We start from the raw sequence: 57671 nt of genomic DNA, 5'->3' as shown, positions 1-57671 counted from the left end.
AATCTTGCATGAGTGCCCGGCGCTTATCGAAAAGATCGGATCGCGCGTAGGCCGCCTCCGCCTTGTCCTTGATCACATGAGCCAGGGCGAACTCAATAACCTCGCGTGGATGAGCGGTTTGCTCGCCAGCCCAATCCCGGAACGACGATCGGAAGCCGTGGGGCACCGCCGCGATGCCAAGGTCCTTCATCAGCTTGGAAAGGGTCATGTCCGACAGCGACTTGCCCTTCACGGTTCCGGGGAAAACAAGGTTGCTATCCGCCTGCCTCAGGAGCTTCGCAGCGTTCAAGATTTCGATGCATCGCTTCGACAGCGGAACCCTGTGCGGCTTTTTTGCCTTCATGCGCCCGGCAGGGATCGTCCATTCGCCCCTCTCCAAATCGATTTCGTCCCAGCATGCGCCCCGAACCTCCCCGGATCGGGTGGCAGTCAGCACCATGAATTCGAAGGCCAGCTTCGTTGCCGTCCCGGCATCGCTAGCGCGCACTTTCGCCAGCGCAGCGCCCACCCTGTCATATGGCAGCGCCTTGCGGTGTTCGACCTTAGACCGGTCGTGTTTGGGTAGGGCTTTGCCGATGGTCTCGGCTGGATTGTCGGTGCGCCAACCTTGGGCGATAGCCCACTTGAACACGCTTCCAATGCGCTGCTTGACCCGCCGTGCCGTCTCCGGGTGAGAATTCCAGATTGGAGATAGCGCTGCCAGCACGTCGGCGCTGTTGATCGTGTCAATTCGCCGATCGCCAAAATAGGGGAAGGCGTAAGTGGTCAACGTGTTCAGCCACTGCTGCCCGTGCTTGACGTTGCGCCATGTAGGTTGCGAAAGCTCGTGAACCTTCGCTGATGCGTCGGCGAACGTTAAAACGGCGCTGGAGCGCCTTTTCGCCTCAAGTGGATCACCACCAGCGCGAGCAAGCTTTCGTTGCTCTAGGGCCCTTTCTCGGGCCTCTGAGAGGGTAACGAGGGTTGCCGACCCCAGCCCTAAGTCCCGACGCTTTCCGTTGATGACAATTCTCTGCACCCAACGCTTTGCGCCGCTCGCGTCTACCTTGAGGTACAGCCCATGTCCGTCCCCGTAGAAGCCAGGCTCTTTCAAGTGGCGAATGGCGGCAGCGGTTAGCCGCTTTTCTCTATGCTGTCCTCTGGGCTTCGTCTGTGTCATGCGTCCAACATATCGCACAACAAAATATTTGGGAATGCTCCGGATCGGGCGAGACGTTCCCGGACGCAAGTTTAGGTATCATGTTAGAAAACCAGCATATTTTGACCGCTCTGGAATTCTCTGGACGAACCGATAGCGGACTCCGTCTCCGCCAGGCTGTTTCACCTGGAAATCGCGACCAAGTCGCCACCGCAGCGCCGCTTCCCCCCGCTCGTCCGCCCGCCCGCGCCCAAGGGGCGTCCTAAGCCGTCGGCCGGCACCTTCGCGGCATACCGCGCCTAGCTATCTCCGCGTCCATGTTGCGCTCTCCGCGCGCCCGCGCAATTTCGCGTTACGGTTGCAACCAAAGCTTCAATGGAAGCTGCTGTCCTTGCGCGTCCGCGCTGGTAAAGATTGGTGAAGAACGGTGCTCGACGGCTATCGACGCGTCCGGATGATCCCTATTTCCGAGACGAGTGCTGGGGTCCGATCGTTTCGGACGGAGGCGGTATGGGCAGCCGGTGTCGAAACGCCGCCGGGGAGCCGGCACCTGTCCTGGTAGAGTATTTGTATGAAGCTCAATTTTCTATGTGTCGCTGCTGGGCGACTGGTGAACATGGTGGGCGTGCAACGATGAAGGCCGAGGTGTTCGCGGAGGCTGCCATCCCGGGTACCCCGCGCGTCCTGGTCGTCGACGACGACGCAGCGATGCAGCGCATGCTCGTCTCCTATCTCGGCGAGAACAGCATGCAGGCGACGGCGGTTTCCGGACGCGAGGGCGTGGTGCGCGCGCTCGCCGGGCGTGAGCCCGACGTCATCCTGCTCGATATCAACCTTGGCGATCAGGATGGCCTGGACCTGCTCCGGGAAGTGCGCGCCAAGAGCGTCGTGCCGGTGATCCTGATCACCGGCCATCGCCGTGACGAGGTGGACCGTGTGATCGGGCTCGAGCTCGGCGCCGACGACTATCTGACCAAGCCGTTCGGCATGCGCGAGATGCTCGCGCGGGTTCGCTCGGTGCTCCGCCGCCGGACGATGGATCGCCTGCACCCGGTGCGCCATACGGAGCAGAGCTTCGAATTCGCCGGGTGGGTGTTCAGCCAGCGCAACCGCCGGCTCAAGAGTCCGGAGGGGGAGACGGTGCCGCTCACCAAGGGTGAATTCGCGCTGCTCAGCGCCTTCGTTGCAGCGCCCCGGCGGCCGCTCACCCGCGAACGGCTGCTCCAGGCGACGCGCGTGCACGAGGACGTGTACGACCGCAGCATCGACGTGCAGATCCTCCGCCTGCGGCGCAAGCTCGAGCGCGACGCCAGCGCTCCCCGGCTGATCCGCACCGAGCGCGGCGTCGGGTATGTCTTCGACGTCGACGTGCGGACGGTGTGAGGCGAGGGCTGCTCGTACGGACATGCGCGGGCCTTGCCGGCGCCGCGACGCTGGGCGTTGGCGCGGCGCTGGCGGCACAATGGGTCGTGCAAGACGAGCCGATCACGCCGTTGCCGCCGGCGCCTGCGATCGCGCCGGCCAAGCTGGCGCTGGGCGCGCTGTTGTTCCGCGATCCGCGGCTGTCGCAGCGGCAAACGGTGAGCTGCAATTCGTGTCATGACCTGGGGACCAACGGCGCCAGCAACCGCAATTTCGACGTCGCGCAGAATGGCGGCGCCTTGCGGATGAACACGCTCACCGTGTTCAACGCGGCGCTCAACTATCGCTTCAACTGGCGCGGGCGGCGCGAGACCTTCGAGCGGTTCACCGCGCAGGTGCTGGACGATCCGGCGCTGATGGGCGCGGCGAACGGCGTGGCCGTGGCACGGCTGCGGCGCGATCCTGCGATGGTCGCGCGGTTCCGCGCCGTCTATGGTCGACACATCGACGAGGCTGCGCTGGTCGATGCGCTTGCGGCGTATCAGCGCAGCCTGGTCACGCCCGGCGCGCGATTCGACCGCTGGCTGGCCGGGGACGACCGGGCGCTGTCCGCGCAGGAGCGCCGCGGCTATGCCCGCTTCAAGGCGCTGGGGTGCGTCTCCTGCCATCAGGGCGTCAATGTCGGCGGCAACCTGATGCAGCGCCACGGCGTCTTCCATCCGATCGGTTCGGCAGACCCGGTGCTGGTGCGCGTGCCGAGCCTGCGCAACGTCGCGGCGACAGCGCCCTATTTTCACGACGGTAGCGCGCCCACGCTACGGCATGCGGTCCGCGCGATGGGGCGGGCGCAGCTCGATCTCGCGCTGTCGCCGCAGGACGTGGACGACATCGTCGCCTTCCTCGGCACGCTCACCGGCACCTATCAGGGCAGGCCCATTCGGCCGCCGGCGCCGGGCAGCCGCAGGTGAGGTCCATCGCCGTACTGCGCGCCGCCGCCGCGGTGACCGCGCTGGCGGCGGTGTTGCTGTTCGGCGCGGCGGCGCGGATGCGCACGATGGGGGACGGCTGGGCAGTGGAAGCGAACCGGGCGATCGAGCGCTACGCCTTTGCCGACCGTTCGCTGACGCGCGACATGCTGAGCGCGCGGATAGGGTTGCTGCGCAACTACGACATGATCAACCAGGATCTGGCGAGCGCCGACGAAAGCACCAAGCGGCTTGCCCAACGTGCCGGCGGCGACGTCCCGCTCCGTCGCGCGATCTCGCGGCTGCGGGACCACATGCGCGACGCCGAAGGGCTCGCCGAGGCATTCAAGAGCGAGAATGCGTTGCTGCAGAACTCGCTCGCGCGCGTGACGGCGCTGTGCAACCTGCTGCAGGATTCGCCCCGCGCCGGCACCGTCTCGGCACGCTTTCTCCGACTGACGCTGGATACCAGCCCGGCGGCCGTGGCGGCGGCGCGGGCGGCGCTGGCGGACCTGGCGGGCGGGCAAGGCGATCTCGAAGCCCAGCTGATCGCGCACGGACGCCTGCTGATCGCGCTGCTGCCGCGCGTCGACGCCATCCTCGATGCGGTGCGCGAGGGCGGGCGCGACGGCGAAATCGAGACCGTCCGGCGGCTGGTCGTGGAGCATCAGCGGCGGATCGAGGCGCGGCACCAGCGCGCCTTTCTCGGGCTGCTCGCGGCGGGCGTCGCGGCGGCGGTCCTGTGGCTCGCGCTCCTTGCCGCGCTTCGCGCGCAGGTGCGGGAGCGTCGACGCCGTCGCGAGAATGAGCGACTGAGCGCCACCGTGGCGAGCCTGCTGCTCGAAGTTTCGTCGGAGCAGCTCGAGCAGCGGATCGAAGACGCGTTGCAGCGGCTCGCGGCACATGCCGGTGCCACCGATGCCTATCTCGTGCTGGACGGCGACCAGGCCGGTCGCACCTATATCTGGAGCAGCGATGGGCGGCTGAGCGAACATTGGCCGGCACGCGTGGCGGTGGCCGCGCAGGACGCGCCGCTTTGGGACGACGACGTGCTCCACCTCGCGCTGCCGCACGGCGCGGACACGCCGCTCGGCGCGATGCTGCTGGCGCGCGGCACGACGTCGCTCCTGCTGATCCGGGCCCGCACCCCGGTGCCGGCGTTGCTGGGCTTCGAACGCCACGATACCGACCGCGGTCGCTCCGACGTGATCGCCGGGCTGCGCATGGCGCAGGCGGCGATCCTGCAGGCGCTGCGCCGCGACGGGCTGGAGCGCGCCCGCCTTCAGCTGGAGCTGCGCCTGGCCCGCGCGCGGCGGATGGAGGCGATCGGCGCGGTGGCGAGCGGCGTGGCGCACAATTTCAACAACATCATCGGCGCCATCGGCGGCTTCAGCGAAATCGCCGAGATCCATGCCGGTCGCAACCAGGTGGTGCGGGAGGACCTGTCGGAAATCCGCCAGGCGGTCGATCGCGCCCGCGAGCTGGTCGATGAAATTCTCGCCTTCGGACGGGGGCACGACGCCGAATATAGGCCGCTGACACTGCAGGCGCTGGTGGAGGAGACGGTGCGGCTCGTCCGGGCGGCCGGGCGCGGGACGATTCACTTCGTAGCGCAGGATTGGCCGGCGGCGCGCGCAGTGCAGGGCAATGCCGCGCAGCTCCAGCAGGTGTTCATGAACATCTGCAACAACGCCTTCCATGCGACGCCGGCGGATCCCCATGTCGACGTTACCCTCACCTTTCGCGCCGAATGCAGGCCGCGCACGTTCAGCCATGCCAGTCTGGACGCGGGCGATTATGCCGTGGTGACGATCGCGGATCGCGGATGCGGCATCGCCGCCGCCGCCCAGCCACGGCTCTTCGAGCCTTTCTTCACCGGACGGCAGGGCGGCACCGGGCTTGGCCTGTCGACTGCCTGGGAGATCGTGCAGGCGCATGGCGGCACGATCGACGTCCGCAGCGCAACCGGCAAGGGCAGCAGCTTCCATATCTGGCTGCCGGCGATGCGTGCACGGCTGCTCGTACCGGTGCAGCAGGCGGCGGCGCCGGCGTCGGGAAACGGCGAGTGCGTGCTGGTGGTCGCGCCCGAGGCGGTACGCGAGGCGGTCGAGGATCTGGTGGCGCAGCTCGGCTACGAGCCGGTGAGCGTCGATCCGACGCGCGCGGACATCGGTGCGCAGGCGGACGCGGCGGGTGCCGATGCGGTGCTGCTGGTCGACGCGCCGGATGCGGCGCGCTCTTTCGTGCCGACGGGCCCGGCGGGGCCGCAAGCTGGCGTGCTGCTCCTGATGCGGCCGGCAGGCGGACGCGCATTCGCGCCGGTGCCGCTCGCAGCGCCGCTCGATCCGGTCGCGCTCGCTGCCGCGCTTCGCCCGCTGGCCGTCGAGCCAACACTACAGTCGTAACCGCAAGCTACCCGGTCCGACATGCGGCTGAAACCGTCGCTCGGGCACAGCCGGCCCGACGGTCGCCGCCTGTGGTTGGGAGTGGATGTGTTTCGAGCCGGGGATTTCTGCCGCCGCCGCGGAGGCGCGCATCGTGTCCGCTGACGGGCGCGTCGCCTGGCGCGAGGGGCTGTTCCTGCGCCAGCAGCATTTCCAGCAGCTGGAGCGCCATCTCGACGCGCAGCTCGCGGCCGCCGCCCGCCATGCCGGGCCCTATCGCTGGGGCGTGACCGAGCTGGTGATCAACCAGGATCTCGCCGCGCTCGGCAAGTTCGCGATCGAGAAGCTCTCGGGCGTGCTCCCCGACGGGCTGCACTTCGCCATTCCGGGCACGCTGCCGCCGCCGCCGCCGATCGACATTCCCGCCGACGCGCGCGACGCCGGCATCCAGCTGACGCTGCCGGCGCACCAGCCCGGCGCGGTGGCGTTCCGCGACGTGGACGCAGCCGGTGCCGAGGGCGCGCGCTTCCTGGTCGAGACGCGCGACGTCGCCGACGTGTTTTCCGAAGAGCGCGCGAGCGAGCCGATCGAGATGGCACGGCCCAATCTGCGCTTCGGCATCACCCGCGACCAGACCTATGGCCGCGTCACGCTCGAACTTGCGCGAGTCCGCGAGCTGCGGAATGGCGCGATCCAGTTCGACGAGCGGCACATCCCGCCCGCGCTCGACCTGCGCGCAATCCCGCGGCTCGCCGGCTTCCTCGCCGACATTCTGGGCCGCGCCGGCCAGCGCGTCGAGGAGCTCGCCCTGCGCGCGGTGGAGGCGGCCGAGGCGGGGGCGGAGAGCATTGCCAATTTCCTGCTGCTCCAGGCGCTCAACCGCTGGCGCCCGCAGCTCGCGCATCTGGCGAGCCTGCCGATGGTGCATCCCGAGCGGCTGTACGAGGCGCTGCTCGGCATGGCCGGCGAACTGGCGACGCTCACCCGCCCCGAACGCCAGCCGCCGCCTTTCCCGGTCTATGACCATCTCCGCCTGCGCGAGACGTTCGAGCCGGTGGTCGAGGCGATCCAGGCCGCGCTGTCGGCGGTCTATGACCGCGCCGCGGTCCAGCTGCCGCTCGTCCAGGCGGGGCCGGGGGCCTATACCGCGCGGATCACCGATCCGGCATTGTTCCAGACCGGCTATTTCTACCTGGTCGCCTCGGCGCGCATGTCGCTGGAGGATCTGCGCGCGCGCTTTCCCTCGGTCGCCAAGATCGGGCCGGTGCAGAAGATGCGGCAGATCGTCGATTCGGCGCTGGCCGGCATCCCGCTGCGCCACACGCCGACCCCGCCTCCGCAGATCCGCACGCTGCCGGGGCATGTCTATTTCGAGCTCGACCGCTCGGCACCCGATTGGCCCGCGCTCGCCGCCGCGCCCGCGCTGGGGCTGCACGTCGCCGGCGACTGGCCCGAGCTGCGGCTCGAGCTCTGGTGCGTGAAGAAGGCGCCGCGGTGAACGACGACGATGCCCTGGGCAGCGACGGCCACACCGTCTTCCAGCCGACGCCGCTCCAGCAGGCGCGCGCCCGACTTGCGGAGACGCGGGCCGCACCGCCCCCCGCCGATGAAGATTTCCCCGATCCGCCCGTCGCGGCACGCGCGCACAATCCGATCGTCGAGGCCGCGGCGCCGCTGCTCGCGCTGATCGCGTCGGCGCGTTCGGGCCGCATCGCGCTCGACCTGCCCTCGCTGCATCGCCGCGCGTCGGCCGCCGCCCAGCGCTTCGACGCGGCGATCGTGGGGGGCGGCTATGACGCCGAGACGCAGCGCCGCGCGCGTTACGCCGTCTATGCGACGGTCGACGACATCGCCCAGAACCTGCCCGGCCAGGCCGCCGACGGCGCCGAATGGGCGCGGCGCAGCATGGTGGTCCGCGGCTTCGGCGAGAATATCGGCGGCGAACGCTTCTGGGCCTTGCTGCGCGAAATGCTGGCGCAGCCGGCGGCGCATGCCGAGCTGATCGAGCTCTACCATGCCTGCCTCGCCGCAGGATTCGAGGGGCGCTACCGGGTGGCGCAGGACGAGCGCGGGCAGCGCGCCGCGATCCTGGCGAGCGCCTATGCCGCAATCCCCGCCGCGCGCGGGCTTTCGGAAACCGAACTGGTGCCGCACTGGCGCGGTTCCCCCATGGCGCGAGGGCGGGTCGGCTTCTGGGCGCCGATCGGGCTGGCGGCGAGCGTCGCGCTCGGCGTGCTGCTGCTGGTCGTGCTGGCCTTCCGGCTGGTGCTGATCCAGACCGGCCAGCCGGCGATGACCGCGCTGCTCGCGCTCAACCCCGAGCAGCCCTTGCGCCTCTCGCGCGCGGCGGCACCCGTCGCGGTCCCGATCGGTGCGCAGCAGCAGCGGCTCCAGGGCTTCCTCGCCGACGAGATCGCGCGGAAGCTGGTCGTGGTCGAGCAGGACCCCAACAGCGTACGGGTACGTACTACCGTCGGCACGCTGTTCCGCTCGGGCTCGGACCAGCTCGCCCCGGGGCGGCAGGCGCTGTTCGAGAAGATCGCCGAGGCCGTGGTGGGCGAGAAGGGCCAGGTGCGGGTGGAGGGCCATGCCGACAGCGATCCGGTGGCGAGCCTGACCTTCCCCGACAATGTCGCGCTGTCGAAGGCGCGGGCGGAGACGGTCGCGGCGATCCTGCGCGCGCGGCTCGCCGATCCGGCACGCGTGCAGGCCCAGGGCTTCGGCGCGACGCAGCCGATCGCGCCCAACGCCATCCCCGAAGGCAAGGCGCAGAACCGGCGCGTCGAAATCGTCATCGCGCGGAACGGATAACGGAATGCAGAAGCTGATGCGCAATTGGATGGCGGTGAGCGCGTCCGCGGCGGCGATCCTTGCGCTGATCGCGCTGTTCGGACTGCCGACGCTGTTCCCGCTGTTCCGCGCGACCTGGATCCGGCTTGCGCTGGTCGGCCTGGTAGCGCTCGGCTTCGGGCTCGCGGTGCTGTGGCGGCGGTGGCGCGGCAAGCGCGCGGCCGATGGCCTGGCCGAAGGGCTGGCGGCGACCGACGTGGAAGACGGGGCCGAGGAAACGCGCACGCTCGCCGCGCGGATGCGCGAGGCGCTGGCCGAGCTGAAGTCGCTGTCGGGATCGCGGCGCGCCTATCTCTATGATCGGCCCTGGTACGTGATCATCGGCCCGCCGGGTGCGGGCAAGACGACGGCGCTGGTCCAGTCCGGGCTGCGCTTCCCCTGGGCCAAGCGCGCGCTGAAGGGCGTGGGCGGCACGCGCAACCTCGATTTCTGGTTCGCCGACGAGGCGGTGCTGGTCGATACCGCCGGTCGCTACACCATACAGGATGCCGATGCCGGCGCCGATGCCGCGGGCTGGCGCGGGTTCCTCGACCTGCTGCGCCGCCACCGGCCGCTCCAGCCGATCAACGGCATTATCGTCGCGCTCGCTACCGACATGCTGAGCAGCGCCGACCGCGCCACGTTGGACACACATGCGGCGGCGATCCGCCAGCGGCTGGCGGAACTGCGCCGCACGCTGCAGGTGGAGGTGCCGGTCTATCTGCTGCTGCCCAAGGCCGATCTGCTCGCGGGCTTCATCGACTTTTTCGGCGACCTCAGCGCCGAGGGGCGGCGCGCCGTGCTCGGCGCCACGCTCGGGCCCGGCAGTGTGGCCGATGGCGCCCAGGTCGCGGCCGAGTTCGATAGCGTGGTGCAGGCGCTGTGGCAGCGGCTGCCGCGGCGGCTGCACGAGGAACCCGATGCCGCGCGCCGCGCCCGCATCCTTGCCTTTCCGGCACAGGTGGCGTCGCTGCGCCAGCGGCTCGTCTATCTCGTCGAGGGGGCATTCCTCGCCGATGGCGACGGCGCGCGCGACTTTCGCGGCTTCTACTTCGCCAGCGGCGTGCAGGAAGGCGCGACACTCGACCGGGTGCTGAGCGCGATGGCAGCGGTGTACGACGCGCCGCAGCCGCCGGCGCGCGAGGGGCAGGGGCGCGCCTATTTCCTCAACCGGCTGCTCAGCGAGGTGGTGATCCCCGAAGCCGGCAGGGTGCGTGCGGCGCCCGCCGTGCAGCGGCGGCGTCGCGTGCTGCTGGCGGGGGCGATCGGCGGCATGGCGCTGCTGGTTATCGCGATGAGTACGCTCTGGGCGGGAAGCTTCGCGCGCAACAAGGCGCTGCAGGCCGATCTCGCCGCCCAGGCGCAGGCGATTTCCGGCCAGATCGGCGCCTCGGGCACCGACCTGGTCGAGGTTCGCGCCAGCGACCCCGATCTCGAACAGGTGCTGCCGCTGCTCGATCGGCTGCGGACGCTGCCGCGCGGGTTCGCCGACCAGGCGCAGGGGGTGCCCGCGTGGCGGATGCGGCTCGGGCTGTTCCAGTCGGGGCATGCGGCGACCGCGCGCGGCGCCTATCTGGAAGCATTGCAGCGCATCCTGCTGCCGCGCCTGCTGTTGCGGCTCGAGCAGGTGCTGCGGGCCGATGCGGCGACGCCGGCGGCGCTCTACGAGCCGCTCAAGGTATATCTGATGCTCGGCGGGCAGGGGCCGCTCGACCCGCGGGTGGTGCGCGCCTGGGCGATCGCCGACTGGCGCACCGGTCCGCTCGCCGGCGACGACCGCGCCGATCTCCGCGCCGATCTCGCGCAGCATCTCGACGCGATGCTCGCCGATCCCAATCTTGGTCGAGTATGGCCGAACCGGCGCGCGCCGCTCGACGGCGCGCTGATCGCCTCGACCCGCGCCGCGGTGCAGACGCTCTCGCTCGCCGACCGCGCCTATGCCGAATTGCGCACCCGCGCGGCGGCGAGCGGTCGGCCCGACTGGCAGCCGAGCGGCGTGCTCGCCAGCGGCGACGCGCAGGCGTTCCGGGGTGGCAATGCGCTGCTTGCCGCGCAGGTGCCGTGGTTCTTCACGCGCGAGGGCTATGCCAAGGCCTATCGCCCCGGGCTCGCCGACGTGCAGACGGAGCTCGGCAACAGCCTGTGGGTGCTGGGGCCGGACGCCGCGCGCCAGTCGATCCGCGAGCAAGTGCCGGCGCTGCGGGCGGCGGTGGCCGCCGCCTATGCGCGCGACTTCATCGCCGCCTGGGACGGGCTGCTCGGCCAAGTGCAGCCGGCCGACTATTTCGGCAGCCCGGCCGCGCTGGGCGCGTTCACCCGCACGCCCTCGCCGCTCAAGGTGCTGCTCCAGGACGTCGCCCGCAACACCCGGCTGGGCAGCGAGGGCGGACAGGCGGGCGATGCCGGCGGCACGATCACCGCACATTTCGCGGATCTCGCTCGCTATGCCGGTGACGGCTCGGGGCCCGCACCGGTGGATGCGCTGGTCGACGGCGTGCGCAAGGCCGCGTCCGCCCGATCGGCGGCGAGCGTGGCGGGTGCCTCGCTCGGCAGCGACGCTGCGCAGGGGCAGCTGGCGGTGGCGCTCGGCGACCTGACGACCAGCGGCGCGTCCGCGCCCCCGCAGCTCCAGGACTTCGCGCGGCAGGCGACCCGCAGCGGCGCGAGTGCTGCGGCGAAGTCGGCGCAGACGGCGCTCGGCACCGAATATGCCCGCGACGTGCTGCCCGCCTGCCTGGCGGCGACGCGGGGCCGCTATCCCTTTGCGCCGGGTGCCGCCGACGACGCCCCGCTGGCCGAGGTGCAGCAGGTCTTCGCCATGGGTGGCACGCTCGATCGGTTCGTGCAGCAGCGGTTGCTGGCCTTGCTCGATCTGTCCGGGCCGGTCTGGCGGTGGAAGGCGGGTGATCCGGTCGCCGCCAGCTTCGCCGCGAGCAGCGCCGCGCAGTTCCAGAAGGCAGCCGCGATCCGCGCGCTGCTCGCCGGCGGCATCGCGGTCAATGTCGCTCTGGCGCAGCTCGGGCCCGAGGTGCGCGCGGTGCAGTTCGCCGCCGGGGGCGCCAGCTATCGCTTCGATGCCGCCGCGCGCGATCCGAAGCCCGTGCTGTGGTCGGCGAGCGCATTGCCGAGCGCGAGCCTGCAGCTTTCGGCCGAGCAGCGGGTCCTCTCGACCATCGAGACGCGCGGCAGCTGGGCGCTTTTCCGCCTGATCGACCGCGCGCGGGTGGCGAATGCCGGGCCGTCGACGCTGCGGCTGGGCTTCGGCGAGGGCGCGCAGGCGGCCAGCCTGACCATGGCCTTGCCGGGCAGCGAAAGCCCCTTCGGCCGCGGCGGTCCCTTCGCCTTCCGGTGCCCCGAGCGGCTATGAGCGGCGCAGCCTTCCTGTTCGGCAAGCTGCCGTCGCGCGCCGAGTTCACCAGCCGCGGCCTCCCGCCCGCCGAGCGCGTGCAGTGGGATGCCTGGTGCTGCGCGGTGATGGCCGATGGTGCCGCCCGGCTCGGCGAGGACTTCGAGGCGGCGTTCGACGCCACCGCACCGTGGCACTTCGGCCTCTTGCTGGCGGGCGGCAGCTGGCAGGCGGGCTGCATCGCACCGGCGTGCGACAGCCATGGCCGCCGCTTCCCGCTCGTGCTGGGACGCAAGGGCACGGGTGCCCCGGCGCCGCTGTTTCTGGCGGGCATGGCTGCGGCGATGGCCGAGGCGATCCAGGCTGCCTTCGCGCCGGTGCTCGATCTCAACGCGTTCCTCCCGGCCTGCGCGGCGCGCGTCGCCGGTCCAGCCGCGTCTGCGCCGGAGATGACCGACTGGCGGCACGATTGGATCGGCCGATGACGATCGCGACGCGGCTTCGCTTCGAACAGGGCGCGCGCAGCGATGTCGGCTGCGTGCGCCGGGTGAACGAGGATAGCTGGGCGGCGCGGCTGCGCGACGGGCTGTGGCTCGTCGCCGACGGCATGGGCGGGCATGCGCATGGTCAATGGGCCTCGGCGACGATCGCCGCGGCGCTCGAAGCCGCGCCGTTGCCCGAGACCTTCGAGGAAGCCGCCGCCGCCGCCCGCGCCGCGCTGCTCGCCGTCAACGCCCGCATCTATGCCGCCACCGGCGCGGACGGGGCGAAGATCGGCTCCACCGTCGCGCTGCTGCTCGTCCGCGAAGGCCGGGCACGGGTGATGTGGGTGGGGGACAGCCGCGTCTATCGCCAGCGCGAGGGGGGGCTCGATCAGCTGACCACCGATCATTCGCAGGTCGAGCAACTGATCGCGCGCGGCCTCCTCACGCGCGCGGAAGCGGAGCAGCATCCGATGGCGCATGTCCTCGCGCGCGCCGTCGGGGTCGAGCCGCGGCTCAACGTCGACATGCGCGACGAAATGGTGCTGGCGGGGGACGTGTTCCTGCTGTGCAGCGACGGGCTGACGCGGATCGTCGGCGATGCCGAAATCGCGCAGATCCTCGGCACCGAGCATCCGCGCCGCGCCGCCGACGCGCTGGTTGCGCTGGCGCTGGCACGGGGGGCGCCGGACAATGTCACCGTGGTCGTGATCGGCTGCGATTCGACCACGCTGATCGGCTAGAGCGTTTTCACCATGGGTGAAGACGCTCTAGATGTTTGTTTGCCGCATTTTCCGAGTCGTTGACCGTACACGGTCAACTTGAAAATGCTCTAGCGGGCGCCGCGCATCGCGGCGATCTGCTCCTCATAGGCGCCGCGGAATTCCTTGGCGAAGCGGTCCATGAACGCCTCGTCGGCACCGCGCACCACGCCTTCGAAGTCGCGGACATAGGCGCGCCACAGCGCCGCCTCGCGCGCCTGGCGCGACCAGCGGGCGAGGCCCGCCGGCGCGGGCTGCCGGGCGTGGATCGCGTCGGGGGCGAATTGCGCCAGCGTCTGGGTGAGCGCGCCGCGCATCGCCGACAACGTCGCCATCTGGTGCGCCTGCAGATCCTGATAGGCGTCCTCCACTGCGCGGGCGGCATCCATGAAGCCGGGCTCGGGCGCGTCGAGCAGCTGGAGCAGCGCGCGCTCGGGCGAGCGCACGAACTTGATTGGGTTGTTGCCTTCGAGTTCGAGGCTCGTCGCGGGCGTGCCGAGCTGCGCCTTGGCGCGGGCGCGGGCATCGACCATCAGGATCAGGCCGCTGACCATCTGGCGCAGCATGGCGCCGGCGGCGGCGAGCGCCTCGGCCGGGCGGCTGCGCAGCCGATCGGCGGGTACGCCCGAGGCGCGGAGGAACGCCGCCCAGCCGTCTTCGCCGATCGAGGCAGGGGCAGGGAGCATCTCGACGGCATCAGCCTGTGAGGCGGTCGCGGCGTGCTCCGGCTGCGGCGGCAGCGCCAGGGGCGCCGGCTGCTGCGCGGCGCTCCACGCTTCGGCGGCGCCGAAATCGCCGCGCGACCAATCGATCGCGCTTTCGGCGGCAAGCTGCCCCCAGACATCGCTCGCCGAGGGCTGGGTGCTTTCGCGCGGCGCGCTGGCCCAGTCGGAAGGCGCGCGCTCCGGCTCGGGCACTGCCCAGAGGCCGGCATCCGGCGGCGGTGCGGCCGGGAGATCGTCCCAGCCCGAGGGCGCGGCGGGCGGCGCGGGCGGGTCCCAGCTCCCCCAGGGCGACTCCGCCGGTGCCGCCGCTGCGGCCGCGACATGCGTGCCGGCACTCGCCTCGGCCGGGAGCGATACCGCGATCCGATAGTCGCCGATCGCGATCCGGTCGCCGTCGCGCAGCACGTGGGGCGCCGTCAGCCGCTCGGCGGAATCGTTGACGAACGTGCCGTTGGTGCTGAGGTCGGTGAGCAGATAGGCGCCGTCGCGATAGCTGACCTCGCAATGGCGCGACGAGATGTGGTGACGCGGATCGGGCAGGTGCCAGTCGGCATGCGGCGAGCGGCCGATCAGCGCGCCATGCCCGTCGAGGCGCAGCGGGGCGGGCTGGGCAGGGTCCTGCGCCGTGCCGGGCTGGAGGGTGAGGGTCAGCGTCATGGGGTGGTCTCCGCCTCGCGCCGGGCGAGGGCCGTTCCAAGATCGAGGGCGTGGTCGAGCGCGGCACGGTGGTCCGCGCCGGCCGTGGCGACGGCGGCGAGTACTGCGACCGCGGCCAGCGTGCCGGCGACTTCGCGGGGCGGTGCCGCCGGAGGCTGGTCCGGCGGCGCGATCGAGCCGCCCGAATGGAATGCCGCGCTGGCGGCAAGGGTCGCGGCAGTGGACGGGGGGCCTTGCAGCGCCGCTGCGCCTGCGGCGCGGCGCTGGGGCTCCGCGGGATGGGCCAGCCACGCCTGGACCGCCGCCATCGCCGCGGCGTCTCCAGGTCCCGCGACTGGTTCGGCGACCTGCGCTGCCCAGAGTACCGCCTCGAACCGGGGCAGCGCCTGGCCCAGGAACAGCGCCGCCTCGGCCGTCTTGCCCTCGGCGCGCAGCCGCTCGAAGAAGCGATCGGGCGCCGCATCGTCGCCGGGCAGCGCCGGCCAGCGCAGCAGCGCGTTGATCTGGCGCGCCTGCACCCAGATGGTGCGCGGCCAGCTCACAGGATCACCAGTGCACCGCCGTGCAGGGTCAGCAATCCCGCGGCCGTGACGGTGGCGGTGCCGAGGCTGTTGAGCGTCAGTGCGCCCGCCGTGTTGCCGGTGATCGTCAAGCCGTTCAGCACGATGCCCGCCTGGGTGATCATGATGCTGTTCATGCCCACGCGGAGGGTGATGGCCGCTTCGTTCATGATGATGGTGTTGAGCCCCACCGCAAGCTTGATCTCCCGCGCCGCGGTGATGTCGGCGCTGCCCCGCGCGACGTCGAGGCTGTGGTTGCCGGTCTCGACCGACACGCTGTCATCGCCGCGAACCTCGACCTTGCGATCCCGGCCCACCCGCGTCTTGCGATCACGCCGGACGCGCAGCTCGTCGTCGAGCATCACCTCGGCCACGCGGTCGCGCTGGGCGCGGAGATAGACCTGCTCGGCCCCGCCCTTGTCCTCGAAATGCAGCTCGTTATAGCCGCGCCCGCGAGGCGCGCCGCCCTCGGCCCCGGCATAGCTGCCGCTCGCCCCGATCGTCTGCGACCGGTAGAGCGAGCGGGTGCGATGCTCGGGCAGCGCATAGGGGTGCACGTGCTCCGAATTGTACACGCGGCCGGTGAGGATCGGCCGATCGGGGTTCCCGTCGAGAAAGTCGACGATCACTTCCTCGCCGGTGCGCGGCAGCGTGACATGCCCGAACCCCGCGCCTGCCGAGGGATAGGAGACGCGCAGCCAGCAGGAGCGCGCCTTCTCCTCCCCCTCCGACGCCCGCTTCCAAAGAAAGCGCACGCGCACGCGGCCCTGGGAATCGACATTGCTGTCGTCGGCGCCGCCCGCGACCACGATCGCGGTTTCGGGCCCGGCAATGGGCGCGGGCGTCACCGCGGGCGCGCGCCAGGGCGTGTCGGCGGGAACGGCCTCGATCGAGACGCGGCGCGGCGTCGCGTCCGCGCCCGTGCGATAGGGCTCGGCGTCCATCGCCATGTCGAGCGCGGTGACGACGAACTCGGCCCCGCGGTCGAAGGCGTCCTGCGAATCGAGCGTGAACCGCCCGCCGCAGGCGAGCCCGATCGCATCGCCGGTGCCGGTATAGACACGCTGGTTGGCGCGCGCCGCCTGCAGTGCCACCTCGGCCCAATGCTGCGCCAGCGCGGGCTCGACGAAGTCGCCGGTGTAGCGATGCACCTCCTGGCTGTCGGCCTTGTTGCGCGCGGGGCCTTGCTTCTCGCCCTCGCGCACCGTGCTTGCCTGATAGTCGAAGCTCTGCAGCAGATAGCGCCGCTCGCCGCCGCTGCGGACATGCTCGTGCCAGTCCCACAGTGCCTCGGCGAGCCCGCCGCTGCGGCCCGACCAGTCGGGGCGGAGCTTGACCGTGGCATAGCCCGGCGCAGGCTTGTGCGCCGAGGGGGAGTTGCACAGCACCAGTACATGCTCGCCCGCCTCGTGGCGGAAATAATAATAGATCCCCTCGCGCTCCATCAGCCGCGAGACGAAGGCGAAGTCGCTCTCGCGATATTGGGTGCAATATTGCCAGGGACGATAGCTGCCGGTCAGCCCACCGAAATCGACGCGGCGGCTATACGGCGCCAGCACCGCCTTGAGGATGTCGACGACGCTGCGCGCCTCGAACACGCGATAGGCGAGATTATGGTCGAGCAGGTGCAGCCAGGGCCGCAGCTCCAGCCTGTAGTGATAGCCCTGATCCTCCTCGCGCAGGAAATGTGCTTCGGCGAGCTGCGCGTGGAAGTAGCGCACATGCGCGTCCAGCTCGAAGACTTCGATCCTGGCGGCGTTGCCGAGCTTCGGCAGGAAATCCACCTTGTCGCGGACGACGATCTCGGCAGTGATCGTGAACAAGCTGCTCAGACGCTCGTGCGAAGAGAAGTTCAGAAGCTTGATCGGCGAGCCGACATCGAGCGTTATTTCGGCCTGGCGCTTCATGCGGTCGCGCTTTCCATCCTGTTACTATTGTCATCATGTCGTCGATTGATCGGCTTCCGAGCCGCGCCTAGGCCCGGCGCCGCCCGCCGGGCCCCGGCGGTCCCCCGATCAAGGATGCTCCCGACATGGCCATCGACCTCGAAACCCTGCTGGCGCCCGTCTCCGAAGACGATCCCGCCGGGCCCGACCTCGCCTATGACCCGCAGCGCCACCGGATCGAGCAGGCGTTCGACACGTCGGTCTCGATCGACGCCTCGGGGATCGTCGAGCAGCGCGCCGACACCGACTGGCGGCAGGTGCTCGACACCATCGCGACCCTCGCCACGCGGACCAAGGACCTGTGGCTGGGGGTCTATTTCTGCCGTGCCGCGGCGGAGTCGGGCAGGCTCGACCAGGTCGAGCTGGGCGTGGCGTTCGTCGCCGGGCTGCTCGACCGCTACTGGGATGCGGTGCATCCGCGGCTCGATGAATATGGTGTGGAGGCACGCAAGAGCGCGTTCGATGCGCTCGCCTCGGTGCCGGCCTTCGCGGGCTCGCTGCGGCGCATCGTCTATGCCGATCACGCCCGGCTCGGCCGGATCACCGGCGAGGACTTCGCCCGCTTCCACCGCGGCGGCGAAGGCGAGGAAGGGTACGGCATGTTCCGCGCGATGCTCGCCGAGGCCGAGGTTCGCGCGGCGCTGACCGAGGGCGCCGCCGCGATCGAGCGGATCGAGGCGACCCTCCACGCCATCGACGAGCGGCTGATGGCCAATGCCGGCGCCCGCAATGCCACCGACTTCTCCGCGCTGTACGACGCGCTTTCGACGCAGAAGATCGCGCTGCGGAGCTTCGTGCCGACGCCGGTCGACGCGGAGATCGACACGCCGGGCGAAGACGGTGTCGTTGCGGGCCTTGAGGTGGAGGAGGGCGGCACGCAGCCGCTGCGCGGCACCGTGCGGAACCGGGAGGATGTGGCCCGGGTGCTCGATCTGGTGCTCGATTATTATCGCCGAAACGAGCCGTCGAGCCCGGTGCCGATGCTGGTCGAGCGCGCGCGCGGCTGGATCGGTCTCGATTTCATGACCGTGCTCGAGGACATCGCACCCAGTGCGCTCGGCGATGCGCACGCCATTCTGCGCATGCGCGGCCAGTAAGCCAGCGCGGGCGCGTTCGGCAGGACGATGTCGGGCGGCGAGCGGCGCTGCCATGTGCTGCGGTTCCCGTGGCGGTGTGAAGCGGTGCGTGTCGAGATAAGCGCGGCCGGGTGCCGGGGGGTAGGAGGATTGCGTTGCGCCTGAAATATTGCGGGCGCCGAACGCGCGGCATTTCTCGTGCGTCCAAAGTGTCTTGTTTCGATCGTAGCTTCGCCGCCGGCTTCTGAAATCCGGCTGAAGCCGTCCGCTCGCTACTCGGCAAGCGTCGCACGGCGGATCCCCAACCGGTTTCCCCGTGCAATCGCAAACGCACGAGGTGGCTATGGTTTCGGCACGGGGCGGTCAGCGCTTCATCAAGGAGAACAGGGCGCCGCGCGTCCATATCGAATATGAGGTCGAGACCTATGGCTCGCGCCAGAAGATCGAGATCCCGTTCGTGATGGGCGTGATGTCCGATCTTTCCGGCAAGTCGCTGGTCGAGAAGAAACCGCACGACCAGCGCGACTTCGTCGATTTCGACATGGACAATTTCGAGGAGCGCATGGAGCGGATCGCGCCGCGCGCCGCCTTCACGGTCGAGAATACGCTGACCGGCGAGGGGCGGCTGGGCGTCGACCTGACCTTCAAGACGCTCGAGGATTTCAGCCCCGGCCAGATCGCCCGCGGCGTTCCCGCGCTCGCCAAGCTGCTCGAGGCGCGCGAGCAGCTCAACGACCTGATGCTCTACATGGACGGCAAGGCCGGCGCGCAGGAGCTGCTCGACAAGGTCCTGAAGGACCCCGAGCTGATGCGGTCGCTTGCCGCCGGCCGCGCGGCGCATGCCGAGACGGCCGAGGCCACGGCCGACGGCGGCGCAGCCGAATAACCGCAGATCCCGGATTCAGGAGGCACAGATGGCCCAGCAAGCAACGCAGCAGGACGATCGCGTCCAGCTGACGGAAGACGGCGCCGCGGACACGTTCGCGATGCTGCTCCAGCGCGAGTTCAAGCCCGGCTCGGACAGCAAGCGCGCGCGCATCGAGGAAGCGGTGAAGACGCTCGCCGAGCAGGCGCTCGCCGACGCCGCGGTGATCGGCGAGGACGTCTACATGACGGTCGACGCGCTCAAGGCGGCGATCGATCGCAAGCTCAGCGAGCAGGTCAACGCGATCCTGCACCATCCCGAATTCCAGCAGCTGGAGTCGGCGTGGCGCGGGCTGTGGTACCTGGTCGGCAACACGTCGACCGGCAAGGATCTCAAGATCCGCGTGCTCAACGTCTCCAAGGAGGAGACGCGCCGCCAGCTGCGCCAGTATCGCGACGCGGCGTGGGACCAGAGCCCGTTGTTCAAGCGCATCTACGAGGCCGAGTTCGGCCAGCTGGGCGGCCAGCCGTACGGCGCGATCGTCTGCGACTATCAGTTCGATCACAGCGGCCCCGACATCGAAGTGATGAAGGGGCTCGCCAAGATCGGCGCGGCGGCGCACGCGCCGTTCCTGGCGGCGGCGGCCCCGGCGCTGATCGGCATGGACAGCTGGCGCGAGCTCGCCAATCCGCGCGACATCGCCAAGCAGTTCGACGCTACCGATTATATGGCCTGGCGCTCGTTCCGCGCCTCGAACGACAGCCGCTACATGGCGCTGACGCTGCCGCGCTTCCTTGGGCGCCCGCTCTACGGCGCGAACACCGACCCCGTCGAGGAATTCGCCTTCGAGGAAGAGGTCGACGGCGATCACGACAACTATCTCTGGCTCAACGCCGCCTATGCGCTGGGCGTACGGATCACCGAGGCGTTCAAGACCTATGGCTGGTGCACGCGCATCCGCGGCGTGGAATCGGGCGGCACGGTGGAGGATCTGCCGACCGCGCTGTTTCCCACCGACGAAGGCGGGCTCGACGTGAAGTGCCCGACCGAGATCGCGATCTCGGACCGGCGCGAGGCCGAACTGTCCAAGGCCGGGCTGATGGCGCTGGTTCACCGCAAGAACACCGACCATGCGACCTTCATCGGCGCGCAGACGCTGCATGCGCCCAAGGCCTATGAGGATCCGGACGCGACGGCGAGCGCCAACCTCTCGGCGCGGCTGCCCTACATCTTCGCCAGCTGCCGCTTCGCGCATTACCTGAAGTGCATGGTGCGCGACTGGGTGGGCAGCAGCCGCGAGGCGCCGGTGCTGGAGCGCGACCTGCAAAGCTGGATCATGCAATATGTCGACGTCCAGCCCGACTTCTCGACCGAGGATACCAAGGCGCGCAAGCCGCTGAAGCAGGCGTCGGTCGAGGTGATCCCGGACCCCGAGAACCCCGGCTATTATCGCGGGTTGTTCCGCATGATCCCGCACTATCAGCTCGAGGGCATGGACGTGTCGCTGAGCATGGTCTCGCGGCTGCCCAAGTCCGGCAACTGAGCCGCGGGCCCGCCCAACCTCCCTCTTCCTCTCTCCCGCTTCAAACCCATCAAGGATGAATCATGGCTGTCGATATTTTCCTGAAGCTCGAAGGCATCAACGGCGAGTCGAAGGACGCAAAGCATCCTGCCGAGATCGACGTGATCGGCTGGAACTGGGGCATGAGCAATGTCGGCACCGCGCACATGGGCGGCGGTGCGGGCACCGGCAAAGCCAATTTCCAGGATATTACCGTCACCAAGTTCGTCGACCTCGCCTCGATGCCGCTGATGCTCAGCTGCGCGCAGGGCAAGCACATCACCAAGGCGACGCTCACGATGCGCAAGGCGGGCGGCGACAGCCCGCTGGAGTATCTCACCATCGTGATGGAGGAAGTGCTCGTCTCGAACATCCAGCACGGCGGCAGCAGCGGCGACGAGCGCACCACGGAGATGGTGTCGCTCAATTTCGAGAAGATGCACATGACCTACAAGGAGCAGACCAAGGACGGCACGGCCGGCGGCGCGCCCGAGTTCAAGTGGGACATCCTGAAGAACACCAGCGCCTGATCGGTCTTCGGGCGCTCCGCATCCGCCTCGGCATGAAGGCGCGGCGTCCCTTTTTCATCGACCAGCAAGAGAGCCAAGATGATGCCAGCCGATGTCGCGCAGGAACGGGCTATCGCGGCGCAGCTCGCCTCGGGCGATCTCGTCGCCGCGCGGCAGGCGTTGGCTGCCGTGGTGCGTAACGCCCCCGGCGACCAGCGCGCGCGGATGTTCCTGTGCCAGATGCTGTGCATCGACGGCGCATGGGACGGCGCGCGCAGCCAGCTCCGCGCGCTGGCGCAGCTCTCGCCCGAGGCGCAGATGCTGTCGGTCGCCTATGGCCAGGCGATCGAGGCGGAGCGGCTGCGCGCCGCGGCGATGGCGGGCGAGGAACGCGCGCCGCTGCTCGCCGGCGGCGAGGCCTGGGCGGAAGTGTTCGTCGATGCGCTCGCCGCGGTGGGGCCGGATGCGGGGCTGCTGCGCCGGCACGCGCTCGACGGCAGCCCCGATATGCCCGGCGAGATCGACGGCCACCGCTTCGACTATCTGTTCGACGCCGACAGTCGCTTCGGGCCGATGTTCGAGGCGGTCGTGGCCGGGCGCTGGGGGCTGATCCCGTTCGCGGCGGTCGCGGAGATCACCAGCGAAGGGCCGGTCGACCTGCGCGACCTGGTATGGCTCCCCGCCGAGATCCGCCTGCGCGACGGTGCCGGGATCGCCGCGCTGCTGCCGGTGCGCTATCCCGGCACCGAAGTGCAAGAGGAGGGCGCCCTGCGGCTCGCGCGGCGTACCGAATGGCACGAGGCAGAGGACGCCGTCCACGGCCTGGGCCAGCACCTCTGGACCACCAGCGACGGCACCGACATCGGCATCCTAGGCTTCCGCCGCATCCGCTTCGATCCCCAGCCATGACGCGGCGGATCAACCCGACGCTGTTCGACAAGCTTGTCGCCGATCTCGAGCTCGATGGCTTGCGCGACGAGTCGGTGGAGGTGCGCGGCATGGATCGCACCTCGCTGCGCTTCTACACCGTGCCCCGGATCGAGCGGTTCAACGAGGCCGCGCTCCGCACGACGGTGCTGCGCGAGCTCAACTGGCTGCTCAACACCATCTCGCTCGCCTCGGCCGAGGATCTCTCGGCGGCGCCCGAAGTGGCGAGTTCCGTCCTCAACTACGGCCTTGCCGACCTGACCGGCAGCCTGCTCACCCGGCCGGGCGTGCAATCGCGTGCGCGCGAGATGCGCGAGGCGGTGGCGCGGTTCGAGCCGCGGGTGGCGCGCGGCAGCCTCGAGGTCGAGGTCGATCCCGATCGCACCCGCGCCAGCAGCGTCGGCTTCGTGATCCGCGGCGACCTGGTGAGCGCGGTCGCCGCGCTGCCGGTCGAGTTCCGCTCGGACGTCGAGATCGAAACCGGCGCGGTCGCCTTCCGGGAGCAGTGATGGATCCCCGGCTCCTTCAGGCGTATAACGACGAGCTCGTCTATCTCCGCGAAACCGCGCGGGAATTCGGCGAGGAGCACCCGACCGTCGCCGGCCGACTGGGGCTCGACGCCTCGGGCGAAGTCGACCCGCACGTGGAGCGGCTGCTGGAGGGCGTGGCGTTCCTCGCGGCGCGCGTGCAGCTCAAGCTGCAGGACCAGTTTCCCGATTTCACCCAGCATCTGCTGCAGGTGGTGCAGCCGCACTATCTCGCGCCGACGCCGTCGATCTGCATCGCCGGGTTCGAGCCGCATGCCGGCGACGGGGCCCTGGCAGAAGGCGTCGCCGTGCCGCGCGGCACGCGTCTGCGCGCGCTCGCCGCCGATCGGGACAACTCCTCCGTCCAGTTCGTCACCGGCCATGCGGTGACGCTCTGGCCGCTCCGCGTGGTCGAGGCGGAGTATCTCTGTTCGCGCGCCGCCGTCGCGCCGTTCCTCACCGCGGTGGGGGCGGGGGAGACGATCGAGGCCGGCATCCGGCTGCGGCTGGGGACGACCGAGGGAATGCGGCTGGCCGATCTGCCGGTCGACGATCTCCCGCTCTATCTCGACGGGGCGGGCAGCGTGCCGGGCGAAGTGTTTCGCCAGCTGATCGGCGATGCCGTCGCCGTCGTCGCCCGTGCGCCCGAATCGGGCGCGGCCGGCGGCGTGCGCCTGCCGGTACCGGCGCAGCATGGCTTCGACGAGGCGCATGCGCTGCTGCCGAACGACCGGCGTTCGCACCGCGGCTATCGGCTGCTCGGCGAATATTTCGCCTGCCCCGAGCGCTTCCTGTTCGCCCGCCTCGAAGGGCTCCGCGCCGCCTTCGCCGCCTGCGAAGGCGAGACGTGCGACGTCGTGATCCTGCTCCGCCGCGCCGCGCCGGCGCTCGCCGGCGCGCTGTCCTCGGCCAATTTCCGGCTGTTCGCGACGCCGGCGATCAACCTGTTCGAGAAGCAGCTCGACCGCGTGCCGCTGCGCGGGTTCGAGCACGAGCATCAGGTGATCGCCGATCGCACCCGCCCGCTCAACTACGAGGTGTGGCGGCTGCTCGACGTGAAGGCGCATGGCCGCGAGGCGGACGATGTCCAGCCGGTGCTGCCGCTGCACGATTTCGCCGGGATGCTCTATGACTGGAGCGAGGCGATCTTCTACGTGCCGCGGCTGCGCTACCGGCGGCTCTCGACCCGCGAGCAGCGCGCGCGGCGGCGCGGTGACTATACCGGCACCGAGACCTGGATCAGCCTGACCGCCCCCGGCCGGCCCGATCGCATCGAGGAGATCGGCGAACTGTCGGTCCGCGCGCTCGTCACCAATCGCGAGCTGCCCGCGCTGGTGCGCGGCACCGGCGCGGCGCTGTCGGGCGAGGGCCTGCCGGTGCGCGCGATCACGATGCTGCGCGCGCCGACGCCGCCGCGGCCGCCGCTCGGCATCGGCGATGCGGCGTGGCGGGTGATCAGCCACCTCACCCCCAATTACACCGGCTTCGCCAGCGATCCCGACGGCAGTCCCGACGTGCTGCAGAGCCATCTCGCGCTCTACGGCCGCGTCGACGATCCGGCGCTGCGACGGCAGGTGGATGGGGTGCGCTCGGTCACCGCGCATCCCGTCTCGCGCCGCGTGCCGGGCGCGCAGCCCGGCTTCGTGCGCGGGCAGCAACTGTGCGTCACCCTCGACGAGGCGGCGTTCGAAAATGGCCGCATGTTCGTGTTCGGGGCGGTGCTAGAGCGCTTCCTGAGCGAGTTCGCCGCGGTCAACAGCTTCACCGAAACGGTGTTCGAGACCCTCCAGCAAGGGAGGTTGGCGCAATGGCCCGCGCGCATCGGCCGCCGTCCGACCATCTGAGCTATTTCGCCCGCGCCGCGCAGCAACTGCGCCGGCTGGGTCCGCTCGCGCTGCTGCGCGGGGCGGAGGCGCGTGCGCCGGGCCTGCCGCGGATCGGCGAGGCGAAGCTGCCCGCGCAGGACATCGCGACGCTCACCCACACGCCGTCGCTCGCCTTTCCCGCCGCCACGCTCGATGCGATCCGGGTGGAAGACGGCCGCGCGACGGTCGCCGGGCAATGGTTGGGGCTGACCGGGCCGATGGGGCCGCTGCCGCTCCATCTCAGCGAGTTTGCCGCCTATGAGCAGCGCTATTCGCGCACCCAGCCCTATGGCAGCTTTCTCGACGTCCTTGCCGGGCGGATGCTGCAGCTCTTCTACCGCGCCTGGGCGTCGACCAGCCCGGCGGCGAGCGCCGATCGCCCGGCCGACGACCGCTTCGCCGATCGCGTCGCCGCGCTGACCGGCGCGCAGGACGGCGCGCGCGCGGACAGCGCCTTTCCGCCCGCGGCCCGGCTGCGCCATGCCGCGCTGTTCGTATCGCCGCGTAGCCCGGCGGGGCTGCAGGATGCGCTCGCCGACCTGCTCCGCGTGCCGGTGCGGATCCGCGAGTTCGTGCCGCGCTGGCGTGCGGTCGAGCCGGAGGACGGCACGCGGCTCGGCGGCCGCTGCGCGGGACTGGGGCAGGATGCGATGGCGGGCGGCCGGGTGCGGACCTGGCAGGATGCCTTCCGCGTCGAACTCACCATCCGCGATCCGCGTGACCATGCCGCCTTCCTGCCTGGCGGCCAGCGCTATGCGCTGCTGGTCGCCGCGCTCGATGCCTTCGCGCCGCCGCATCTCGAATGGGACGTCGAACTCGCCGTGTCGGCCGAGGCGATCCGCCCGGCACGGCTGGGCGGCGGCGCCCGGCTCGGCTGGAGCGGCTGGACCGGGCGTGCGGCGCCCGGCGGCACCCGCGCCGATGCCAGGCTCGGCCCCAGCGCCCGGCGGCTCGCCCGCACCCTTTCCAAGGAGACCATCACGTGACGGAGATCAGCCGGTCGGCGCTGTTCGGACGCCTCAACCCCACCGCCCTCAAGGCGATCGAGACCGCGACCGGCTTCTGCCGGATGCGCGGCAATCCCTATGTCGAGCTGGTCCACTGGCTGCACGTGCTGGTGCAGGATGCCGGCAACGACGTGGCGGCGATCCGCCGCGCCTTCGCCATCGACGATGCCCGGCTGGCGGCGGATCTTTCCGAGGCGCTCGACCGGCTGCCGCGCGGTGCCAGCGCGATCTCGGACTTCGCGCCGCAGATCGAGGAAGTGATCGAGAAGGGCTGGCTGTTCGCCTCGCTGATGTTCGCCGCGCCGCGCGTGCGCACCGGGCATCTGCTGCTGGCGATGCTCAAGACGCCGACGTTGCGCGGGCTGCTTCACGCCACTTCGGCCGAATGGCGCAAGCTTTCCGCCGAGCGGCTGGGCGCCGACTTCGCCGACATCGTCCGCCACTCGACCGAGGCTGCGGGGACCGAGCCGGTGGCGCTGTCGGACACGCAGGCTCCGGCGACGGAAGAAAGCGCGCTGGCCCGCTACGCGGTCGACCTCACCGAACGCGCGCGTACCGGCGCGATCGACCGGATCGTCGGCCGCGATGCCGAGATCCGGCAGGCGATCGATATCCTGCTGCGCCGCCGCCAGAACAACCCGATCCTCACCGGCGAGGCCGGGGTGGGCAAGACCGCGATCGTCGAGGGGCTGGCGCGCCGCATCGCCGATGGCGATGTGCCCCCCGCGCTCGCCGAGGTCACCCTCCACGCGCTCGACATCGGGCTGCTCCAGGCTGGTGCGGGGGTGAAGGGCGAGTTCGAGAAGAGGCTGCGCGCAGTGATCGACGAGGTCGAGGCCTCGCCCAAGCCGATCATCCTGTTCATCGACGAGGCGCACACGCTGATCGGCGCGGGCGGCCAAGCCGGCACCGGCGACGCCGCGAACCTGCTCAAGCCGGCGCTCGCCCGCGGGCAGTTGCGAACGATCGCCGCGACCACCTGGGCCGAGTATCGCCAGTATTTTGAGAAGGATCCGGCGCTCACCCGGCGTTTCCAGCCGATCGCGGTGGGCGAGCCCGATATCGAGACCGCGATCGCGATGCTGCGCTCGGTCAAGCCGCTGATGGAAGAGCACCACCGGGTCGTGGTGCTCGACGAGGCCGTCGCCGCGGCGGTGCGCCTGTCGCAGCGCTATATCCCGGCGCGGCAGCTCCCGGACAAGGCGGTAAGCCTGCTCGACACCGCCAGCGCGCGCGTCGCGGTTTCGCAGCATGCCACGCCCGCGCCGGTGGAGGATGCGCGCCGCCGCATCGAACTGCTCGACGTGGAACTGGGCATCGCCGAGCGCGAGGCGGCCGGGCGCTATGCCAATGCCGGGCGGATCGCGCCACTGCAACAGGCGCTGGCTGAAGCCCGCGCGACCTTCGCCGCGCTCGAGCAGCAATGGGCGGGCGAGCGCGCGGCCGTCGCGGCGGTCGCCGAGGCACGCGCCGCGCTGGCGGACGGGGGCGACGCCGCGCTCGATGTCGCGCTTGAAGCCGCCGACGCCGCACGCGGCGACCGCGCGATGGTACATGGCGAGGTGACCGAGGAGATGGTCGCCGCCGTGGTCGCCGACTGGACCGGGATTCCCGTCGGGCGGATGGTCCAGGACGAACTCACCGCCATCCTCGAGATGGAGGCCCGGCTCCAGCGCCGCGTGATCGGGCAGGACCATGCGATGGCGGCGATCGCCCGGCGGCTGCGCACCAGCCGCGCGCGGCTCGACAATCCGGACAAGCCGGTCGGCGTGTTCCTGCTCTGCGGACCCTCGGGCGTCGGCAAGACCGAGACCGCGCATGCGCTTGCCGAACTCCTCTATTCGGGCGACGACAGCCTGATCACGATCAACATGAGCGAATTCCAGGAGGCGCACAGCGTCTCGACGCTGAAGGGCGCGCCGGCTGGCTATGTCGGCTATGGCCAGGGCGGGGTGCTCACCGAAGCGGTGCGGCGGCGGCCCTATTCGGTGGTGCTGCTGGACGAGATCGAGAAGGCGCATCCGGATGTCCACGAGATGTTCTTCCAGGTGTTCGACAAAGGCTACATGGAAGACGCCGAGGGCCGGTATATCGACTTCCGCAACACGCTGATCCTGCTCACCTCGAACGTCGGCACCGACCTGATCGCCAGCCTGTGTGAGGATGAGGAGACGGCGCCAGCGCCCGAGGCGCTCGCCGGGGCGCTGCGCCCGGCGCTGCTCCAGGTGTTCCCGCCGGCCCTGCTCGGGCGGTTGAGCGTTCTGCCCTATCTGCCCCTCTCGCCGGCGATGCTGCGGCAAATTGTGGGGCTCCAGCTCGATCGCATCATCCGCCGTGTGGCGGAGCATCATGGCGCGGCGCTGATCGTGGCGCCGGCGACGATCGACCTGATCGTGTCGCGCTGCGAGGAGGTCGCCTCGGGCGGCCGCATGATCGATGCGATCCTCACCAACACGCTGCTCCCCGATCTGTCGCTGGGCCTGATCGAGCGGCAGATCGCCGGCACGGCGGTGACGGCGATCCATGTCGGTGTCGACGGCGACGGCTTCACCTATCGCTTCGACGGCGACGGTGCCGACCTCCCCGCGCTGGCGGCCGAGTGAGCATGGAACCGATGCCCGACAAGGACGGGCCCGGCGACGATCGCACCGTCGTCGCGATCGAGCCCAGCGCGGGCGGGTCGCTGCCGGGCGCCGGCGGCGGCGGTCGCCGCGGCGCCAGCCTTGTGCCCGGGGACGTGCTCAACGGCATCTATCGGGTCGATCGCTTCATCGCGCGCGGCGGCATGGGCGAGGTGTTCGAGGGCATCAACGTCGAGAGCGACGAGCGCGTCGCGATCAAGGCGATCCGCAGCCACCTGGCGCAGGAAGACAAGATCATCGCGATGTTCCGCAAGGAAGCGCGCGTGCTCACCCAGATCGCCCACCCGGCGATCGTGCAGTACCGCGTGCTGGCGCGCGATCCGATGCTCGATCTCTATTACATCGTCACCGACTTCATCGACGGCGAGCCGCTTTCGGCGCACTTGGGGGGCTTGCTGCCGACGGCGGCCGAGATCGCGATCCTGGCGCGCCGGCTTGCCGCGGGACTGCTGGCGGCGCACGAACATGGCGCGGTCCACCGCGACATGTCGCCGGACAATGTGCTGCTGCCGGGCGGGGCGATCGAGCGGGCGAAGATCATCGATTTCGGAATCGCCAAGAGCCTCGATATCGGCGGCGAGACCGTCGTCGGCGAGGGCTTTGCCGGCAAGCTCGGCTATGTCGCGCCCGAGCAGTTCGGCGACTTCGGTCGCGATGTCGGTCCCTGGACGGACGTGTACAGCACCGCCCTGGTGCTGCTCGCCTTTGCGCGCGGCAAGGCGCCGGCGATGGGGAACACGCTGGCGGACGCGGTCGAACGCCGCCGCCAGCTGCCCGATTGCGACGGCCTGCCGCCGGCGCTGGTGCCGCTGCTCCGCAAGATGCTCGCGCCGAACCCCGCCGAGCGGATCCGCTCGATGGCGGAGGTGCTGGCGTTCCTCGACTCGCTGGTGCTGCCGGAGGAGGATGCGGCCGGCGCATCGCTTCCACCCGTCCCGGCGCCTGCCGTGCCGTCCGCCCCGGAAGCCGTGTTCGCGCCGGTGCGCGCGGTGCCGGCGCCCGCCGTCGCGGTTGCCCCGAAGCGACCGGCCGCCGCTCCCAGGCCCGCGCCTGCGCCGAAGCGGCGGCGCGGCAAGGGGATCTGGGCGCTCGCCGCGCTGCCGGTCGCCGGGGGCGCATGGTGGCTCGTCGCCGCACCCGCGTCGCATCCGCCCGCCGCTCCGCCGCCGGCAAGGCAGGTTGCGCGCACCGTCCCCCAAGCCCCTGCCGTGCCGCGTCCGTCGCCGGCGGCTTCGCAAGGCCCCCGCGTGGAAATGCCTGAACCGGCTTCCAGGGGCGCTGCGCTTCCCGTACCGACGCCGATCCCGGCGGCATCGCCCGCTGCGCTCCCGGCCGCCAAGCCGACGCCCGAGGCACCGGTGCCGGTGGCGCCCGTGCGCAAGCCCGAGGAGGATGCGGCGGGCAAACTCGTCGACTTGCAGAAGCTGGAGCGCAGCCACCATTGGCAGAGCAGCGGCGTCGGCGCCTGCTATCGCTTTACCGGCGACTGGAAGCTGATCGGCCATACGAGCAAGGCGGCTTGTGCGCTGACCGTGTTCTTCAACCAGTGCCACGTGAAGAGCGGCCTGTTCGGCCAGGTCGCGCTGCGCCGCAACGGTGCGCGTATCGAGGAACTGCGTGGACGAAAGTGGCAGGCGCTCTATGCCGATCGCCGCTGCGGCTGACGGCAGGGCGATCGGCACCGCAGCTTACTCCGACATTTGACGCGTGCCCCACTCCGTGGTTGAACCGCGCCTGCGCGGCCCCTAAGTCGCGCAGGCGGTCTTGGTACCGCTAACGCCCAGTTTCAGAATCATCCTCGTCGATCGGAGAGAGAGCTCATCATGGCGCTGACCGGAGAATTGTTCATCGCATCGAAGCGCGTCGCCCGCGACGCCGGCTTCCGCGCCGTTGCCGCCGCTACCGGCAGCGAGATCGAACCCAGCTTCAGCACGGCGACGCTGGAAGACGTCGACGCCGCCTGCGCTGCCGCCGAGGCTGCGTTCCTGCCCTATTCGAGCCTGTCGCGCGAGGAACGCGCCAAGTTCCTCGAAGCCATCGCCGAAGAAATCGAGGCGCTGGGCGACGAGCTGATCGAGCGCGCGATGCAGGAAAGCGGCCTGCCCCAGGCCCGCCTGCAGGGCGAGCGCGGCCGCACCGCCGGGCAGCTGCGCCTGTTCGCCAAGGAACTGCGCCTGGGCGACTATCTGCGCGTCCGCATCGATCACGCGATCCCCGATCGCGCGCCGCTGCCCAAGCCCGACCTGCGCCTGCGCATGGTGCCGCTGGGGCCGGTCGCGGTGTTCGGCGCGTCGAACTTCCCGCTCGCCTTCTCGACCGCTGGCGGCGACACCGCCTCGGCGCTCGCCGCCGGCTGCCCGGTGGTGGTGAAGGGCCACCCGGCGCATCCGGGCACGGCCGAGCTGGTCGCATCCGCGATCACCCGCGCGGCCGAGAAGACCGGCATGCCGGAAGGCGTGTTCTCGATGGTCGCCGGCACCGCCAACGAGCTGGGCAGCGCGCTGGTCAGCGATCCGCGGATCAAGGCGGTGGGCTTTACCGGCTCGCGCGGCGGTGGCCTCGCGCTGGTGAAGATCGCCCAGAGCCGTCCGGTGCCGATCCCCGTCTATGCCGAGATGAGCAGCATCAACCCCGTCTTCCTGCTGCCGGCAGCGCTGGAAGCCCGCGCCGAGGCGCTGGGCAAGGGCTATGTCGCCTCGGTGACGATGGGCGCGGGCCAGTTCTGCACCAATCCTGGCCTCGTGCTGGCGCTGGAAGGCCCGGCGCTGGAGCGCTTCCTGGCGGCGGCCAGCGAAGCGATGCTCGGCGCGCCGGCGCAGGTGATGCTCACGCCGAACATCCACAAGGCCTATGAGAGCGGCGTGGCGAAGCTCGCCGGCGTCTCGACCGTGCAACAGCTTGCGCAGGGCGTCGAAGCGCAGGGCCCGACCTGCGGCCGCGCGGCCTTGTTCACGATGCAGGGTGCGGACTTCATCGCCGATCCGAGCCATGCCGAGGAAATTTTCGGCGCGACCTCGCTGCTGGTGCGCTGCGCCAGCGTCGACGAGCTGAAGAAAGTCGTCTCGCTGCTCGAAGGCCAGCTGACCACCACGCTGCACATGGACGAGGGCGACGTCGCCGTCGCGCAGGAGCTGCTGCCGTCGCTGGAGCGCCTGGCCGGCCGCATCCTCGCCAATGGCTGGCCGACCGGCGTCGAGGTGACCGACGCGATGGTCCATGGTGGGCCGTTCCCCTCGACCTCGGACGGCCGCAGCACCTCGGTGGGTACGCTGGCGATCGACCGGTATCTGCGCCCGGTGTCGTACCAGGACCTGCCGGAAGCACTGCTCCCGGCTGATGTGCGCGATGGTACGGCTGTGCCGGCGCGGGTGGACGGCAAGCCGACCGTCTGAGGCTGTTCCTCGCTAAATCCCCCTCCCGCTTGCGGGAGGGGGATGGCGGGGCAGCGTTACAGCAGTTTATTCACAGCTCCAGCGGCGGCCATTGCCGCGCCGTGTGAATCACAGCGACGATCCAGATCGCGTCTTCGGCGATTTCATAGATCAATCGATAGCTGCGATGCGGGGTGAACTCGCGCGTTCCGGGCACGTCTGCCGGGTGTCCGAGCAATGGGAAATCCGCGAGTTTGGAGGCGAAATCACGAATCAACGTGTCGATGCGCACGGCTGCCTGTCGGTCGCGTGCGACGATATAGTCCCAGATCGCCGCGCGGTCTTGCTCCGCTTCGGTCGACCAGCGGACGTTCACTGGGCGTCAGTTACCCTTGCGCGACGTGCGGCGAACGCGGCTTCCACTTCTTCGTTGCTACGGCCTTCGCCCCGACGGATCGACGCGCGCGAAAGCTCCACCTTGTGGGTGACGAACGCGCGATAGGCTTCGGCATTTTCTTGCTGCTGGACGAACTCGCGCATCAGTTCCCGAACAACTTGCGAGGCGGGTCGATGCGCTGCCTCGGCCGCTGCCATGAACGCATCCCGCAAATCGGGTTCGAGTTTCATCGTGAACACGGCGGCTTTCGACATGGCAACCTCGTAAGCGATACTGACGAGGTATATACCATGTCGGAATGTCGCCGGGCAACGGGAGGCTAGAACTTCGCCTCGCCATACACCCGGGTGATGTCCCCCTGCCAGTCGCCATGATAGCGATCGAGCAGCACCTGCGCCGGCACCTTGCCGGTCCGCACGATCTCGCGCAGCGGATCGAGGAAGCCGGATTCGTTGTCGCCCGAGCCGTTGAGCCGGGCGCGCGCCTGGAGCCCCGCGCCGGCGATGTTCAGCACCTCGCCGGCAATGTCGGCCAGCTTGCCGCCGCCTGGCAGCGGTGCATCCAACGCGAGCTTCGGCACCGCGCTGCGCAGCGCCTCGCGGCCGTCCATCGACCAGCCCTTCACCAGGTCCCAGGCAGCATCGAGCGCACCCGAATCGTAGAGCAGGCCCACCCACAAGGCCGGCAGCGCGCAGATTCGGCCCCAAGGGCCGCCATCGGCGCCGCGCATCTCCAGGAACTGCTTCATCCGCACTTCGGGGAAGGCGGTGGAGAGATGATCGGCCCAGTCGTCCATCGTCGGCAGCTCGCCCGGCAGGACCGAAAGCTCGCCCTTCAGGAAGTCGCGGAAGCTGAGGCCTGCCGCATCGATATATTTCCCGTCGCGGTAGACGAAGTACATCGGCACATCGAGCGCATAGTCAGCATAGCGTTCGTAGCCGAAGCCGTCTTCGAACACGAAGGGCAGCATGCCGGTGCGCGCCGGATCGGTGTCCGACCAGATGTGGCTGCGGTACGAGAGGAAGCCGTTGGGCTTGCCCTCGGTGAAGGGCGAGTTGGCGAACAAGGCGGTTGCCAGCGGCTGGAGCGCCAGGCCGACGCGGAACTTCTTCGCCATGTCGGCTTCGCTGGCATAGTCGAGGTTCACCTGGATGGTGCAGGTGCGCAGCATCATGTCGAGCCCCATCGAGCCCACGCGCGGCATGTGGCGCAGCATGATTGCGTAGCGGCCCTTGGGCATGATCGGCAGCTCGGCGCGGGTCTTGTCCGGCCACATGCCCATGCCGAGGAAGCCGATGCCGAGCCGGTCGCCGACGGCCTTGACCTGCTTGAGGTGGCGGCCGGTTTCGGCGCAGGTGTCGTGCAGGTTTTCGAGTGGAGCGCCCGAGAGCTCGAACTGGCCGGCGGGCTCCAGGCTGATTGCGCCATCGGGGCCGGAGAGCGCGATGATGTGCTCGCCCTCATAGATCGGCTTCCAGCCGAATTCGGTGAGGCCGATCAGCAGCGCATGGATGCCGCCGCGCTCTTCATAGCTGGGCGCGCGGTGGCTGCCGTCCATCCAGTAGACGAACTTCTCATGCTCGGTGCCGATGCGCCAGCGCTCCGCCGGCTTCTCGCCCTTGGCGAAATACTCGACCAGCTGGGCGCGATCCTCGATGACCGCCGCGGTCTTGGTCGAAACGGTCTTGGTGCTCATTTTCGCGCCTCTAGCGATGCCGACGAAACGACGCCAGCGGATTTTTGTACCGTTCGGTTTACCAGTCGCCCGCGGCGCCCATCCACAGGCTCACCGCCGCCGCCGCCGCGGTCTCGGCGCGCAGGATACGGGGGCCGAGCGCGATGCCGATCGCCTGCGAAACGGCGCGAATCGATTCGCGTTCCTCGGCGTCGAATCCGCCCTCGGGACCGACGAGGATCGCGGCGGGGCCGGGATGGGCGCGCATCGCCTCCAGCGCGGGCACGCCGCCCGTTTCGTCGGCGAAGAACATCGCGCGGTCGGCCGGCCAGTCGCGGAGCAGGGCGGGGAGCTTCACCGGCTCGACCAGTTCGGGCAGCGCGGTGCGGCCGCATTGCTCGGCGGCCTCGATCATGTGGGCACGCAGGCGATCGAGGTTGAGCCGGTCGATCACGGTGCGGCGGGTGAGGACGGGCACGAGGCGCGCGACGCCCAGTTCACACGCCTTTTCGGCCACCCAGTCGATGCGACCCTTCTTGATCGGCGCGGCGCAGAGCCACAGGTCCGGCACGGCTTCGTGCGGGCGGAGCTGCTCGGTGATCTCCAGCGTCAGGTCGCGCTTGCCGACGTCGCGGGCGATGCCGAGCCATTCGCCGCTCGTGCCGTCGAACAGCTTCACCGCCTCGCCAGGCTTCAGCCGCATCACCGATCCCAGATAATGCGCCTGGGGTCCGTCGATCCGGCGCAGGCCGGATTCGAGCGGGCCTTCGACGAACAGGCGAGGGGCGGATTGCGGCGGCCAGGTGGGGGTTGCGGGCATGGGCCTTGCTGTAGCCGCGCCATGCCCCTTTCGTCCATCCGGGCGCGGGGTCACTGTCCCTGGTAGCGGATCTTCCACAGTTTGTAGGGCGAGCCGTCGGGCAATGCCACTGGCTCCAGCCAGTCCGGTACCCGTCCTTTGGCGAGCTGGGCGTAGAAGCCGACCGGGTTGTGCGAGCGGTAGACGGTGGTTTCCGCCATGTTCGGGCAGAGCAGCAGATAGGCCGCTTTGTGGCGCGCCGCGATCGGACGGAAGCCGTCGGCCGTGCCGGTAAAGGCATGGTGGACGTCGAGGATCGCCTGGCCGTTGCGGTGATAGGGCCCGGCAACGGCATTGTGGTGCGTCACCACGATCAGCCGGGGCCCGAGATCGACCTGGGTGAACATCGTCGCGGCGGGAATTGCGTTCAGCGTGCGCAGCTGCGAGGTGCGGGTGCAGGCGATGTTCGCCTGGCGCACCTTGTCGCTGCCGGGCCTGGGCGCGGTCTTGTTCGCCCAGGGCATCTTCACCCCGCTGGCGACCACGCCGACGCCCACAAAGGCGAGCACCGCCACGCCGATCCGCACCCAGAGCGGACCCCGCCGCACGAGCAGGGGCACCAGAATCCAGATCAGCGCGGTGATCCCGGGCACCGCGAGCAGCTGCGCACCCGGCGCCGCGCGCATCTGCCACAGCAGCATCGCGGCGGCGAAGGCCGTGAACAGCGCGACCGCGACCCAGCCGACCAGCTTGGCGCTGCGCCGCGCGTGCCATACCGCGAGCAGTGCGCCGAGCAGCCCCAGGCCCGCGACGATCGCGACCGGTACGGCGACGTCCGCCGGGTGGCGGTAGATCGGCCGTGCTTCACGGACGTTGGAGAGCCAGGTCTTGTAGAGCTCGTCCGAGACTTGCTCGGGACGGCCGAGGCATTGCGGGAAGAAATGGACGAAGCCCGCGACGATCAGCCCGCCGGCAACCACCGCCAGCGCCAGCCGCACCCAGCGCGCGGCGGGGTTGGCCAGCGTCAGCACTACCAGCAGCGCGCCGGCGGCGACCAGCACGCTCAGCCACACCGGCGTCAGCGCGTCGCAGCGCATCGCTTGGTTGGCATAGGAGGCGAAGGCCGCGAAGCCGATCGCCGAGCCGCCGCCCAGCGTGAGGCCATAGACCATCAGCCGGGCCCGCTCGGCCGCGTCCCACACCCAGCGCAGCGCGAGGATTGCCCCGGCCATCGCGCAGAAGGGCAGCAGCTCCAGCCCGATCGACAGCGAAAAGGCGCTGGCGAGGCCGACGACCGCGCCGCCGCGCGCGCCCTTGGGATCGGCAATGCCGGCCACCGTCATCGCCAGTGCGGCGAGCTGCCAGCCATGATGGTCGATCCGCAGCGGCGCGTACATCGGCAGCGTCGTGGTGCACACGCTCACCAGCAGCACCAGCGCGATCGGCCAGGCGAAGGGCGAGACGAGGCGGCGGACCGTGAGCGCGAGCCCGGTCATCGTGATCGACAGCGGCAGCAGGGGGGCGAGCCCACACGCCCATTTCTCTGCCGTGGCCATGCCGACAAAGGGCTTGAGCAGCAGGATCAGCCCGGCGATCGGCAGGTCGACGATCCGCGACCAGTGGATGTCGAATCCGCCCAGCGCCGGGTCCATCCGGTACTGGCGCAGATCGTACCAGCCCTGGCCCGCCAGCAGCGCGCGGACCTGCATCAACCGCATATTGTCGTCGGTGTCGCCCAGCGTCAGCCAGTAGATGTTGCCCTGGCGCTGGACGAGGAACCACACCGTCACGCAGGCCCAGGCGACCAGCGTCCAGAGCAGCCAGTGGCGGTCGAATTCGTCTCGAAGGCGGAAAAGCCGCTGAATGTTGGCCGTCAAAATCGCTTTCCTCGGATGCTGCCGCGCATTAGGGCGAGCGCCGGTCAGAGGGCAAGCGAGATGACGGCGGTATTGCAGCGAGTGGAAGCATTACGGGCCAGCGGGGTGCTGGGCCAGCTGATCCGCTTCGTCATCGTCGGCGGGCTCTCGACGGTGGTCTATGCCGCCGTCTACTGGCCGCTGGCCACCTATGTGATCCATCCGGTCGCCGCTTCGGTGGCCGGCTTTCTGGTCGCGGTGGTGTTCGGCTATTTCATGCACAGCCGCTGGAGCTTCCAGGGGCACGGCGCCGAGGAAAATGCGGCGCTGAAACTGAGATTCTTCGTCGTACAGGCGACGGGCATGGTGCTCAACGCGGGCTTCACCTGGCTGCTCACCGGCCCCTGGATCCATGGGCCCACCTGGTGGCCGCTGGTGCCGGCGGTGCTCGTCACGCCTTTCGCGACTTTCGCACTCAATCGCTTGTGGGTTTTCGGCTGAATGGACCGTATCGTTTACGACCGCATGGCGGCGCATGACTCCACCCATTGGTGGTACCGCGCCCGCCGCGACATCCTCGCCGACTATCTGGCGCGCTACGGCGCGGTGCCGAAGGACGCCAAGATCCTCGAGATCGGCTGTGGCACCGGGCACAATCTGCCGATGCTCGGCGCGTTCGGCGAGGTCGACGCGATCGAGATCGATCCGGCGGCGCGGGCGATCGCCAGCGCGCGGCTGGGCAAGCCGGTGGGCGCCTCGCCATTGCCCGAGCTGACCGGGGTGCAGCCCGGCAGCTACGACCTGATCGCGGTGCTCGACGTGGTCGAGCATATCGAGGACGACGTGGCCGCGCTCAAGGCGATGGCCAGCGTGCTCAAGCCCGGCGGCAAGATCCTGATCACTGTGCCCGCGCACCAGTGGATGTGGAGCGCGCACGATGTGGTGAATCACCACAAGCGCCGCTATTCCAAGGCCACGCTGCTGGCATCGCTGGAAAAGGCGGGGCTCAAGTGGCGCAAGCTGCGCTGGTTCAACTCGCTGCTGTTCCCGGTAGCGGTGGCAGCGCGCTTCGCCGGCAAGCTGATGGGCAAGGACGACAGCGACGATTCGCCGCCGCCGGCCGTGCTCAACAAGGCGTTCGAGACGATCTTCGGGCTGGAGCGGCATCTGCTCGGCCGTCTGCCGATGCCGCCGGGGCTGTCGATCATCGTGATCGCCGAGCCGAAGGGCTGAGGTAGCGCTGCGTCCTTTTCTCCCCTCCCGCAAGCGGGAGGGGGAATAGAAGATTTCACTCCGCCGCGTCGTTGTGCCGGGCCTGAGGCGACACGCTGATCGTCCCCGAATCCTGCTGGCGGTACCCCAGCGAGGCATGCGCCTGCACCGGCCCCGCGACATCTGCGATAAGGTACAACGGCCGGCGCTTTGATTCGACATAGAGCCGGCCGAGATACTCGCCGATCATCCCCAGCACGAACATCTGCACCGCGCCCAGGATCACGACGACCAGCATGGTCGATGTCCAGCCCTGGATCGCGTGCCCCATCGCCCAGGCGATCAGGATGTAGAGGATCAGCAGCACCGAGGCCGCCGTCAGCAGCAACCCGACATGGCTGGCGAAGCGCAGGGGTGCGGTCGAGAAGCCGGTGATCGCGTCGAGCGCAAAGCGGATCATCTTGCCGAGCGGGTATTTGGTCTCCCCCGCATGCCGCTCATGGCGGTCATAGACGAAGGGCACCTGGCGGAAGCCGATCCAGGCGACCATGCCGCGGATGAAGCGCGCCTGTTCGGGCAGCGACAACAGCGCATCGAGCGCGCGCCGGCTCATCAGGCGGAAGTCGCCGGTGTCGAGCGGGATCGGCGTGTCGGTGATGCGATCGAGCATGCGGTAGAAGATCGCGGCGGTCGCTTTCTTGAACAGGCTTTCGCCCTCGCGCTTGCGGCGCACGGCATAGACTACGTCGGCGCCCTGCGCGGCCATGGTTTCGCGCATCTCGGTCAGCAGCTCGGGCGGGTCCTGCAGATCGGCGTCGATGATCAGGATCTGCTCGCCGGCGCACAGGTCCAGGCCCGCGGTGAGCGCGAGCTGGTGGCCGTGGTTGCGCGACAGGTTGATCGCGACGAGGTGCGGGTCGGCGGCGGACAGGCGCTGCATCACCTCCCAGCTGCGATCGCGCGACCCGTCGTTGACGAAGACGATTTCATACGACTCGCCGACTGCGGCGCGCGCGGCGGCGCTGACGCGGCCATGGAGCATGTCGAGACATGCTTCTTCGTTGTAGCAGGGGACGACGACGGAAAGCTGGGGACGTTTCATGACGCGCGCTCTGTAGCGCTGCCGGAACGGCCCGTCGAGCGGGCGCGCATCAGGCGAACAGGCTGGTGACGAGCCACACGTTTGCGCCGGTGATTCCGGCGAACAGCAGCCAGCCGATCGCCTGCAGCCAGGCGGGATTGGCGAAGCGGCCCATCAGGCTGCGGTCGGTGGTGAGCAGCAGCAGCGGCGCCATCGCGAAGGGCAGCCCGGCGGAGAGCACGACCTGGGTCAGCACCAGCAGCCGACCCACCGCACCGTCGCCGAGCAGCAGCACGCCGATCAGCGCCGGGACCAGCGCCAGCCCGCGGGTGATCAGCCGGCGGACCCAGCACGGGATCTTGAGGTCGAGGAACCCCTCCAGGATCACCTGCCCGGCAATGGTGCCGGTAAAGGTTGCGCTCTGCCCCGAGGCGAGCAATGCGATGCCGAACAGCGGCGCGGCAATGGCGGCGCCGGTGGCGGGGACGAGCAGGCGATAGGCATCCTCGATCTCGCGCACGCCGGTATTGCCGTTGGCGTGGAAGGCGGAGGCGGCGACGATCAGGATCGCTGCGTTGACGAAGGTGGCGGCGAGCAGGGCGGCGATGATGTCGAATTGGGCGTAGCGCACCGCCTCGCTGCGACTGGCCTCGTCGGTGCCCGAGACGCGGGTCTGCACCACCGAGCTGTGCAAATAGAGATTGTGCGGCATCACCGTCGCGCCGAGGATGCCGATCGCGAGGTAGAGCGCATGCGGGTCCGTCAGCCGCGCCGGATCGGGGATCATGCCTGCCAGCACCGCGGCGCCATCGGGCGGCGAGAGGAACAGCTGCACCACGAAACACGCCGCTACCGTGCCGACCAGCCCGAGCATGATCGCCTCCATCTGGCGGAAGCCCTGTCCCTTGAGGCTGAGCACGATCACCACGTCGAGCGCGGTGATCAGCACGCCGATCCATAGCGGAATGCCGAGCAGCAGCTGGAAGGCGAGCGCGCTGCCCAGCACTTCGGCGACGTCCGTCGCGATGATCGCGAGCTCGGCGAACACCCAGAGGAACTTGGCGACCCCCGGCGAATAGCGGTCGCGCACCAGCCGGGCGAGGTCGCGGCCGGTGGCGATGCCCAGCCGCGCGCACAGCGACTGCAGCACCATCGCGGCCGCGCTGGAGGCGAGGATGACGAACAGCAGGCCATAGCCGTACCGCGAGCCCGCCTCGATATCGGTCGCCCAGTTGCCCGGATCGATATAGCCGACCGAGACCAGCAGCCCCGGCCCCATATAGCGCAGCAGCTTGGCCAGCGGCGACAGGCCCACGGGCACGCTCACGCTGCCGCGGACCTCGGAGGGACAGAAGGGCGCGGTAGCGGTGCGGGGCAGTTTGAACATGGCGGGCTCACGGACACGGGAAAGGCAACCGCCCTTGTGGCGGGCGGTTCCGGTCGCCGCAACCATACTGGGGCTGGGGCAGGTGGGAAGATCCTGCCTTCCCGGGCAGGATCTTCCAAGCCTCAGGCCATGGCCTTGGCGCGTTCCTCCACCAGCCGTTCGAACATGGTGAGCGGCATCGCGCCCAGCCGGATCACCTCATGAAACTGCTGGAGATCGAACTTGTTGCCGGCGATCTTCTGGGCGTTGGCGCGCGCGCGGGTCCAGGCGATGTGGCCGAGCTTGTAGGCGCAGGCCTGGCCCGGCATCGTGCAATAGCGCTCCACCTCGCGCTGCGAACGCGGCCGGGCGAAGCCGGTGTTCTGGACGATGTAATCGGTCGCTCGCTCGCGGGTCCATTGCTGGGTGTGAATGCCGGTATCGACCACCAGCCGCACTGCGCGGAACAAAAAGGACTGGAGATAGCCGGCGCGCTCCAGCGGCCCGTGATAGGCGCCGAGCTCGTCGGCCAGCTGCTCGGCATAGAGCGCCCAGCCTTCGGTATAGGCGCTGAAGAAGCCGAACTTGCGGATCAGCGGGCCTTCCGCCGCCTGCGCGGTGCTGATCTGGAGATGGTGGCCGGGCAGGCCTTCGTGGAAGGTCAGCGCGGGCAGCGAGTATTTCGGCCAGTCGGCGACGCTCTTCAGGTTGATCCAGTAGATGGCGGGGCGCGACCCATCGAGCGCGGCGCGGGTGTAATAGCCGTTCGACGCGCCGTCCTGGATCTCCACCGGCACCGCGCGGATCTCCAGCGGCGCCTTGTTGGGGTTGAGGAACGCCTTGGGCAGCAATGCCGCGACTTCCTGCACGCTGGCGTTGAGCCCCGCGATCAGCGCCGTCCGCCCCTCGGCGGTGTCCGGATAGAGCTGGTCGGGGCGCTCGTTGAGCGCGGTCAGCCTTTCGCCCACGCTGCCCTTCGTCAGCCCTTGCGCCTTCAGCAGCGCATCGAGCTTGGCGCTGATCTCCGCGACCTGCTCCAGCCCCATCTTGTGGACCTGATCGGGCGTGAAGCTGGTGGTCGTCCATTGCTCCAGTGCGGCCGCGTAGATTTCCTGTCCGCGCGGCACGTCCCACAAGCCGGCGGAGGGGCGGCCCTTGGCGTGGAGGTCCTTGATCAGCGCGTATTGGCGATCGAGCGCGGGATACACCTTCTCGCCAACGATCTTCGCGGCGCGACCCTGCCAGTCGCCCTGGAGCTGCTTGGCGGCGGCGCGGCGGACCAGCGACTGGGTGAGGGTGTTCGCGGCCGGATCGGCCTGGCGCAGCTTGGCTATCTGGGCGAGCGTCAGCTCGAGGCAGAAGACCGGCGCGATCAGCCCGCGTCCCGCGGCTTCCTTCTGGTCCGCGGTGTCCTGGTCGAGCGCGCCGGCAAAGGCATCGAGACGATCCAGATAGGCCTCGGCATCGTCCTGGGTGACGATCGTGTGGCTGGAGTTGAGGAAATCGGGCGTCGAGAAATAGGCGCCGCCCTGCTGAGTGATCGGGAAGGGGCGGCCGACCGAGTCGATCTGGAACCTGTCCTGCGAGACGGTGGCGCTGCGCAGCGAGTAGAGCACCACTTCGCGATCGAGCTGCGCCCCCTCGGACAGGGTGGCTGGATCGAACGCCTCGATCTTCGCAATCGCCGCCTTGGTATCGGCGAGGTTGCGGGCCTTGGCGGCAGGGCTGTCGTCGCTCAGCTTGTGCTTGAGCGCGGCGTTGGGGCCCTTGTCGAAGCCGAGCGAGGTGGCGAACTCCGGCGAGCGCTGGATACGCTCGGCGACGATCTGGTTGTAGACGGCGTTGATCTCGGCATCGCGGGTGCCAGCCATGGCGGCGCGGGCCGCGGCGGGGAGCAGCGCGGCCAGGGTAGCGGTGCTCGACGAAGCGAGGAAGGTACGACGATCCAAGGCTTTTCCCCCAAATGCTGTGTTTGCTGGGGGCAGCGTACCGCGAATCTAGGCAAGGTCCACAGCGTTTCCTCCCCCTGGCGGGGGGAGGATAGGGCAATCCGTCACACCCGCTCGGCCGAACTCACCGCGTCCGCCGCGCGCAGCGCCGCGAGCAGCTTCATCAGATGCGCCGCGTTGCGCACTTCGAGGTCGATCGTGTTGGTGTGGAAGGTCGTGTCGCGGTTATCCAGCCGTAGCCCCAGGATGTTGGCCTTGTGCTGGCCGATCAGAGTCGCGACGGTGCCCAGCGCGCCGGGCTCGTTCTTCAGCGTCACTGCGATCTCGGCGACGCCGCCATCGGCCTTGTCGCCCCAGGTCAGGTCGACCCAATCGGCTTCCTCGACATCGGCGAGGCTCGGGCAATCGATACGGTGGACGATGATCGGCTGGTCGGGCTTGCGCACGCCCAGAATGCGGTCGCCGGGCACCGGGCAGCAATCCTCGGCATAGGTGAAGGCGACGCCGGGGGTGAGGCCCTTGATGTCGATGGCATGGTGCTGCGGCGGCAGCTGGTCGTCCTCGCCGCTGGCCGAGCCCGGCATCACCGCTTCCATCACCTGCCGGTCGGTAAGGCTGCGGCGGGCGATCGCCTCCATCAGCGATTCCGCATCGGCGAGCTTCAGCCGCTTGAGCGCCTCGCCGAGCGCGCCTTCACCGGGGGCGACGGGCAGGCGGGCGACGATGTCCTCGTAGAGCTTGCGGCCCAGCCGGATCGTCTCGTCGCGCTCCTTGTGGCGGAGGTGGCGGCGGATCGCGGCGCGGGCCTTGCCGGTGATCGCGAAGTTGAGCCAGTTGGGCTGCGGCTCCTGCGCCTTGGAACGCAGGATCTGCACCTGGTCGCCCTGCTCGATCTCGGTGCGCAGCGGCACCACCTTGCCGTTGATCTTGGCGCCCACGGCCTGGTCGCCGAGATCGGTGTGGACCGCATAGGCGAAATCGATCGGGGTCGCGCCCTTGGGCAGCTGGATCAGCTCGCCCTTGGGGGTGAAGGCGAAGATGCGATCCTGGTACATCGCCATGCGGGTATGTTCGAGCAGCTCTTCGGGGCTCTCGGCATGTTCGAGGATCTCGATCAGGTCGCGGATCCAGCTGACCTGGGTGTCGGGGCGGACCGCGCTCTGCTTGTAGGCCCAGTGCGCGGCGAGGCCGAATTCGGCCTGGGCGTGCATGTCGCGGGTACGGATCTGCACTTCGACGCGGGTGTCGCCGGCGTGCATGATCGTGGTGTGGAGCGAGCGATAGCCGTTGCGTTTCGGCGTCGAGATGTAATCCTTGAACCGGCCCGGCACCATCGGCCAGCGGCGGTGGATCACCCCCAGCGCGCGGTAACACTCCTCCTCGGTATCGACGATCGCGCGGAAGGCCATGATGTCGGACAGCTGCTCGAGGCTGACATGGCGCTCGGACATCTTCTTCCAGATCGAGTAGGGATGCTTCTCGCGCCCTGTCACGTCCGCCTCGATGCCGCCGCGCCCCAGCAGCAGCTTGAGGCCCGACGCGATCTTGAGCACCCGGTCCTCGCCCTCGACGCGGAAACTCTCCAGCCGCCGGGTGATCGATTCATAGGCTTCTGGTTCGAGCTGGCGGAAGGCGAGCGTCTGCATCTCCTTCATGAACTCGTACATGCCGATCCGCTCGGCGAGCGGGGCATAGATGTCCATCGTCTCGCGGGCGATGCGGCGGCGCTTCTCCTCCTTCTTGATGAAGTGGAGCGTACGCATGTTGTGCAGCCGATCGGCGAGCTTGACCAGCAGCACGCGGATGTCGTCGGACATCGCGAGCAGGAACTTGCGGAGGTTTTCCGCCGCGCGCTCGCTTTCGGTCTGCGCCTCGATCTTGGAGAGCTTGGTGACGCCGTCGACCATGCGGGCGACGTTGGGCCCGAACAGCCGCTGGATCTCCTCCGGCGTCGCCACCGTGTCCTCGATCGTGTCGTGGAGGATCGCCGTCGCGATCGTCTCGTCGTCGAGATGCAGGTCAGTGAGGATGCCGGCCACCTCGATCGGGTGGCTGAAATAGGGGTCGCCCGAGGCCCGTTTCTGGGTGCCATGGGCGTTGACCGAAAAGACATAGGCCCGGTTGAGCAATGCCTCATCGGCTTCGGGGTCGTAGGAGAGGACCCGGTCTACAAGTTCATACTGACGCAGCACGCCTTCTAGATGGCGTCACTGGCCCGCTTTTTGCAACCGATTTGAAGCTGCAATCGCGGCTTAGCTGCGAGGCTGTGGCTGAAGGGCTGCGCCGCGCCGGTTTCCCACCCCCCATTTTTGCGATAGGGTGACCCCATGGGTGGAGCCGTTCGAGAGACGCTGCGGGCCATGGCGCGGGAATGCAGCCTGCCAGCCGCGCTGGAGGCGATGGGCGAACGCTGGTCGTTCCTGATCCTGCGCGGCGCGTTCAACGGCCTGCGCCACTTCGAGGAATTCCAGAGCGAACTGGGCATCGCCCGCAACATCCTCGCCAATCGGCTGGCGCGGCTGGTCGAGCACGGCATCCTTGCCCGGCAGCCTTGTGCCGACGATCGCCGCAAGGTGGAGTATCGGCTGACCGACAAGGGGCACGCGCTGCTGCCGACGATGGTGGCGCTGCGCCAATGGGGCGAGCGCTGGGAGACCGGCGTGCCGGCCTCGCCGATCCTCGTCGATGCCCGCGACGGCAAGCCGATCGCGCCGGTGACGGTGCAGGCGCAGGACGGCCGGGTGCTGGGCAAGGGCGACCTGCTCTGGGCGCTTCCCGAGGAGGCGGAAGAAGCCCGCGCGGCGGAGTAAGTCTGCCCCTTGCGCGCCGCCGAAGCGTAAATGCTTCTATAATGCGCCCGTGCATCAGGGAAATTTGCGCATGACGTTCAGCATTTCGACGGTGGGGATCAACGGCGTGCGGGGCGTGGCGGTAATCGCTGCGACCCACGGCAGCACGAGCGGCCCCGTCGACGAGACCGCCGAAGCCTTTCTTCGCGAAGCCCGCAAGAGCCCGGCCGAGCGCACCAAGGAAGCCGTGCTCAAGCGCTACAACCTGACGCAGGAACAGTTCGACCAGCTTGCCCCCGAAAAGCAGGCCGCGATCCGGAGGGAAATCGAGGACGAGATGCGCCGCAAGCTGGGCCGGGCCCAGGGCGGCGCCTTCGCCGACGTGGTCGTCTAGGCGCCGATCGCCAGCAGCGCGGCGCGTACCGCCTCCGGGATCGGCTTCGGGCGGCGCGTGTCCAGATCGAGATGGACGCTGACCAGTTCCACCTCGGCGTGGAGGTCGCCGGTCTCCGCATGGCAGAGGTCGGCGCGCATCGTCATGCTGCTGTTGCCCAGCCGCTCGACGCGGACGAACACCTCCACCAGGTCGTCGAAGCGGAACGGGCGCTTATACTCGACCTGCGCGCGGACGACGTTGAACTCCGCCTCCATCCATTCGGGCCCAAGCCTGGCGAGATCCGCCCAGCGCCAGAATTCGGTGAGCCCGACATCGGCATATTCGAGATAGCGCGAGTTGAAGACGATCTTCTGCCCGTCGATCTCGGAATAGCGGACGCGGAAGCGGGTGGAGAAGGGAAAGCCGGGGCGGGACATGGGGGCGCGCTTTGCCCCGATTGGGGCAAGGTTCGCAAGTGCGGGGTGCACATGTGGGCGTGCCGTCTTTGAACAGGATTGTCATCCCGGCGGAAGCCGGGATCCATTTGCCAGAACGCCGGGGATGGAGCCTAGCGGGAGGCCTCAATGGATCCCGGCTTTCGCCGGGATGACGGTTGTGGTGCGCGAGGCCTCGCTTTTGCAGCTGCAGGACTTCACCAGGTCATTTTGCTGAGACGGCCATTTGGCCGCCGCCATCACCCCGCGTTCGCCGCCGGCGTGTTGACCCCCATCGACTGGAGATACTTTTTCACGTTGCGCGCCGCCTGGCGGAGGCGCTGTTCGTTCTCCACCATCGCGATGCGGACATAGCCCTCACCATTTTCGCCATAGCCCACGCCCGGCGCCACCGCGACCTTGGCATGGGTGAGCAGTTGCTTAGAGAACTCCAGGCTGCCGAGATGCGCCAGCGCCGGCGGCAGCGGCGCCCAGGCGAACATCGAGGCGCGGGGGGAAGGGATCTCCCAGCCGGCGCGGGCGAAGGCCTCCACCATCACGTCGCGGCGCTTGTGGTAGAGCAGGCGGTTCTTCTCGACGATGTCCTGCGGGCCGTTGAGCGCGGCGCAGGCGGCGGCCTGAATCGGCGTGAAGGCGCCGTAGTCTAGATACGACTTTACCCGCGACATCGCCGCGATCAGCTGCTTGTTCCCCACCGCGAAGCCGATCCGCCAGCCGGCCATCGAATAGGTCTTGCTGAGCGAGGTGAACTCGACCGCGACGTCCTTGGCGCCCTTGACCTGGAGGATCGACGGCGTCGGCTTGCCATCGAAATACAGCTCCGAATAGGCGAGGTCGGAGAGGATCCAAACCTGGTTCTCGCGCGCCCAGGCGACGAGGCGTTCGTAGAAGGCGAGGTCCACCGTCTCCGCCGTCGGGTTCGACGGATAGTTGACGACGAGAATCGACGGGCGCGGCACGGTGAAGTTCATGGCGCGCTCGAGGCTTTCGAAATAGGCGTCGTCGGGCGTGGTCGGCACCGCGCGGATCGTGGCACCCGCGATGATGAAGCCGAAGGTATGGATCGGGTAGCTCGGGTTCGGCGCCAGCACCACGTCGCCCGGCGCGGTGATCGCGGTGGCGAGGCTGGCCAGGCCCTCCTTGGAGCCCATCGTCACCACGACTTCGGTCTCGGGATCGAGTTCCACGCCGAAGCGGCGGCCATAATAGTTCGCCTGGGCGCGGCGCAGGCCCGGAATGCCCTTCGACTGCGAATAGCCATGCGCGTCGGGCTTGCGCGCCACTTCGCAGAGCTTCTCGATCACATGGTCGGGCGGCGGCAGGTCGGGGTTGCCCATGCCGAGATCGATGATGTCCTCTCCGCCCGCGCGTGCCGCCGCCCGCATCGCGTTCACTTCGGCGATGACATAGGGGGGCAAGCGCTTGATGCGGTAGAATTCTTCGGACATTTCCTCGACTTTCAAGGGTTCTGGCATGCGACACAAAATTGTGTCGTGCGGTCATTCTACGCCATAATAACCAAGTCGGGAATGACGCATTGCATTGCCTGCGCTAAGGCGGGGCAAAGGAGAGGATCGAATGCCCGACACGCTCACGCCGACCCTGCCGCGCCTCGAAGACCTGCAGCACTGGACCTGGGTGCTGGGCCGGGCGCAGCAGATGATGTTGGAGCATGGGCTGGACCTGATGGAGCATGTGCCTGCCGCGCCGCCCTTCGGCATGCTGCTCGATCCCACGCCCGCGATGCGCGCCAGCGCCGACTTCTGGGCGGACACGATGCAGTTGTGGCAGCGCTTCCTCGACCCAGCCAACGCCGAGCCCTTCGTCGAATCGCCCGAACAGGCGCGCGACAGGCGCTTCAAGGCGCCGCAATGGCGCGAGGAGCCGATCTTCGATTTCCTCCGCCAGAGCTATTTCGTCATCGCCGATCACCTGCTCAAGAATGTCGAGGCGCTGGAGCATGTCGACGGCCGGCAGAAGGACCAGATCCGCTTCGCCACGCAAGGCTTCATCGATGCGATCAGCCCGACCAACTTCCCCGCGACCAACCCGCAGGTGATCGAGAAGATCGTCGAGACCAAGGGCGAGAGCCTGCTCAAGGGCTTGCAGCACATGCTGCAGGACATGGCCAAGGGACAGATGACGCAGACCGCGGCGGGGGCGTTCGAGCTCGGTCGCAATCTGGCGATGACGCCCGGCAAGGTGATCAAGCGCACCCCGCTCTACGAGCTGATCCAGTATTCGCCGACGACCGACGAAGTCCTGGAGACCCCGCTGATCATCTTCCCGCCCTGGATCAACCGCTTCTACATCCTCGACCTGACGCCGGAGAAAAGCTTCATCCGCTGGGCGGTGGAGCAGGGGATCACCGTGTTCGTCGTTTCGTGGCGCTCGGCCGATGCGAGCATGAAGGACGTGGTGTGGGACGATTATGTCGAGCGCGGCCAGATCGACGCGATCGACACGGTGCGCGACCTGCTCGGGGTCGAGAGCGTCCATACCATCGGCTATTGCGTGGCCGGCACGACGCTGGCGGCAACGCTGGCGGTGCTCGCGGCGCGCGATCAGGCGGCGAAGGTGGCGAGTGCGACCTTCTTCACCGCCCAGGTCGACTTCACCGAAGCGGGCGACCTGCGCGTCTTCATCGACGACGACCAGCTGGCGATGATCCGCAGCCTGAGCGCCGATGGATTCCTCGACGGGCGCTACATGGCGGCGACCTTCAACCTGCTGCGCGGGCGCGACCTGATCTGGAATTACGTCACCAACAACTATCTGATGGGGCAGGAATATGCCCCTTTCGACCTGCTCCACTGGAACTCGGACGTTACGAACCTGCCGGCGAGCTGGCATCTCAGCTACCTCACCGACCTGTACCGCGACAACAAGCTGATCGCGCCAGGCGCGCTGCGCATCGGCGGCACCCCGGTCGACCTTTCGAAGGTCACCACGCCCAGCTACATCCAGGCGGGTCGCGAAGATCATATTGCGCCTGCCAAAAGTGTGTGGAAGTTGACCGAGTATTTTCGTGGGCCGCACAAGTTCGTGCTCGCCGGCTCCGGCCATATCGCAGGTGTAATAAACCCCCCATCTGCTAAAAAATACCAATACTGGACCAATCAAGGTCCTGCCGAGTCGCTGGAATCCTTTCTCGAAAAGGCGACGGAACATGCCGGAAGTTGGTGGCCAGACTGGCTCGATTGGCTCCGTGCGGTGAGCGGTGCCAAAGTTGCGGCAAACGGCGCACGGGTTCCTGGGGGTGGGAACCTTTGTGCAGTTGCGGAAGCCCCCGGCGATTATGTTAAGATGCGGTGAGAAAATGTTGTGAAAATGCGTCGTTTGTAACTTTTTGTGCGGCGCACAATGACGCCTTGCAAATCTGGCGCCATCTCGTTATATGCTGCGGTGCAGCAATAGGCAGGGAAGCTAGTCACATGGCCAGCAAGGGACCCAAGACGACGGCCAAACCCGCCGCCAAAACGGCGGCACGTGGTGCTCCCAAGCCCGCGATTCTGGCCGAAGCTGCCGCGGTGACGCCGCCGCCCGTACCCCCCTTGGCCGAGACGATCGTCCCGGTCGGGGCCCTGGTACCGGCGCCGGTCGAGACCGCTGCACCGCAGGAAGTGAAGACCCACGTTGAAGAGACGATCGCCGCCCCCGCGGAAACGGCCGAGGCCGTCGCCGAACCGGTGATCGAAGCCGTAGAGACCGTCGCGTCGGCGGTCACCACCAGCACCGCGAAGGAAACGACCACCATGGCTACCACCTACGAGAACGCGACCGCGCAGGCCCACAGCGCATTCGCCGACATGAACGAGCGCGCCAAGGCCGCTGTCGAGAAGTCGACCAAGCTGGTCGAAGAGGCCAACGAGTTCGCCAAGGGCAACATCGAGGCGCTGGTCGAATCGGGCCGCATCGCCGCCAAGGGCTTCGAGAGCCTGGGCCAGGAAGCTGCCGACTATAGCCGCCGCTCGTTCGAGAGCGCGACTGCCGCGATGAAGAACCTCGCTTCGGTCAAGTCGCCGACCGACTTCTTCAAGCTGCAGAGCGATTACATGCGCAGCGCGTTCGACTCCTATGTCGCCGAAGCCTCGAAGCACACCGAAGCGATGATCAAGCTGGCCGGCGACGCCGCGCAGCCGATCTCGAACCGCTTCGCGGTTGCGGTCGAGAAGGTGAAGACCACCGCCTGATCGGCGTTGTCGGCCCGGATTGGAACGATTTGGGGGCGGTCGCTGCGGCGATCGCCCCTTTTTCGTGGCGACAAAATGCCGATGAAGCCTCTCCATGCCTTGCCCTTGGGGGCGCTGCGACATATTTTGCCATGCCTATGGTCGAGCTTCGTACAACACAGATTCGGATGGCCGAGGACGGCGACCAGGACGATCGCGGTAACGACAACGCGGTCGGCATTGCCACGCGCACCCGCACCCGTACCAAGAAGCCGACCCCGTACCGGGTGTTGATGCTCAACGACGACTATACCCCGATGGAGTTCGTCGTGCTGGTGCTGCAGCGCTTCTTCCGGATGAACATCGAGGAAGCGACCCAGGTGATGCTCCACGTCCACCAGCGCGGCGTGGGCGTGTGCGGGGTGTTCAGCTACGAAGTCGCCGAGACCAAGGTCTCGCAGGTGATCGACTTCGCCCGGCAGAACCAGCACCCGCTGCAGTGCACGTTGGAGAAGGCGTAGGCGTTCCGGCCGCGTCATCGTGATCGGCGGTGTACTAGCTCCAAATGCACAACATCCGTCATCCCCGCGAAGGCGGGGATCCATCGGCGCTGACTCTTCGGTTCTTTCCCCAGCGTCCTGGCAAATGGATTCCCGCCTTCGCGGGAATGACGATGGAGGGGCAAGCAAGGCGTAGCACCCCGCACGCCGTATCACCGCGCCGGCGGCAGCCAGCGCAGGTCGAGCCCTTCGTAGCGATTGACGTAGTTCGCAGCCCCCGCCAGCGCGCCCCTATCGAGCAAGGTCACCCGGCCGCCTTCGCGCGCGATCATGCCTTCTTCCTCGAGCTGGCGGAGCATGCGGTTGACGTGCACCGCGGTGAGCCCCGTCGCATCGCCGATCTCCTCCTGGGTCAGCCCGAGCGGGAACGCGCGGTCGATCGACTTGTCGGTCGCGCGCAGCCGGTTGCGCAGGTCGAGCAGCAGCGCCGCGACGCGGGCCTTGGCGCTGGTCCGCCCCAGTGCGGCGAGCCGATCGGTCAGCGCCACCCGCTCGATCTGGCTGTAGACGAGGATCATCGCCGAAAGCCTGGGATGTTCCTGCATGATTGCGGACAAGGTCGCGCGGTCGAACGGGCAGACCACCGTGTCCGAAAGGGCACACAGCGTCTCCGGCGCCTCGTGATAAATCGCCGAGGAGATGCCGAGCATGTCGCCCGGGAACAGGAATCGGAGGATCTGCCGGCTGCCGTCGTCGAGCAGCACATAGCTCATCATCAGGCCCTTGCGGAGTATGAACAACTCCCCGCAAGGCTCGTTCTCACGCTGTAAAATTGCTCCGCGGCGCACATGGCGCTGGCGCAACTCGAGCGCATCCAGCGCCTCGCGCTCCTTCGGCGTGAGGTGGATGAACTCGCTCAAAACATCGGCAAAACAACTGGATGACACGCTCTGCACTTTCCCCCGGTTCGCCCTGCAAAGCAGCGCAATGGAATCAGCGCATTAAAATCGATCAAGCCGACCCGGCAGCCCGCCGCTTGCGCCGACGCGCAGAGCGGCTAGAAGCTCGCCATGGACCGTATCCTCATCCGTGGCGGCAACCGACTTGCCGGCAAGATCGCGATTTCCGGGGCGAAGAACGCCGCCCTTACTCTGATGCCGTGTGCGCTGCTCACTGACGAGCCGCTCACGCTGCGCAACCTGCCACGCTTGGCAGATGTCGACAGCTTCGGACATCTACTGAATGAACTCGGCGCGTCCACCTCGGTAGAGGGCACGCGCCCGAACGAATTCGGAAGGGTGCTCTCTGTGCGCGCCAGCCGGTTGACCTCGACGGTCGCGCCCTATGACATCGTGCGCAAGATGCGCGCCTCGATCCTGGTACTGGGCCCGTTGCTCGCCCGCGAGGGCGAGGCGACGGTGTCGCTGCCCGGCGGCTGCGCGATCGGCAACCGCCCGATCGACCTCCACCTCAAGGCGCTCGAGGCGATGGGTGCCGAGATCGAGATCAGCGCCGGCTATGTGAAGGCGACGGCGCCCGGCGGCCGCATTGCGGGCGGGCGCTTCCGCTTCCCGGTCGTCTCGGTCGGCGCGACCGAGAATGCGCTGATGGCGGCGGCCACCGCGCGCGGCACCACGGTCCTCGAAAACGCGGCGCGCGAGCCGGAAATCGTCGATCTGTGCAACCTGCTCGTCGCGATGGGCGCGGTGATCCGCGGCATCGGCACCGAGACGCTGGAGGTCGACGGTCGTGATCGGCTGCACGGCGCCACCTATGCAGTGATGCCCGATCGCATCGAGGCGGGCAGCTATGCCTGCGCGGCGGCGATCACCGGCGGCGACGTCGAGCTGGTCGGTGCCTCGGCGGAGGACATGCGGGCGACGCTGGATGCGCTGGCCGAGGCCGGCATCACGGTCGAGGAAACCGCGAACGGCGTCCGGATCGCCGCCGAGAACGGCATTCATCCGCTGACGCTCAACACCGCGCCCTTCCCGGGCTTCGCCACCGACATGCAGGCGCAGTTCATGGCGATGCTGTGCAAGGCGGACGGAGCGAGCACGCTCACCGAGACGATCTTCGAGAATCGCTACATGCACGTGCCCGAGCTGGCCCGGATGGGCGCGGACATCGAGGTGCATGGCCGCACCGCGATCGTGCGCGGGGTAAAGAAGCTCACCGGCGCTCCGGTGATGGCGACCGACCTGCGCGCCTCGATGAGCCTGATCCTCGCCGGCCTCGCGGCCGAAGGCGAGACGCAGGTCAACCGGGTGTATCACCTCGACCGCGGATACGAGCGGCTGGAGGAAAAGCTGCAGGCGGTGGGTGCGGACATCGAGCGCGTCGGGGACGGTTGAGCGTCATATCCCTTCTCCCTCCCGCCGACGAAGGCGGTGGGAGGGCGCAGGGCAGTGCTGCTGGAGCGGGCCACGAGCGCGATCGTTCCTGCCCGCAGAATGCGCCAACGGTCGATACCGCTGGACATCAAGGGCCACGTAACTTTGTGCTCCGCCCAGAAAACCGGCACTGCCTCCGTCGTTCGGGCGCTGCCGTGTAGAACCTGGCCCATGGCTCCTCCCGCTCTGCATGCTGGTCAATCGTACCACCACATTGTGGGATCAAACAGCTAGCGCGCGCCAACGGTAAGGCGTGGGACAAGGAAACATGGGAGAGGCAGATTGCGGAGGCGGTTATCGCTGCCGAGCTGCCATCCGGGACGACGGCCTATACACTCCGCCACAGTACCATTACCGACCTGGTGAATGGCGGCCTGCCATTGCTGGCCGTGGCGCAGATCAGCGACACGAGCGCATACGCCGATCCGGCACGGATGCGGTGACGGAGGCTCACGCCGAAATGGGCTATCTACGAGTCTGAGGCTGCCCAGCGAGGCAGCACCATGCCAGATCTGAGCCTAACCGTCGCCGCACTTCAATATGGCTTTGCCATTGACGTCAAAAGCAAGACGGGGTTCTATACCGTCGGGTAGTTGGATATCTGCGACGATGTATGTTGTGAGCCGGTGACCATTTGACGGAAGATGGCCTCAGCTTCGAGCAGGTGATTCGAACATATTCGGGGCTGCTCTCGCGCATTGCGTTGGCTTATGAATTAGATCCCAGTCAGCGCGAAGACTTGAAGCAGGAGATGATCTTGGCCATCTGGCGAGCCCTGCCATCCTTTCGGGGCCAGTCCTCCGTAAAGACCTATGTTGCTAGCATCGCCCAAAAACGTGCGGTCACGCATGTCTCGCGTCAACGGCGCCTCCCGGCGACTGAGGAGTTGGGCGAAGAGGTCCCCGCGGGCGGCCCGCAACCCGACGAGGCGGCGATCGCGTCGGACCGCAGGTCACGCCTGCTGGCGGCGGTGCGAATGCTCAGTGCAGCCCAACGTGAAACGGCGACGCTGATGCTGGAGGGATTCTCGTTCGCCGAAATCGCCGACACCCTCGGCATCACGACCAACGCAGCCATGCTTCGCTGCCAGCGCGCCAAGGCGTCGCTGATCGAGCAGATGGGGAGCACCCATGCAGGCTGACTTCGACGACCTTGCGCAGCTGTGGCAGCAGGAAGATTCGCATTCCACCGGTGTGGTGATGGCCCTGTCGCAGCGTGCGGTTCGCCGGGCGCGCTGGATCGAGCGGGCGGAAATGCTCGTCGCCACCCTGCTGATCGCGGCCGTCTCGTTCGCTGCCTGGCGGAAATTCTCGCTGGGGATGCTGATCGTCGCGGCGGCGATCATCGCGTTCGTGTTGTGGTCGACCTACACCCATTATCGTCTGCGGCGGGTCGAGTGGGGTGCGGACCAGCGCGAACGCCAGCAATTCGTCGAAGGGCAGATCGTTCGCCACCGTGCGCGCATTCGCCGCACCATCTTCGACCTAATCTTGTTCGGGCCACTGAGCTTATTCGGCATGGTGTTTTCCTCGCTGCGGCAGAGTGAAAACGGGGAGCCCTTCGGTCATTTTGTCGACCATCTGTGGACCTGGCCCACGCTGCTGGGGCTGGGCGCGATGTTCGTCACGGTCGCCTATCTGATCGTGCGACTTAACCGGCAGCGTCATATCGTGCGGAGATTGACCAGCTCGCTTGCCGAGTATCGGCAGGAGGCCGCCCTGGATCGATTCACGCTGGGCCAGTAATCGCGAGAATCGGCCGCAAATTTTTTTCAGAAGTTGCGACAGGTTTTCCGCTGCGCGAAGACTATACTCCTGACAACTGACATGGTTGTCCCGTCGGTTCGGTCGGGATTGTTCGCCGTCGCGCCTTCATGGCGCGTGACGGGCAGCGAACCTGTACGCATCACGGATATGGGGAAGGATCGCCGCATCGCCGGCACATTTGGGGGAGCAGTCATGAACAAGATCGATCACAGCAAACTGTCGCTGAAGACGCGGGTCGGCTTCTGCGGAAACGTCGTTCGGGAGGAAGTCGGCGGGGTCGCATGTCTTGCCGTCTTCCTGGGGGTCGTCGTAGCCAACTGATCGTCGCCCGTCATGCTTCTGCCGCAGCGGCGGCATGACGACATCGCCACATCATCGCACCACCACCATCGCCGCGGTCCGAGAGTCCGCGGCGATAGGAGAATCGCGCCGTCCGCGCAGGAGCACCCATGATTCCTCGCCCAGACCTTCAGGCGTATCTGGCCGGAACGCAGTCCCGGACGGACCATCCCGCGTTGCATTGGCGCGTACAGCCGGCGCTGGCTGGCTTGCACGATGCATTGGATGGGCTGACCGAGCGGAGCGGGACAGCCGTACGCGCGCTGGTTGAAAACCTCTTCGCGGAAACCGGCTGGCTGACGTGCTGGATCGAGCGGATGGCGCAGACCGCCGCCGCCGACCCCTTCTTCGATCTGCCGCTGGTGGCGAACGGCAATAAGCACCAGCGCGGGCTGGTTCTCTTCAGCCATGACTGCGTCACGCTGACGCTCAACGTGCTCTCCATCGATGCACTCGCCGCGAAGAAGACGCACCGGCGCGGCCCCGGGGCAATCATTTTCACCGGGGTCCTTACCCTGCAGAAATTTCTGAAGGGCGGCGGCGCGCTGCTTCAGCTCTGGTCGGCGGCGGCGCCGGATTCCCTGTTCAGCCTGGCGGACGGCCATCGTTGCGCGCCTGCAGGCTTCCGCGCGATCAAGGACGGGGAGATCCTGACGACCGATGGCCGAACACAAAGCTATGTGATCAGCCACGCAGTCTCCGACATCGTCGTGCTGCAAGCCGATATCCGCGTCGACCGGGCCCCGTTGCTCGTCGAATATGACGCGCAGAGCCTGTTGGCGGTGGGGGCGAGCAGCACCAACGACGGCGCGTCGCGCAGCCAGATGCTGCTGTCGTTCCTCTCCATGCTCGGCAGGGCCGGCGATGCCGATGTTCTCGAGCGCTATACCCATGACGACGCCTTCTATCTTCGCTGGCACGCGACCCGCGAATTGCTGGGCGTGGACGCCGGGCGCGCGATGGAGCGATTGCGCGCGATGGAACGCGGCGACCCGCATCCGGAAATACGCGATGCGGCCCGCGGCGCGATCTCGATGTTGGCCGATCAGGCAGCGGGAGCAACACCATGCCACGCGTGATCGCGGCGAACGATCCCAAGGCGATCGGGCTCGGCGATCTTGTCGATATCGTGGAGACCGGACGATTCGACGCACGCGACGAAGCCTGCTTCGCGTCGTTCGGCCCGGCGCTCGCCGACCTAGCGGCCAATCGCGACTTTCTGGCGGACATCATCGTCGCCGAGCTGAAAGACCGCTGCCGCAGCCAGAGCGTGCGCAACGCCTATGGCCCGCAGGTCGTGATGCTCCATGCCGGCAGGAATTTCATCGTGCGCGCCAATTTCTGGCCCGCCGAGACGGACCCGGTCCTGCAGGAAAACGGTCCCGAGGCCTTCTTCTACCACAGGCCGCACGACCATAATTTCTCGTTCCTGACGGTAGGATACACCGGACCGGGCTATTGGAGCGACTATTACGAGTTCGACTATGACGCCTGCGTCGGTGCGGTGGGGGATGCGGTCGACCTGCGTTTTGTCGAGCGGTCTCGCCTGTCGCGGGGCAAGGTGCTGCTGTACCGGGCGCATCGCGACATTCATGCCCAATTGCCCGCCGATGCGCTCTCGGTGTCGCTCAACATCATGGAGCGTGCGCCGCATATCGGCTACCGCGACCAATATGGCTTTGACGTTTCGAACGGCGTCATCTCCGAGAATCTGACGGAAACCGCGATCGAGCCGCTGCTGGCGATCTGCAGCCAGATCGGTGGGGAGAACGCCCGGGATCTGGTGGAGACCTACGCCGCCTATCATCCTAGCGAACGGATCCAGTTCGCCGCGCTGACCGCGCTCGCCTCGACCTGCCCGTCGATCGACGCACGGATCGAGGTCTTTGCGCAAGCTGCCCGCCGATCGGCGCCGTTTGTCGCGCGCATGGCGGCCCGGCAGTGCGCCGCCATCAATGCCGGCCGGCACTGGATCACGCGAACCGCACATTAGGAGGGCGTCCCCATGCACATCGACCCGTCGCTACCCACCAATGTCTCGATGAGCGTATCGGCCCCACAGGGTGGCCTCGACGCAGCCGCGCGGGCGGATTTGTGCCGGCGAGTCGCGGCGGACATCGTCCGGTCCCGAACGCTTCGGCATCGGATCCTCACAGGTATCCGGCTGGCCGAGCCGAACTGGGACATCCTGCTCGACCTCTATCTTTCGGAACGCAAGGGCCTGCGCGTGTCGATCTGCGATGTCGCGTTCATCGCCGGCGTGTCCCGCAGCACGGGTGCCCGCTGCGTCGCCAATCTGATTGCGTCCGGCGTGCTGGAAGGCGTTGCGGACGCGCAGGACGGCCGACGTACCTGGATATCGCTCAGCCAGCACATGAAGGCGGCTCTTGAAGAATATTTTCTCCGGATATCGGGGGTAAATTTCGCGGATTCGGAAGAACTATCCGAAATGCATGCATCTATACTTTCTCACTTTGGGAATAACTGTCTTAGCTGATAATTGACCTCAAATGAAGAGTGTAGGAAATTCTCCAAGTCGACCTGAAATCGACGTCTTGTAAGCAAGTCTTACTCAGTAAATGGAGAAACGTATGGCCATTTATCACGTCAACACGCTCCCTTCTCTCGAACTCGAAGCCGGAATGCTCGTCGAGCAGCGTGGCGAGGCTGTGCTCTGCAGCCTGACCGCCGGCATTGCATCGGTCATCGGCGCGATCTTCTGATCGCCAGCAAAAAGGGGAAAACACCATGGTACGCACGCAGAACCTGCCCACGCTCGATCTCGAAGTCGGGGCACCCAACTCGTCGAAGCACACTCCGGTCGTTGCCGGGCAGATCATCGCGGGCATCGCGATCGGCATCGTCATCGCTGTCACCGACTGAACCAGGTGCGGGTGCGGCAGGTGCCGCACCCGTCACCGACAGGGGAGTATCACGCCATGAACACCTCGGTTGAAACCTTGCCTGCTCTTGATCTCGACGTCGCCGGACCGGGCGGTCCGCGGATGCGGCCGACGGTCATCGATCCGGATGTGAGCATC

The 57671-nt window shown here is 68.3% G+C and carries 51 protein-coding genes (1 of these 51 running past the window's edge); 35 read left to right on the top strand and 16 right to left on the bottom strand.

Annotated elements, in window-relative coordinates; genetic code table 11:
• Positions 1-1159, bottom strand: the 5' portion of a protein-coding gene (locus CA234_RS15350; protein ID WP_126002112.1) for an integrase arm-type DNA-binding domain-containing protein. Its footprint begins 29 nt before the window's first position; the window shows 1159 of its 1188 coding nt (coding positions 1-1159); it begins with the start codon at positions 1157-1159; its stop codon lies beyond the left edge, outside the window.
• Between the two features lie 612 nt (positions 1160-1771).
• Here CA234_RS15350 and CA234_RS15345 point away from each other — a divergent pair.
• From CA234_RS15345 to CA234_RS15310, 8 genes are all read left to right on the top strand, one after another.
• On the top strand, positions 1772-2521 hold the full coding sequence (locus CA234_RS15345; protein WP_126002111.1) for a response regulator: 750 nt from the start codon (positions 1772-1774) through the stop codon (positions 2519-2521).
• Complete coding sequence (locus tag CA234_RS15340; RefSeq protein WP_241213535.1) at positions 2518-3468, top strand: cytochrome c peroxidase; 951 nt, start codon at positions 2518-2520, stop codon at positions 3466-3468. Before CA234_RS15345 ends, CA234_RS15340 begins: the two co-directional genes overlap by 4 nt.
• Positions 3465-5870 (top strand): DAHL domain-containing protein, encoded by a 2406-nt coding sequence (locus CA234_RS15335; protein ID WP_126002110.1) that lies wholly within the window; start codon positions 3465-3467, stop codon positions 5868-5870. The genes CA234_RS15340 and CA234_RS15335 overlap by 4 nt, the downstream gene beginning before the upstream one ends.
• A gap of 133 nt (positions 5871-6003) precedes the next feature.
• Entirely contained in the window at positions 6004-7347 is a 1344-nt protein-coding gene (gene tssK / locus CA234_RS15330) for a type VI secretion system baseplate subunit TssK (RefSeq protein WP_241213534.1), read from the top strand.
• Positions 7344-8660, top strand: a complete 1317-nt coding sequence (gene icmH / locus CA234_RS15325) for a type IVB secretion system protein IcmH/DotU (protein WP_241213533.1) — start codon at positions 7344-7346, stop codon at positions 8658-8660. Before tssK ends, icmH begins: the two co-directional genes overlap by 4 nt.
• A 4-nt stretch (positions 8661-8664) precedes the next feature.
• A complete protein-coding gene (tssM, locus tag CA234_RS15320) occupies positions 8665-12045 on the top strand; it encodes a type VI secretion system membrane subunit TssM (RefSeq protein ID WP_125974669.1) in 3381 nt (1126 codons plus the stop codon).
• Positions 12042-12509, top strand: a complete 468-nt coding sequence (tagF, locus tag CA234_RS15315) for a type VI secretion system-associated protein TagF (RefSeq protein ID WP_125974667.1) — start codon at positions 12042-12044, stop codon at positions 12507-12509. The genes tssM and tagF overlap by 4 nt, the downstream gene beginning before the upstream one ends.
• Complete coding sequence (locus CA234_RS15310) at positions 12506-13249, top strand: protein phosphatase 2C domain-containing protein (RefSeq protein WP_125974665.1); 744 nt, start codon at positions 12506-12508, stop codon at positions 13247-13249. Before tagF ends, CA234_RS15310 begins: the two co-directional genes overlap by 4 nt.
• An 89-nt stretch (positions 13250-13338) precedes the next feature.
• Here the strand turns inward: CA234_RS15310 and tagH are convergent, their stop codons facing one another.
• From tagH to tssI, 3 genes are read right to left on the bottom strand one after another with little or no spacing between them, the layout of a single operon-like run.
• Positions 13339-14649 (bottom strand): type VI secretion system-associated FHA domain protein TagH, encoded by a 1311-nt coding sequence (gene tagH, locus CA234_RS15305; protein WP_125974663.1) that lies wholly within the window; start codon positions 14647-14649, stop codon positions 13339-13341.
• A complete protein-coding gene (locus tag CA234_RS15300; RefSeq protein ID WP_126002108.1) occupies positions 14646-15191 on the bottom strand; it encodes a hypothetical protein in 546 nt (181 codons plus the stop codon). Before CA234_RS15300 ends, tagH begins: the two co-directional genes overlap by 4 nt.
• Positions 15188-17116, bottom strand: a complete 1929-nt coding sequence (tssI, locus tag CA234_RS15295) for a type VI secretion system tip protein TssI/VgrG (protein WP_164521829.1) — start codon at positions 17114-17116, stop codon at positions 15188-15190. Before tssI ends, CA234_RS15300 begins: the two co-directional genes overlap by 4 nt.
• A gap of 125 nt (positions 17117-17241) precedes the next feature.
• Here tssI and tssA point away from each other — a divergent pair, with 125 nt between their 5' ends.
• The 11 genes from tssA to CA234_RS15240 all read left to right on the top strand — a co-directional run bounded on the left by tssA (position 17242) and on the right by CA234_RS15240 (position 31526).
• A complete protein-coding gene (gene tssA, locus CA234_RS15290; protein WP_126002107.1) occupies positions 17242-18252 on the top strand; it encodes a type VI secretion system protein TssA in 1011 nt (336 codons plus the stop codon).
• 322 nt (positions 18253-18574) lie between these two features.
• On the top strand, positions 18575-19117 hold the full coding sequence (tssB, locus tag CA234_RS15285; protein WP_125974657.1) for a type VI secretion system contractile sheath small subunit: 543 nt from the start codon (positions 18575-18577) through the stop codon (positions 19115-19117).
• 28 nt (positions 19118-19145) lie between these two features.
• A complete protein-coding gene (gene tssC / locus CA234_RS15280; protein ID WP_125974655.1) occupies positions 19146-20639 on the top strand; it encodes a type VI secretion system contractile sheath large subunit in 1494 nt (497 codons plus the stop codon).
• A gap of 62 nt (positions 20640-20701) precedes the next feature.
• On the top strand, positions 20702-21187 hold the full coding sequence (locus CA234_RS15275) for a type VI secretion system tube protein Hcp (RefSeq protein WP_125974653.1): 486 nt from the start codon (positions 20702-20704) through the stop codon (positions 21185-21187).
• Positions 21188-21265: 78 nt separating this feature from the next.
• The gene (locus CA234_RS15270; protein ID WP_241213532.1) at positions 21266-22075 is read left to right on the top strand and encodes a type VI secretion system accessory protein TagJ; all 810 of its coding nucleotides are present in this window, start codon (positions 21266-21268) and stop codon (positions 22073-22075) included.
• Complete coding sequence (gene tssE / locus CA234_RS15265) at positions 22072-22602, top strand: type VI secretion system baseplate subunit TssE (protein WP_125974651.1); 531 nt, start codon at positions 22072-22074, stop codon at positions 22600-22602. Before CA234_RS15270 ends, tssE begins: the two co-directional genes overlap by 4 nt.
• Complete coding sequence (gene tssF / locus CA234_RS15260) at positions 22602-24464, top strand: type VI secretion system baseplate subunit TssF (protein WP_125974649.1); 1863 nt, start codon at positions 22602-22604, stop codon at positions 24462-24464. The genes tssE and tssF overlap by 1 nt, the downstream gene beginning before the upstream one ends.
• Positions 24428-25471 carry a type VI secretion system baseplate subunit TssG gene (tssG, locus tag CA234_RS15255; RefSeq protein WP_125974647.1) on the top strand — a complete coding sequence of 348 codons (1044 nt, stop codon included), beginning with the start codon at positions 24428-24430 and terminating at the stop codon, positions 25469-25471. The genes tssF and tssG overlap by 37 nt, the downstream gene beginning before the upstream one ends.
• Positions 25468-28095: a type VI secretion system ATPase TssH gene (tssH, locus tag CA234_RS15250; RefSeq protein ID WP_125974645.1), complete on the top strand. Its 2628-nt coding sequence runs from the start codon at positions 25468-25470 to the stop codon at positions 28093-28095. Before tssG ends, tssH begins: the two co-directional genes overlap by 4 nt.
• A 2-nt stretch (positions 28096-28097) precedes the next feature.
• Positions 28098-29798 (top strand): serine/threonine-protein kinase, encoded by a 1701-nt coding sequence (locus CA234_RS15245; RefSeq protein ID WP_167712680.1) that lies wholly within the window; start codon positions 28098-28100, stop codon positions 29796-29798.
• 159 nt (positions 29799-29957) lie between these two features.
• Positions 29958-31526, top strand: a complete 1569-nt coding sequence (locus CA234_RS15240; RefSeq protein ID WP_125974641.1) for an aldehyde dehydrogenase (NADP(+)) — start codon at positions 29958-29960, stop codon at positions 31524-31526.
• Positions 31527-31596: 70 nt separating this feature from the next.
• Here CA234_RS15240 and CA234_RS15235 read toward each other — a convergent pair whose 3' ends face one another.
• From CA234_RS15235 to CA234_RS15215, 5 genes are all read right to left on the bottom strand, one after another.
• Positions 31597-31881 (bottom strand): type II toxin-antitoxin system RelE/ParE family toxin, encoded by a 285-nt coding sequence (locus CA234_RS15235; protein WP_125974639.1) that lies wholly within the window; start codon positions 31879-31881, stop codon positions 31597-31599.
• Positions 31878-32156 carry an antitoxin of toxin-antitoxin stability system gene (locus CA234_RS15230; protein ID WP_125974637.1) on the bottom strand — a complete coding sequence of 93 codons (279 nt, stop codon included), beginning with the start codon at positions 32154-32156 and terminating at the stop codon, positions 31878-31880. The genes CA234_RS15235 and CA234_RS15230 overlap by 4 nt, the downstream gene beginning before the upstream one ends.
• Positions 32157-32221: 65 nt before the next feature.
• Entirely contained in the window at positions 32222-33598 is a 1377-nt protein-coding gene (locus CA234_RS15225) for a glutamate--cysteine ligase (RefSeq protein ID WP_126002106.1), read from the bottom strand.
• Positions 33599-33656: 58 nt separating this feature from the next.
• On the bottom strand, positions 33657-34397 hold the full coding sequence (locus tag CA234_RS15220; RefSeq protein WP_126002105.1) for a 16S rRNA (uracil(1498)-N(3))-methyltransferase: 741 nt from the start codon (positions 34395-34397) through the stop codon (positions 33657-33659).
• Positions 34398-34447: 50 nt separating this feature from the next.
• Positions 34448-36253 (bottom strand): AcrB/AcrD/AcrF family protein, encoded by a 1806-nt coding sequence (locus tag CA234_RS15215; protein WP_126002104.1) that lies wholly within the window; start codon positions 36251-36253, stop codon positions 34448-34450.
• Between the two features lie 60 nt (positions 36254-36313).
• Here CA234_RS15215 and CA234_RS15210 point away from each other — a divergent pair, with 60 nt between their 5' ends.
• Both CA234_RS15210 and CA234_RS15205 read left to right on the top strand, forming a co-directional pair.
• Positions 36314-36733 (top strand): GtrA family protein, encoded by a 420-nt coding sequence (locus CA234_RS15210; RefSeq protein WP_206431211.1) that lies wholly within the window; start codon positions 36314-36316, stop codon positions 36731-36733.
• Positions 36734-37465: a class I SAM-dependent methyltransferase gene (locus tag CA234_RS15205; RefSeq protein ID WP_125974629.1), complete on the top strand. Its 732-nt coding sequence runs from the start codon at positions 36734-36736 to the stop codon at positions 37463-37465. It begins immediately after the preceding gene.
• 55 nt (positions 37466-37520) lie between these two features.
• On the opposite strand, the gene CA234_RS15200 is transcribed toward CA234_RS15205, so the two are convergent.
• From CA234_RS15200 to CA234_RS15185, 4 genes are all read right to left on the bottom strand, one after another.
• On the bottom strand, positions 37521-38546 hold the full coding sequence (locus CA234_RS15200) for a glycosyltransferase family 2 protein (RefSeq protein ID WP_125974724.1): 1026 nt from the start codon (positions 38544-38546) through the stop codon (positions 37521-37523).
• Between the two features lie 49 nt (positions 38547-38595).
• On the bottom strand, positions 38596-39912 hold the full coding sequence (locus CA234_RS15195) for an Nramp family divalent metal transporter (RefSeq protein ID WP_126002103.1): 1317 nt from the start codon (positions 39910-39912) through the stop codon (positions 38596-38598).
• 122 nt (positions 39913-40034) lie between these two features.
• Entirely contained in the window at positions 40035-41840 is a 1806-nt protein-coding gene (locus CA234_RS15190; RefSeq protein ID WP_126002102.1) for a DUF885 family protein, read from the bottom strand.
• Between the two features lie 104 nt (positions 41841-41944).
• Entirely contained in the window at positions 41945-44032 is a 2088-nt protein-coding gene (locus CA234_RS15185) for a bifunctional (p)ppGpp synthetase/guanosine-3',5'-bis(diphosphate) 3'-pyrophosphohydrolase (RefSeq protein WP_125974623.1), read from the bottom strand.
• A gap of 135 nt (positions 44033-44167) precedes the next feature.
• On the opposite strand from CA234_RS15185, the gene CA234_RS15180 reads away from it, so the two are divergent.
• The gene (locus CA234_RS15180; protein WP_125974621.1) at positions 44168-44650 is read left to right on the top strand and encodes a helix-turn-helix domain-containing protein; all 483 of its coding nucleotides are present in this window, start codon (positions 44168-44170) and stop codon (positions 44648-44650) included.
• A gap of 70 nt (positions 44651-44720) precedes the next feature.
• A complete protein-coding gene (locus CA234_RS15175) occupies positions 44721-45023 on the top strand; it encodes a hypothetical protein (RefSeq protein ID WP_126002101.1) in 303 nt (100 codons plus the stop codon).
• Here CA234_RS15175 and CA234_RS15170 read toward each other — a convergent pair.
• Together CA234_RS15170 and CA234_RS15165 are read right to left on the bottom strand one after the other, a co-directional pair.
• Positions 45020-45442 carry a thioesterase family protein gene (locus tag CA234_RS15170; RefSeq protein ID WP_125974617.1) on the bottom strand — a complete coding sequence of 141 codons (423 nt, stop codon included), beginning with the start codon at positions 45440-45442 and terminating at the stop codon, positions 45020-45022. The two genes, CA234_RS15175 and CA234_RS15170, sit on opposite strands and share 4 nt — an antisense overlap.
• 257 nt (positions 45443-45699) lie before the next feature.
• The gene (locus tag CA234_RS15165; protein WP_125974722.1) at positions 45700-46908 is read right to left on the bottom strand and encodes an LL-diaminopimelate aminotransferase; all 1209 of its coding nucleotides are present in this window, start codon (positions 46906-46908) and stop codon (positions 45700-45702) included.
• Positions 46909-47038: 130 nt separating this feature from the next.
• Between CA234_RS15165 and phaC the strand changes: the two genes are divergently transcribed.
• From phaC to clpS, 3 genes are all read left to right on the top strand, one after another.
• A complete protein-coding gene (gene phaC / locus CA234_RS15160) occupies positions 47039-48775 on the top strand; it encodes a class I poly(R)-hydroxyalkanoic acid synthase (RefSeq protein WP_125974615.1) in 1737 nt (578 codons plus the stop codon).
• 119 nt (positions 48776-48894) lie between these two features.
• Positions 48895-49653 carry a phasin family protein gene (gene phaP, locus CA234_RS15155; RefSeq protein WP_125974613.1) on the top strand — a complete coding sequence of 253 codons (759 nt, stop codon included), beginning with the start codon at positions 48895-48897 and terminating at the stop codon, positions 49651-49653.
• Between the two features lie 167 nt (positions 49654-49820).
• The gene (gene clpS / locus CA234_RS15150) at positions 49821-50153 is read left to right on the top strand and encodes an ATP-dependent Clp protease adapter ClpS (RefSeq protein ID WP_064310916.1); all 333 of its coding nucleotides are present in this window, start codon (positions 49821-49823) and stop codon (positions 50151-50153) included.
• A gap of 191 nt (positions 50154-50344) precedes the next feature.
• Here the strand turns inward: clpS and CA234_RS15145 are convergent, their stop codons facing one another.
• Positions 50345-51052 carry a Crp/Fnr family transcriptional regulator gene (locus tag CA234_RS15145; RefSeq protein ID WP_125974611.1) on the bottom strand — a complete coding sequence of 236 codons (708 nt, stop codon included), beginning with the start codon at positions 51050-51052 and terminating at the stop codon, positions 50345-50347.
• Between the two features lie 150 nt (positions 51053-51202).
• Between CA234_RS15145 and murA the strand changes: the two genes are divergently transcribed.
• The 9 genes from murA (at position 51203) to CA234_RS25235 (ending at position 57513) form a co-directional block, all read left to right on the top strand.
• Positions 51203-52486, top strand: a complete 1284-nt coding sequence (murA, locus tag CA234_RS15140) for a UDP-N-acetylglucosamine 1-carboxyvinyltransferase (protein WP_126002100.1) — start codon at positions 51203-51205, stop codon at positions 52484-52486.
• A gap of 673 nt (positions 52487-53159) precedes the next feature.
• On the top strand, positions 53160-53666 hold the full coding sequence (locus tag CA234_RS15130) for a sigma-70 family RNA polymerase sigma factor (protein ID WP_125974607.1): 507 nt from the start codon (positions 53160-53162) through the stop codon (positions 53664-53666).
• The gene (locus tag CA234_RS15125; RefSeq protein WP_125974605.1) at positions 53656-54270 is read left to right on the top strand and encodes a hypothetical protein; all 615 of its coding nucleotides are present in this window, start codon (positions 53656-53658) and stop codon (positions 54268-54270) included. The genes CA234_RS15130 and CA234_RS15125 overlap by 11 nt, the downstream gene beginning before the upstream one ends.
• Positions 54271-54483: 213 nt before the next feature.
• Positions 54484-54612: a hypothetical protein gene (locus CA234_RS25245; protein ID WP_277600101.1), complete on the top strand. Its 129-nt coding sequence runs from the start codon at positions 54484-54486 to the stop codon at positions 54610-54612.
• Between the two features lie 128 nt (positions 54613-54740).
• A complete protein-coding gene (locus CA234_RS15120; protein ID WP_126002099.1) occupies positions 54741-55709 on the top strand; it encodes a hypothetical protein in 969 nt (322 codons plus the stop codon).
• Positions 55697-56623, top strand: coding sequence for a transposase (locus tag CA234_RS15115; RefSeq protein WP_126002098.1), 927 nt, complete (start codon positions 55697-55699; stop codon positions 56621-56623). The genes CA234_RS15120 and CA234_RS15115 overlap by 13 nt, the downstream gene beginning before the upstream one ends.
• A gap of 12 nt (positions 56624-56635) precedes the next feature.
• On the top strand, positions 56636-57127 hold the full coding sequence (locus CA234_RS15110; RefSeq protein ID WP_125974599.1) for a helix-turn-helix domain-containing protein: 492 nt from the start codon (positions 56636-56638) through the stop codon (positions 57125-57127).
• 94 nt (positions 57128-57221) lie between these two features.
• Positions 57222-57353 (top strand): hypothetical protein, encoded by a 132-nt coding sequence (locus tag CA234_RS25240; RefSeq protein WP_277600100.1) that lies wholly within the window; start codon positions 57222-57224, stop codon positions 57351-57353.
• A gap of 25 nt (positions 57354-57378) precedes the next feature.
• Positions 57379-57513, top strand: a complete 135-nt coding sequence (locus tag CA234_RS25235; RefSeq protein WP_277600099.1) for a hypothetical protein — start codon at positions 57379-57381, stop codon at positions 57511-57513.
• Positions 57514-57671 lie beyond the last annotated feature (158 nt).

This window comes from Sphingomonas sp. ABOLE, assembly GCF_003950455.1.
GTDB lineage: Bacteria > Pseudomonadota > Alphaproteobacteria > Sphingomonadales > Sphingomonadaceae > Sphingomonas > Sphingomonas trueperi.
The sequence above is the reverse complement of the archived record's forward strand: the minus strand, read 5'-3'. Positions and strand labels throughout refer to the sequence as shown.

What these genes read in the sequence shown, in the direction of transcription:
- CA234_RS15165 (WP_125974722.1), bottom strand. Translation starts at nt 46,908, where the DNA reads ATGTCCGAAGAATTCTACCGCATCAAGCGCTTGCCCCCCTATGTCATC.
- tssE (WP_125974651.1), top strand. Translation starts at nt 22,072, where the DNA reads ATGACGCGGCGGATCAACCCGACGCTGTTCGACAAGCTTGTCGCCGAT.
- CA234_RS15275 (WP_125974653.1), top strand. Translation starts at nt 20,702, where the DNA reads ATGGCTGTCGATATTTTCCTGAAGCTCGAAGGCATCAACGGCGAGTCG.
- CA234_RS15175 (WP_126002101.1), top strand. Translation starts at nt 44,721, where the DNA reads ATGACGTTCAGCATTTCGACGGTGGGGATCAACGGCGTGCGGGGCGTG.
- CA234_RS15180 (WP_125974621.1), top strand. Translation starts at nt 44,168, where the DNA reads ATGGGTGGAGCCGTTCGAGAGACGCTGCGGGCCATGGCGCGGGAATGC.
- CA234_RS15200 (WP_125974724.1), bottom strand. Translation starts at nt 38,546, where the DNA reads ATGAAACGTCCCCAGCTTTCCGTCGTCGTCCCCTGCTACAACGAAGAA.
- tagF (WP_125974667.1), top strand. Translation starts at nt 12,042, where the DNA reads ATGAGCGGCGCAGCCTTCCTGTTCGGCAAGCTGCCGTCGCGCGCCGAG.
- murA (WP_126002100.1), top strand. Translation starts at nt 51,203, where the DNA reads ATGGACCGTATCCTCATCCGTGGCGGCAACCGACTTGCCGGCAAGATC.
- CA234_RS15220 (WP_126002105.1), bottom strand. Translation starts at nt 34,397, where the DNA reads ATGCCCGCAACCCCCACCTGGCCGCCGCAATCCGCCCCTCGCCTGTTC.
- CA234_RS15310 (WP_125974665.1), top strand. Translation starts at nt 12,506, where the DNA reads ATGACGATCGCGACGCGGCTTCGCTTCGAACAGGGCGCGCGCAGCGAT.
- CA234_RS15120 (WP_126002099.1), top strand. Translation starts at nt 54,741, where the DNA reads ATGATTCCTCGCCCAGACCTTCAGGCGTATCTGGCCGGAACGCAGTCC.
- CA234_RS25245 (WP_277600101.1), top strand. Translation starts at nt 54,484, where the DNA reads ATGAACAAGATCGATCACAGCAAACTGTCGCTGAAGACGCGGGTCGGC.
- CA234_RS25240 (WP_277600100.1), top strand. Translation starts at nt 57,222, where the DNA reads ATGGCCATTTATCACGTCAACACGCTCCCTTCTCTCGAACTCGAAGCC.
- CA234_RS15205 (WP_125974629.1), top strand. Translation starts at nt 36,734, where the DNA reads ATGGACCGTATCGTTTACGACCGCATGGCGGCGCATGACTCCACCCAT.
- CA234_RS15240 (WP_125974641.1), top strand. Translation starts at nt 29,958, where the DNA reads ATGGCGCTGACCGGAGAATTGTTCATCGCATCGAAGCGCGTCGCCCGC.
- CA234_RS15210 (WP_206431211.1), top strand. Translation starts at nt 36,314, where the DNA reads ATGACGGCGGTATTGCAGCGAGTGGAAGCATTACGGGCCAGCGGGGTG.
- CA234_RS15245 (WP_167712680.1), top strand. Translation starts at nt 28,098, where the DNA reads ATGGAACCGATGCCCGACAAGGACGGGCCCGGCGACGATCGCACCGTC.
- CA234_RS15170 (WP_125974617.1), bottom strand. Translation starts at nt 45,442, where the DNA reads ATGTCCCGCCCCGGCTTTCCCTTCTCCACCCGCTTCCGCGTCCGCTAT.
- phaP (WP_125974613.1), top strand. Translation starts at nt 48,895, where the DNA reads ATGGCCAGCAAGGGACCCAAGACGACGGCCAAACCCGCCGCCAAAACG.
- tssI (WP_164521829.1), bottom strand. Translation starts at nt 17,116, where the DNA reads ATGAAGCGCCAGGCCGAAATAACGCTCGATGTCGGCTCGCCGATCAAG.
- CA234_RS15115 (WP_126002098.1), top strand. Translation starts at nt 55,697, where the DNA reads ATGCCACGCGTGATCGCGGCGAACGATCCCAAGGCGATCGGGCTCGGC.
- CA234_RS15345 (WP_126002111.1), top strand. Translation starts at nt 1,772, where the DNA reads ATGAAGGCCGAGGTGTTCGCGGAGGCTGCCATCCCGGGTACCCCGCGC.
- tssC (WP_125974655.1), top strand. Translation starts at nt 19,146, where the DNA reads ATGGCCCAGCAAGCAACGCAGCAGGACGATCGCGTCCAGCTGACGGAA.
- tssG (WP_125974647.1), top strand. Translation starts at nt 24,428, where the DNA reads ATGGCCCGCGCGCATCGGCCGCCGTCCGACCATCTGAGCTATTTCGCC.
- tagH (WP_125974663.1), bottom strand. Translation starts at nt 14,649, where the DNA reads ATGACGCTGACCCTCACCCTCCAGCCCGGCACGGCGCAGGACCCTGCC.
- CA234_RS15270 (WP_241213532.1), top strand. Translation starts at nt 21,266, where the DNA reads ATGATGCCAGCCGATGTCGCGCAGGAACGGGCTATCGCGGCGCAGCTC.
- tssF (WP_125974649.1), top strand. Translation starts at nt 22,602, where the DNA reads ATGGATCCCCGGCTCCTTCAGGCGTATAACGACGAGCTCGTCTATCTC.
- CA234_RS15230 (WP_125974637.1), bottom strand. Translation starts at nt 32,156, where the DNA reads ATGTCGAAAGCCGCCGTGTTCACGATGAAACTCGAACCCGATTTGCGG.
- CA234_RS25235 (WP_277600099.1), top strand. Translation starts at nt 57,379, where the DNA reads ATGGTACGCACGCAGAACCTGCCCACGCTCGATCTCGAAGTCGGGGCA.
- tssM (WP_125974669.1), top strand. Translation starts at nt 8,665, where the DNA reads ATGCAGAAGCTGATGCGCAATTGGATGGCGGTGAGCGCGTCCGCGGCG.
- phaC (WP_125974615.1), top strand. Translation starts at nt 47,039, where the DNA reads ATGCCCGACACGCTCACGCCGACCCTGCCGCGCCTCGAAGACCTGCAG.
- CA234_RS15225 (WP_126002106.1), bottom strand. Translation starts at nt 33,598, where the DNA reads ATGAGCACCAAGACCGTTTCGACCAAGACCGCGGCGGTCATCGAGGAT.
- tssB (WP_125974657.1), top strand. Translation starts at nt 18,575, where the DNA reads ATGGTTTCGGCACGGGGCGGTCAGCGCTTCATCAAGGAGAACAGGGCG.
- CA234_RS15195 (WP_126002103.1), bottom strand. Translation starts at nt 39,912, where the DNA reads ATGTTCAAACTGCCCCGCACCGCTACCGCGCCCTTCTGTCCCTCCGAG.
- clpS (WP_064310916.1), top strand. Translation starts at nt 49,821, where the DNA reads ATGGCCGAGGACGGCGACCAGGACGATCGCGGTAACGACAACGCGGTC.
- CA234_RS15110 (WP_125974599.1), top strand. Translation starts at nt 56,636, where the DNA reads ATGCACATCGACCCGTCGCTACCCACCAATGTCTCGATGAGCGTATCG.
- tssA (WP_126002107.1), top strand. Translation starts at nt 17,242, where the DNA reads ATGGCCATCGACCTCGAAACCCTGCTGGCGCCCGTCTCCGAAGACGAT.
- CA234_RS15125 (WP_125974605.1), top strand. Translation starts at nt 53,656, where the DNA reads ATGCAGGCTGACTTCGACGACCTTGCGCAGCTGTGGCAGCAGGAAGAT.